The 56352-nt window shown below is 61.4% G+C and carries 57 protein-coding genes, 1 tRNA gene and 1 pseudogene (2 of these 59 running past the window's edge); 29 read left to right on the top strand and 30 right to left on the bottom strand.

Annotated features, from left to right (window positions below; translation table 11 throughout):
- From BLW80_RS19135 to BLW80_RS19120, 5 genes are all read right to left on the bottom strand, one after another.
- On the bottom strand, positions 1-615 hold the beginning of the coding sequence (locus BLW80_RS19135) for a type II and III secretion system protein family protein (protein WP_093759954.1). It extends 840 nt beyond the left edge of the window; the window shows 615 of its 1455 coding nt (coding positions 1-615); its start codon is at positions 613-615; its stop codon lies off the left edge, out of view.
- Positions 616-632: 17 nt separating this feature from the next.
- Positions 633-1418 (bottom strand): Flp pilus assembly protein CpaB, encoded by a 786-nt coding sequence (cpaB, locus tag BLW80_RS19130; RefSeq protein WP_093759226.1) that lies wholly within the window; start codon positions 1416-1418, stop codon positions 633-635.
- Between the two features lie 120 nt (positions 1419-1538).
- Complete coding sequence (locus tag BLW80_RS19125; RefSeq protein ID WP_093759225.1) at positions 1539-2063, bottom strand: A24 family peptidase; 525 nt, start codon at positions 2061-2063, stop codon at positions 1539-1541.
- Between the two features lie 75 nt (positions 2064-2138).
- Complete coding sequence (locus tag BLW80_RS30935) at positions 2139-2273, bottom strand: hypothetical protein (protein WP_283805505.1); 135 nt, start codon at positions 2271-2273, stop codon at positions 2139-2141.
- A gap of 90 nt (positions 2274-2363) precedes the next feature.
- Complete coding sequence (locus tag BLW80_RS19120) at positions 2364-2528, bottom strand: Flp family type IVb pilin (RefSeq protein ID WP_093759224.1); 165 nt, start codon at positions 2526-2528, stop codon at positions 2364-2366.
- A 285-nt stretch (positions 2529-2813) separates the two neighbouring features.
- Here BLW80_RS19120 and BLW80_RS19115 point away from each other — a divergent pair, with 285 nt between their 5' ends.
- From BLW80_RS19115 to BLW80_RS19100, 4 genes are all read left to right on the top strand, one after another.
- On the top strand, positions 2814-3641 hold the full coding sequence (locus BLW80_RS19115) for a sterol desaturase family protein (protein WP_093759952.1): 828 nt from the start codon (positions 2814-2816) through the stop codon (positions 3639-3641).
- Between the two features lie 1026 nt (positions 3642-4667).
- A complete protein-coding gene (locus BLW80_RS19110; protein ID WP_089263570.1) occupies positions 4668-5165 on the top strand; it encodes a pilus assembly protein N-terminal domain-containing protein in 498 nt (165 codons plus the stop codon).
- A gap of 178 nt (positions 5166-5343) precedes the next feature.
- The gene (locus tag BLW80_RS19105) at positions 5344-5892 is read left to right on the top strand and encodes a TadE/TadG family type IV pilus assembly protein (protein ID WP_093759223.1); all 549 of its coding nucleotides are present in this window, start codon (positions 5344-5346) and stop codon (positions 5890-5892) included.
- A 17-nt stretch (positions 5893-5909) separates the two neighbouring features.
- Positions 5910-6539 (top strand): TadE/TadG family type IV pilus assembly protein, encoded by a 630-nt coding sequence (locus BLW80_RS19100; RefSeq protein ID WP_170849735.1) that lies wholly within the window; start codon positions 5910-5912, stop codon positions 6537-6539.
- A gap of 149 nt (positions 6540-6688) precedes the next feature.
- Here the strand turns inward: BLW80_RS19100 and BLW80_RS19095 are convergent, their stop codons facing one another.
- The 3 genes from BLW80_RS19095 to BLW80_RS19085 form a co-directional block, all read right to left on the bottom strand.
- On the bottom strand, positions 6689-6901 hold the full coding sequence (locus BLW80_RS19095) for a cold-shock protein (RefSeq protein ID WP_011474122.1): 213 nt from the start codon (positions 6899-6901) through the stop codon (positions 6689-6691).
- A gap of 307 nt (positions 6902-7208) precedes the next feature.
- A complete protein-coding gene (infA, locus tag BLW80_RS19090) occupies positions 7209-7487 on the bottom strand; it encodes a translation initiation factor IF-1 (RefSeq protein WP_068733922.1) in 279 nt (92 codons plus the stop codon).
- A gap of 24 nt (positions 7488-7511) precedes the next feature.
- The gene (locus BLW80_RS19085; RefSeq protein ID WP_089261529.1) at positions 7512-9029 is read right to left on the bottom strand and encodes a DEAD/DEAH box helicase; all 1518 of its coding nucleotides are present in this window, start codon (positions 9027-9029) and stop codon (positions 7512-7514) included.
- Between the two features lie 490 nt (positions 9030-9519).
- Between BLW80_RS19085 and urtA the strand changes: the two genes are divergently transcribed.
- The 8 genes from urtA to BLW80_RS19045 all read left to right on the top strand — a co-directional run bounded on the left by urtA (position 9520) and on the right by BLW80_RS19045 (position 17121).
- The gene (urtA, locus tag BLW80_RS19080) at positions 9520-10842 is read left to right on the top strand and encodes an urea ABC transporter substrate-binding protein (RefSeq protein WP_068733926.1); all 1323 of its coding nucleotides are present in this window, start codon (positions 9520-9522) and stop codon (positions 10840-10842) included.
- Between the two features lie 202 nt (positions 10843-11044).
- Positions 11045-12655 (top strand): urea ABC transporter permease subunit UrtB, encoded by a 1611-nt coding sequence (gene urtB / locus BLW80_RS19075; RefSeq protein WP_244528341.1) that lies wholly within the window; start codon positions 11045-11047, stop codon positions 12653-12655.
- Between the two features lie 172 nt (positions 12656-12827).
- A complete protein-coding gene (gene urtC / locus BLW80_RS19070; RefSeq protein WP_093759220.1) occupies positions 12828-14000 on the top strand; it encodes an urea ABC transporter permease subunit UrtC in 1173 nt (390 codons plus the stop codon).
- Positions 14000-14848, top strand: coding sequence for an urea ABC transporter ATP-binding protein UrtD (urtD, locus tag BLW80_RS19065; RefSeq protein ID WP_170849734.1), 849 nt, complete (start codon positions 14000-14002; stop codon positions 14846-14848). Before urtC ends, urtD begins: the two co-directional genes overlap by 1 nt.
- 62 nt (positions 14849-14910) lie before the next feature.
- Positions 14911-15606 (top strand): urea ABC transporter ATP-binding subunit UrtE, encoded by a 696-nt coding sequence (gene urtE, locus BLW80_RS19060; RefSeq protein ID WP_068733931.1) that lies wholly within the window; start codon positions 14911-14913, stop codon positions 15604-15606.
- 25 nt (positions 15607-15631) lie between these two features.
- Entirely contained in the window at positions 15632-16486 is an 855-nt protein-coding gene (locus BLW80_RS19055; protein ID WP_093759219.1) for an urease accessory protein UreD, read from the top strand.
- An 18-nt stretch (positions 16487-16504) separates the two neighbouring features.
- On the top strand, positions 16505-16807 hold the full coding sequence (locus BLW80_RS19050) for an urease subunit gamma (RefSeq protein ID WP_068733936.1): 303 nt from the start codon (positions 16505-16507) through the stop codon (positions 16805-16807).
- A gap of 8 nt (positions 16808-16815) precedes the next feature.
- Positions 16816-17121, top strand: coding sequence for an urease subunit beta (locus BLW80_RS19045; RefSeq protein ID WP_093759218.1), 306 nt, complete (start codon positions 16816-16818; stop codon positions 17119-17121).
- A 4-nt stretch (positions 17122-17125) separates the two neighbouring features.
- Here the strand turns inward: BLW80_RS19045 and BLW80_RS19040 are convergent, their stop codons facing one another.
- The gene (locus BLW80_RS19040; RefSeq protein ID WP_093759217.1) at positions 17126-17455 is read right to left on the bottom strand and encodes a hypothetical protein; all 330 of its coding nucleotides are present in this window, start codon (positions 17453-17455) and stop codon (positions 17126-17128) included.
- Positions 17456-17669: 214 nt separating this feature from the next.
- Here BLW80_RS19040 and BLW80_RS19035 point away from each other — a divergent pair, with 214 nt between their 5' ends.
- The 6 genes from BLW80_RS19035 (at position 17670) to ureG (ending at position 22613) form a co-directional block, all read left to right on the top strand.
- On the top strand, positions 17670-18125 hold the full coding sequence (locus BLW80_RS19035) for an endonuclease domain-containing protein (RefSeq protein ID WP_093759948.1): 456 nt from the start codon (positions 17670-17672) through the stop codon (positions 18123-18125).
- A complete protein-coding gene (gene ureC, locus BLW80_RS19030; RefSeq protein ID WP_068733942.1) occupies positions 18116-19828 on the top strand; it encodes an urease subunit alpha in 1713 nt (570 codons plus the stop codon). Before BLW80_RS19035 ends, ureC begins: the two co-directional genes overlap by 10 nt.
- 262 nt (positions 19829-20090) lie before the next feature.
- Complete coding sequence (locus tag BLW80_RS19025) at positions 20091-20390, top strand: putative quinol monooxygenase (RefSeq protein ID WP_068733944.1); 300 nt, start codon at positions 20091-20093, stop codon at positions 20388-20390.
- A 17-nt stretch (positions 20391-20407) separates the two neighbouring features.
- Positions 20408-21073: an urease accessory protein UreE gene (locus BLW80_RS19020; RefSeq protein WP_170849733.1), complete on the top strand. Its 666-nt coding sequence runs from the start codon at positions 20408-20410 to the stop codon at positions 21071-21073.
- Positions 21060-21800 carry an urease accessory protein UreF gene (locus BLW80_RS19015; RefSeq protein WP_170849768.1) on the top strand — a complete coding sequence of 247 codons (741 nt, stop codon included), beginning with the start codon at positions 21060-21062 and terminating at the stop codon, positions 21798-21800. The genes BLW80_RS19020 and BLW80_RS19015 overlap by 14 nt, the downstream gene beginning before the upstream one ends.
- Before the next feature lie 192 nt (positions 21801-21992).
- A complete protein-coding gene (gene ureG / locus BLW80_RS19010) occupies positions 21993-22613 on the top strand; it encodes an urease accessory protein UreG (RefSeq protein WP_093759215.1) in 621 nt (206 codons plus the stop codon).
- Here the strand turns inward: ureG and BLW80_RS19005 are convergent, their stop codons facing one another.
- Positions 22614-24002, bottom strand: a complete 1389-nt coding sequence (locus tag BLW80_RS19005; RefSeq protein ID WP_093759214.1) for a TIR domain-containing protein — start codon at positions 24000-24002, stop codon at positions 22614-22616.
- Positions 24003-24198: 196 nt separating this feature from the next.
- On the opposite strand from BLW80_RS19005, the pseudogene BLW80_RS19000 reads away from it, so the two are divergent.
- Positions 24199-24459, top strand: a pseudogene (locus BLW80_RS19000) (GTP-binding protein); the annotation flags it as partial.
- A 272-nt stretch (positions 24460-24731) separates the two neighbouring features.
- The gene (locus tag BLW80_RS18995) at positions 24732-26381 is read left to right on the top strand and encodes a CHASE domain-containing protein (RefSeq protein WP_089261509.1); all 1650 of its coding nucleotides are present in this window, start codon (positions 24732-24734) and stop codon (positions 26379-26381) included.
- Between the two features lie 231 nt (positions 26382-26612).
- Here the strand turns inward: BLW80_RS18995 and rpoH are convergent, their stop codons facing one another.
- Both rpoH and BLW80_RS18985 read right to left on the bottom strand, forming a co-directional pair.
- On the bottom strand, positions 26613-27512 hold the full coding sequence (gene rpoH, locus BLW80_RS18990; RefSeq protein WP_089261507.1) for an RNA polymerase sigma factor RpoH: 900 nt from the start codon (positions 27510-27512) through the stop codon (positions 26613-26615).
- Between the two features lie 213 nt (positions 27513-27725).
- Entirely contained in the window at positions 27726-28736 is a 1011-nt protein-coding gene (locus BLW80_RS18985) for an RluA family pseudouridine synthase (RefSeq protein ID WP_093759213.1), read from the bottom strand.
- A 67-nt stretch (positions 28737-28803) separates the two neighbouring features.
- Between BLW80_RS18985 and BLW80_RS18980 the strand changes: the two genes are divergently transcribed.
- The gene (locus BLW80_RS18980; RefSeq protein WP_093759212.1) at positions 28804-29145 is read left to right on the top strand and encodes a hypothetical protein; all 342 of its coding nucleotides are present in this window, start codon (positions 28804-28806) and stop codon (positions 29143-29145) included.
- 131 nt (positions 29146-29276) lie between these two features.
- Positions 29277-29351: transfer RNA gene (locus BLW80_RS18975), tRNA-Glu, on the top strand.
- 141 nt (positions 29352-29492) lie between these two features.
- Here BLW80_RS18975 and BLW80_RS18970 read toward each other — a convergent pair.
- From BLW80_RS18970 to BLW80_RS18955, 4 genes are all read right to left on the bottom strand, one after another.
- Positions 29493-31064: a CYTH and CHAD domain-containing protein gene (locus BLW80_RS18970; protein WP_170849732.1), complete on the bottom strand. Its 1572-nt coding sequence runs from the start codon at positions 31062-31064 to the stop codon at positions 29493-29495.
- A 533-nt stretch (positions 31065-31597) separates the two neighbouring features.
- The gene (locus BLW80_RS18965; protein WP_093759210.1) at positions 31598-32668 is read right to left on the bottom strand and encodes an LLM class flavin-dependent oxidoreductase; all 1071 of its coding nucleotides are present in this window, start codon (positions 32666-32668) and stop codon (positions 31598-31600) included.
- 58 nt (positions 32669-32726) lie between these two features.
- On the bottom strand, positions 32727-32966 hold the full coding sequence (locus tag BLW80_RS29940) for a hypothetical protein (protein WP_139285857.1): 240 nt from the start codon (positions 32964-32966) through the stop codon (positions 32727-32729).
- A gap of 107 nt (positions 32967-33073) precedes the next feature.
- The gene (locus tag BLW80_RS18955; protein WP_093759209.1) at positions 33074-33289 is read right to left on the bottom strand and encodes a hypothetical protein; all 216 of its coding nucleotides are present in this window, start codon (positions 33287-33289) and stop codon (positions 33074-33076) included.
- 559 nt (positions 33290-33848) lie between these two features.
- Between BLW80_RS18955 and epsC the strand changes: the two genes are divergently transcribed.
- Positions 33849-34793, top strand: a complete 945-nt coding sequence (epsC, locus tag BLW80_RS18950; protein ID WP_093759208.1) for a serine O-acetyltransferase EpsC — start codon at positions 33849-33851, stop codon at positions 34791-34793.
- 113 nt (positions 34794-34906) lie between these two features.
- Here the strand turns inward: epsC and BLW80_RS18945 are convergent, their stop codons facing one another.
- From BLW80_RS18945 to BLW80_RS18925, 5 genes are all read right to left on the bottom strand, one after another.
- Positions 34907-35716, bottom strand: a complete 810-nt coding sequence (locus BLW80_RS18945) for a MetQ/NlpA family ABC transporter substrate-binding protein (protein ID WP_093759207.1) — start codon at positions 35714-35716, stop codon at positions 34907-34909.
- A 68-nt stretch (positions 35717-35784) separates the two neighbouring features.
- Entirely contained in the window at positions 35785-37005 is a 1221-nt protein-coding gene (locus BLW80_RS18940; protein WP_093759206.1) for an acyl-CoA dehydrogenase family protein, read from the bottom strand.
- 50 nt (positions 37006-37055) lie between these two features.
- The gene (locus tag BLW80_RS18935; RefSeq protein WP_093759205.1) at positions 37056-38066 is read right to left on the bottom strand and encodes an NrtA/SsuA/CpmA family ABC transporter substrate-binding protein; all 1011 of its coding nucleotides are present in this window, start codon (positions 38064-38066) and stop codon (positions 37056-37058) included.
- A gap of 24 nt (positions 38067-38090) precedes the next feature.
- Positions 38091-38804, bottom strand: coding sequence for an ABC transporter ATP-binding protein (locus BLW80_RS18930; RefSeq protein ID WP_093759204.1), 714 nt, complete (start codon positions 38802-38804; stop codon positions 38091-38093).
- Positions 38801-39589 (bottom strand): ABC transporter permease subunit, encoded by a 789-nt coding sequence (locus BLW80_RS18925; protein WP_244528402.1) that lies wholly within the window; start codon positions 39587-39589, stop codon positions 38801-38803. Before BLW80_RS18925 ends, BLW80_RS18930 begins: the two co-directional genes overlap by 4 nt.
- Positions 39590-40039: 450 nt before the next feature.
- On the opposite strand from BLW80_RS18925, the gene BLW80_RS18920 reads away from it, so the two are divergent.
- A complete protein-coding gene (locus BLW80_RS18920; protein ID WP_093759203.1) occupies positions 40040-41113 on the top strand; it encodes an LLM class flavin-dependent oxidoreductase in 1074 nt (357 codons plus the stop codon).
- A gap of 141 nt (positions 41114-41254) precedes the next feature.
- On the opposite strand, the gene BLW80_RS18915 is transcribed toward BLW80_RS18920, so the two are convergent.
- Entirely contained in the window at positions 41255-41458 is a 204-nt protein-coding gene (locus BLW80_RS18915; RefSeq protein ID WP_089268080.1) for a hypothetical protein, read from the bottom strand.
- 368 nt (positions 41459-41826) lie between these two features.
- Between BLW80_RS18915 and BLW80_RS18910 the strand changes: the two genes are divergently transcribed.
- The gene (locus BLW80_RS18910; protein WP_093759202.1) at positions 41827-42669 is read left to right on the top strand and encodes a CmcJ/NvfI family oxidoreductase; all 843 of its coding nucleotides are present in this window, start codon (positions 41827-41829) and stop codon (positions 42667-42669) included.
- Between the two features lie 64 nt (positions 42670-42733).
- Here the strand turns inward: BLW80_RS18910 and BLW80_RS18905 are convergent, their stop codons facing one another.
- Positions 42734-44071, bottom strand: coding sequence for an LLM class flavin-dependent oxidoreductase (locus BLW80_RS18905; RefSeq protein WP_093759942.1), 1338 nt, complete (start codon positions 44069-44071; stop codon positions 42734-42736).
- A gap of 296 nt (positions 44072-44367) precedes the next feature.
- Here BLW80_RS18905 and BLW80_RS18900 point away from each other — a divergent pair, with 296 nt between their 5' ends.
- From BLW80_RS18900 to BLW80_RS18885, 4 genes are read left to right on the top strand one after another with little or no spacing between them, the layout of a single operon-like run.
- A complete protein-coding gene (locus tag BLW80_RS18900) occupies positions 44368-45987 on the top strand; it encodes an ABC transporter substrate-binding protein (RefSeq protein WP_093759201.1) in 1620 nt (539 codons plus the stop codon).
- 8 nt (positions 45988-45995) lie between these two features.
- Positions 45996-46913: an ABC transporter permease gene (locus BLW80_RS18895; RefSeq protein WP_093759200.1), complete on the top strand. Its 918-nt coding sequence runs from the start codon at positions 45996-45998 to the stop codon at positions 46911-46913.
- Positions 46910-47824, top strand: coding sequence for an ABC transporter permease (locus BLW80_RS18890; protein ID WP_093759199.1), 915 nt, complete (start codon positions 46910-46912; stop codon positions 47822-47824). Before BLW80_RS18895 ends, BLW80_RS18890 begins: the two co-directional genes overlap by 4 nt.
- Positions 47821-49593, top strand: coding sequence for a dipeptide ABC transporter ATP-binding protein (locus tag BLW80_RS18885; protein WP_093759198.1), 1773 nt, complete (start codon positions 47821-47823; stop codon positions 49591-49593). Before BLW80_RS18890 ends, BLW80_RS18885 begins: the two co-directional genes overlap by 4 nt.
- Before the next feature lie 28 nt (positions 49594-49621).
- Here the strand turns inward: BLW80_RS18885 and BLW80_RS18880 are convergent, their stop codons facing one another.
- From BLW80_RS18880 to BLW80_RS18850, 7 genes are all read right to left on the bottom strand, one after another.
- Entirely contained in the window at positions 49622-50224 is a 603-nt protein-coding gene (locus BLW80_RS18880; RefSeq protein WP_093759197.1) for an RBBP9/YdeN family alpha/beta hydrolase, read from the bottom strand.
- 57 nt (positions 50225-50281) lie between these two features.
- Positions 50282-51673, bottom strand: a complete 1392-nt coding sequence (locus BLW80_RS18875) for an LLM class flavin-dependent oxidoreductase (protein ID WP_093759196.1) — start codon at positions 51671-51673, stop codon at positions 50282-50284.
- A 59-nt stretch (positions 51674-51732) separates the two neighbouring features.
- A complete protein-coding gene (gene ssuD, locus BLW80_RS18870) occupies positions 51733-52893 on the bottom strand; it encodes an FMNH2-dependent alkanesulfonate monooxygenase (protein WP_093759195.1) in 1161 nt (386 codons plus the stop codon).
- The gene (locus BLW80_RS18865) at positions 52890-53822 is read right to left on the bottom strand and encodes a sulfonate ABC transporter substrate-binding protein (protein WP_244528400.1); all 933 of its coding nucleotides are present in this window, start codon (positions 53820-53822) and stop codon (positions 52890-52892) included. Before BLW80_RS18865 ends, ssuD begins: the two co-directional genes overlap by 4 nt.
- Before the next feature lie 213 nt (positions 53823-54035).
- A complete protein-coding gene (locus BLW80_RS18860) occupies positions 54036-54860 on the bottom strand; it encodes an ABC transporter permease (RefSeq protein ID WP_093759193.1) in 825 nt (274 codons plus the stop codon).
- Positions 54853-55668 (bottom strand): ABC transporter ATP-binding protein, encoded by an 816-nt coding sequence (locus BLW80_RS18855; RefSeq protein WP_093759192.1) that lies wholly within the window; start codon positions 55666-55668, stop codon positions 54853-54855. The genes BLW80_RS18860 and BLW80_RS18855 overlap by 8 nt, the downstream gene beginning before the upstream one ends.
- 1 nt (position 55669) lies before the next feature.
- Positions 55670-56352, bottom strand: the 3' portion of a protein-coding gene (locus BLW80_RS18850) for an ABC transporter substrate-binding protein (RefSeq protein ID WP_244528339.1). The gene runs 325 nt beyond the window's last position; 683 of the gene's 1008 nt are visible here — the last part of the coding sequence; its start codon lies off the right edge, out of view — the gene reads right to left on this strand; its stop codon occupies positions 55670-55672.

The raw sequence follows: 56352 nt of genomic DNA, 5'->3' as shown, positions 1-56352 counted from the left end.
AATGTTGCGCTGGACTTCCGCAACGGTGACCTTGAGCATGACCTGATCACGCCCGCGCACCGAGATGCTGTTCACGACCTTGTCCATGCCGCCGACGAGGCGCGCCGCGAGGTCCGCGGCCTGCTGCGCTTCGACCTGGCTCGATGCCGTACCCGACAGCATCACGCTATCGCCGAGACCTTCGATGCGAATATCGGCATTGGGCATGGTCTGCTTGAGCGCGGCCCGAATACCGTTCAGGTCGCGCGTGACGGCGATATCATAGGCGGCGATCTGCTGGCCGCTGACGTCGAAGAATACGATGTTGGTCTGGCCTACGGTCGCACCGATGATGTAGGCGCGCTGCGCCGAACGTATGACGGCGTTGGCGATCTTGGGATCGGCGACCAGCACATCCTTGATGTCGCGCGGCAGGTCGATGACGATCGACTTGCCGATGCCGAGCGGCAGGAATTTCGCGTTCAAGGCGCCGGCGCTGCCGGCTTGCATGGACGCGGAGTCGGCCGCGAAAACGGGCGTCAATATGGGATTGATCGTGAGCGCCGTGATGGCGGTGAGCGACAGCGCGCGGGCTGCAAGAGCCCGCATCGATCCGCCTGTTGTGATGCGCTTCATCGCCTGCGTCCTCTTGATCACTTCGTCATGGTCGCGGTCGACGGGATGCCGTAACGCACGATGCTAATGCTGTCGCGCTTGCCGCCATTGGGATCTTCGACCGGCGCAGGCGCGTTAGCGTCGACCAGGGCCCGCAATGCCAGCGAGATCGTGCCGCTCTGCCGCGCGCGGGCGAGCAACTCGGCCTGTTCGGGCTTCAATTCGAGCGTTGCGGTCTTGCCGACGACCGAATTCTGACCGTCCTTTTCCTTGGGCGCCTGATCGATGGCGAGAACGCGGATATTGTTCAGGATGATCTCGGAGCTTATGGCCTCCGTGCCGCCGCGATCACCGCCGCGTTCGCGCTTCGACAGGATCACGTCGACGCGGTCGTTTGGCAGGATGAAGCCGCCGGCGCCCGTTTCCGGCGAAATTTCGGTGGAGACGGCACGCATGCCGGTCGGCAGAACGGCGGCCATGAAGCCAGCGCCATTGGCGCGCACAAGTTTCGGTTCGCGGATCGGTTCGCCGGCAATAAAGGCCGAACGCGCGATGGAGCCGGCGATTTGCGTCGCGGCGTCCGGGCGGCTGTTACGGCTGATGACATTGGTGCTCGCCGCAGATGCGGGCCAGGACTGCCACTGGACATCGTCGGGACCGAGCGCCTGACCGAGCGCGATATCGGCCTTGGCAACGAGAACGTCAGTTGTCGGGGCTTCGGCGACCTGAGGGGGCGGCGGTGTGTCCGATGTGCTCGCAAGATATAGCGCCACACTGCCAGCGCCGAGTGCAATGGCGAGGACCACAATGCGTGCGGTATTCATACGCTTCACTTTCCACATTACGCCGCGACGCTGCCGCCGCTGTAACGGGAGTTGACCAGTTATTCGTCAAAGCATGGTTAATGAGCGGTATCTAAATCGCGTTAATAGAAAGTTCCGATTTTAGTGAAGCGCGAAACGCGCCAGGTCGATCGTCTTCACCCATCCGGTGTCGGGGTAAACGAGCAGCGCGCCGAGGGCGAGGGCAATACCGTAGGGGATGCCGGTTTCCTTGTGATGCAGACGCATCAGCCAGGCCTGGCTGCCGAGCGCATAGGGCAGCGGCCACTGCCGGAACTGGAGCAGCAGCAACGTGAGCGCGCCGCCGAACAGCGAGGCGTAAACGAGGTAGTTCAGGAGATGATCGAAGCCGAACCACAGTCCTGCCGCCGCGGCGAGCTTGGCATCGCCGCCGCCGACCCAGCCGAACGCGAAACAGGCGAAAGCGACCACCAGCACCAATGCCCCCGCGCCGAGATGCGACATCGCATCGTGAAGACCCATTCCGCCGAAGATCGCCAATACGGCGAAGCCCGCCACCAGCAGCAGCGAGATGCGGTTCGAAATGGTCATCGTGAAAAGGTCGCTGATCGCCGCATAGGCCATCAGGCCCGGGAGCAACAGAAGGCGTACTAAATCGAGGATCATGGCGTCAAAGGCCCGTTGTGGCGACAACGGAAAATCTAGCCAGCAGAAATGAACAATCGGACAACAAGAAATGATTTACCAAACGCTGGCGATGCGGATCGCGACCGCAATCAGGGCGAGGATCAGCGCCGTGCAGATCAGGCCTGCCGGATCGCGCAGCGTGAGCTGAACCCCCTGCAGGACAGAGCGTGGAATGTCGGGATGTCTCATACGCACAATACTCGCGACGACCGGTGAGCAACATTCCAAAACAAAAAAGGCTCCGGAAACCGGAGCCTTCGATGCACGCGTAACAGTCGCTTACTTGAGCGAGGTGTTGATATCGGCGAACTTGCCGTTCAGCTTGGTGCCGAGGCCGTTAACGACTGCGATAATGGCCAGCGAGATGCCGGCAGCAATCAGGCCGTATTCGATAGCGGTGGCGCCGGACTCATCCTTCATGAAACGCGAAACGAGGTTCTTCATAATACAAAACTCCATATGTGCACGTGGCTGTCGATCGTGATGCCTGGTCTCCCCGGCGTTCTCAGCACCGTGACCATGAGGGAACACTAGGAGTGGGGAATTGCAGTGCGGTTAATTCGATTGATGAAAGTCGGTCGCATTTGTCTCTTCTTTTGCACGGTAAATACCTACTTAAGACGATTTTAGAATGACTTGGGTTTGATGACACCACGCGTGTCCTTTTCGCTTCATTGCTCCTTAAGCATACCGCGGTAACTCTTGGCCTTCGAATACCGCGAGGCCGCGATGACGACACTCCCCTTCGATATCCTGAATATGTTCGGTGAGACCATCATGAAGGTGGTCCCGATCACACTGGCTCTGGCCGTAGTCTTTACGGTGCTGACGCATTTCTGGGCCTGCAATCCCGGCAAGCACTGGTGGCGCAAGACGGAGATCGTGACCGACGTGGTCTACTGGTTCTTCGTGCCGCTGATCACCCGCGTCGTGCGGATCGGACTCCTCGTGCTCGGCGCTGCCGTCATCTTCAATATTCACGATGCCGATGAATTGATCGCCTTCTACGATAACGGACACGGGCCGCTGGCGCAGATGCCGCTCTGGGTACAGGCGCTCTTCTTCCTCGTGGTGTCCGACTTCATGCTGTACTGGCTGCACCGGATGTATCACGGTGGCGGCTTCTGGAAATACCACGCGATCCATCACTCGTCGGAAGAGGTGGACTGGATCTCCGCGGCGCGGTTTCATCCGGTCAATCTGTTTCTCGGCACCGTCGCGGTCGACGTGCTGCTATTGATGGCGGGTATCTCGCCGAACATCATGCTGTGGGTCGGACCGTTCACGACCTTCCACTCGGCTTTCGTGCATGCCAATCTGAACTGGACCCTCGGGCCGTTCAAATATGTGCTGGCGACGCCGGTGTTTCACCGCTGGCACCACACCTCGCAGGAGCGCGGCGGCAACACCAATTTCGCCGGCACGTTTCCGATCTGGGACATTATGTTCGGGACCTTCCGCATGCCGAAGGGTGAACTGCCGGACAATTACGGTGTCGACGGCGAGCCTTTGCCGACCGAATTCACCGGGCAACTGGCCTATCCGTTCAAGCAGTAGCACGCTCTTCCTGCTCCTCCCCCAAGCGGCGTAGCCGCGCTGAGGGAGGGATTCCTCTGGCGCCTACGCGCCATCGCAGATTCAACTGTCAAACAGCCACGACCCTTCAGACATGCGTCATCGCCCCCATTGTTTGCGGCGCGGGGGCGCCGTCGTGTCTTGCATTCCCGCCCCCTGTGAGAGGGCGTGCGGAACGCCGGGTGCCCGTTGCACCCTTGGGCCTGATGCGAATGCGGTCTTCCGCAGGTTAGTGTGCATCAGGACTTTCGGAGGCGCCGAGCGCTTGCCTGGCGTTCCGCATGCGGTGTTTTTTCGGTTGCTTGCACATCTGCCATGGCGAACGGTCCCATCACCAAAATTAATGTCCCAGGGCGGAGGGACAGGGTAGCCGCAAAGCACTTGGCCGAACGCGTTTCGATTTGGTCGTCCGTCACACTGTCCCGGAGTCTTTCCATCCCAAGGCCAAACGTCTCCTTGCCAGTGGCAGTGCTGGCGCAGATCCGTCCTGCCCGAAGACAGACGTTCCCCCATGAACCACGTGACGCCGCATCTCCGGCGTCCACCGCATCCCACCCCGCGAACGTGACGATCGCGATCGCCCCTCTCGGTGGGGCAGGACGGAGGAGAATATAAACCTGACGGGGATGTTGTCAACGGGGAATAGGAAAATATGTTCGGAGCGCCCCAAACTGTCATTCCGGGGCGGGACCGGCGCCGCAGGCGACGGGACCGAGCCCGGAATCCCGACATGGGAGTCTCCGATCGTGCCAAACACATCGGGATTCCCCGCCACTCCAATTGAAGTGGCTGAGGTTCGTACTTCAGCGGCTTTGCCGGCGACGCGCGCCCCAGAATGACGAGCCAGGACGACCGCCTGGGACCGGCAGTGAGCGTCCCCCGCGTCCATCATGCACCCTGCCACCGCCGTTTCCAGTTCCTTCATCAATTAACGGCACATTTGCCATGTCGGGCGCCGGCACCGCTGCGTATCTGCTTTTGTCGGCTTGTATCGTCCCGGAGTACAGGATGTCGTTTCAGTCGAAGCGCGCGCGGATGCGCGCGGTGTTTGTGGCCCGTGCTCTGGCGGCAGGGACCATGCTGTTGCCGGTGGGCGGTCTTGCGGCCCCTGCGAATGATCTGATCGCAGTCAGCGTCGATCAGGCCAGGCTCGTCAAATTTCCCGAGAAGATCGCGACCATCGTGGTCGGCAACCCCTTGATCGCCGATGTGACGCTGCAGGCCGGCGGTATGGTTGTCGTCACCGGCAAGAGCTATGGCGCCACCAATGTGATTGCCATTGATCGCCAGGGCTCCGTGCTGATGGACCGCGTTATTCAGGTGGAAGGGCCGACCGACAAGGTCGTGACGGTCTATCGCGGTATGAGCCGGGAGACCTATAGCTGCGCAGCGAATTGCGAGCGGCGTTTGACGCTGGGTGACGGGGAAACCTTCTTCAAGTCGACGATGGATCAGGCCGGCGCCATCGGCAGTCAGGCCGCGACGATCGGGGCGAGGAACAACTAAGCCACCACTTTTCGTCGGTCAGACCAATCCCGCCGGACACCGTCGCAAGCGTCCTGCCACATGGTTAATTGCGGGTTAACCCATCGAGCCGTCTTGTCTCGATCCGGCGAAACACTTCAACAATCTGTTTCCGATACATCTCGGCGGTAGCTATTTCCTATCACCGAGGCACTTGCAGATGCTGTTACCGCTGATTTCGATGGCGATGCTCGCCAGGCGGCTCCGCCGCTTCGGCCGCAACAGCAGCGGCTCGGCCGCGGTCGAATTCGCATTCATCGCGCCCGTCTTCTTCGCGCTGATTTTTGCCATCATGGAGACCGGGATGGTGTTCTTCGCCGGCCAGGTCCTTGACACCGCCGTCGAGGACGGTGCGAGGTCGGTCTATACGTGTTCCGCTGCAGCTAAAGTCGTCGATTTCAAAACGCCGATTTGCGCGCGCACATGGGCACTGATGGATTGCGCCAAGATCGATATCGATGTGCGCTCCTACGATCCCGGCACAGCGATCACGATTTCGGATCCGATCGACTCCAGCGGCAACTATTCATCGATAAATCTCGTCTACCAGCCGCCGGCCTGTCCGACCACCAAGACAGTGGTCGTGCGGGGCTTCTATCAGTGGCCGCTTTATGTGACTGGCCTCGGCTACAATATCGCCAATATCGGTCGCGGAACGACGAGCAGCAAGCGCCTGCTGGCCGCGACAGCGGCGACCGGGCCGCAGTGATGGCAGGGATCGGGACAATGCGCGTGCGTATGGCGGCACTGGCAGCCTGGCGACGGGCCTTGCTGTTGCGAGACGACACGAGAGGCGTCTCCGCGGTCGAGTTCGCGATGATCCTCCCGCTGATGTTTCTGATGTTCTTCGGCATGCTGGATCTTACCAACGGTTTTGCCGTCAAGCGCAAGGTCAGCCAGATCTCACAGGGCATCGCCGACCTGGCGTCACGCTACACGACGCTGGCGGAAACCGATGTCTCGAATTTCTTCATCATCGCCGATACGATGCTGACGCCCTATGACAAGGCGCCGCTCCAAGCGTCGATCAGTCAGGTCTATATCGACCCGACGAGCAAGACCGCCAAGGTGGTGTGGACGCGCGGCGATTTTCCCATCGCGACAGATGCGAAGGGCAATCCTGTGCTCAGGAAAGTGAACGACATCGTATCGGTTCCCACCGACCTGATCGTCAAGGACGCCAACGGGAACTATCTGCCGAACCAGTATCTGATCCTCGGCGAGGCCAACTATAAATACGTGCCGACGATCGGCTGGGTCACGTCGAAGGGCGGGGTCCCATTGATGAATGCGATGTACACGCGACCGCGGCAAACGTCGTGCGTCGTGATGGTGACAAGCTGCACGCCGCCGTAACTGACCAATCGCTGCGTATTTGTAGTTGCAGCGAACGATCGTCGGTCCACTTTCCCGGATCATGCTTCAGCAAAAAGGCCGCGCTCGAGAGCGCGGCCTTTTCGTATTCAGTCGGTCAATTCGCAAGCATCAAGCTTGCGAATGATCGTTTAGCCTGCGGCGCGGAGATTGTCGGCCGACGACTTGCCGGAACGACGGTCAGCAACGATTTCGTAGCTGATCTTCTGGCCTTCACGCAGGGTGCCGAGACCGGCACGCTCAACGGCGGAGATGTGAACGAACACGTCGTTGCCACCATCGTCCGGCTGAATGAAGCCGAAGCCCTTGGTCGCGTTAAACCACTTCACTGTTCCCATGCTCATGGGGGTAGTCCCTTCTCAAAGATATAGTGTAGCCCACGAAACAAATGTGGGCTGGTGACATCGAATTTTTGGAAGGGTCGTCAGTCTAGACCGGCTGCACCGGGGGATAGATAATGTCGTCCGGCCGAAAATCGATTAACTCATATTAGGGGAAGCGTCCCTTCAAAACAATCCTGACGCGCACGATTTTTTGATTGCGCACGAACGGTCAGGAACGCTTACCCATCCGCGCATCGCGAGTGATCCGATGCGCGGATGGGTTGTCGTTGCGATCTAAACTGTCGACAGTTTTAAACGCTGGATGCGCTTAGCGGCGGCGGAACTGACCGCGCGGCGGTGCGCCACGCGGAGGACCGCCGGGACGCTCGTCCTTGTGGCGGAAAATCAGACGACCTTTTTCGAGATCGTAAGGCGACATCTCGATGGTCACGCGATCGCCGGCCAGCGTCTTGATGCGGTTCTTCTTCATCTTGCCGGCGGTGTAGGCGACGATTTCGTGTCCTGCGTCCAATTGCACGCGATAGCGTGCATCGGGGAGGATTTCGGTCACCAGTCCTTCGAACTGGATCAGCTCTTCTTTGGCCATTGTTAGCTCCAGATCGATCGGCTGTTAGCGTGGCCGCTGGGTGCGGTTCGGGGTTGTATTCGGTCGGCTTTCGCGGTGCAGGAAGGCAACGCCCTGCATCCCTTCTTTGGTAGCAGTTCCAGCCTGGTTGGCCGGACGTGAGATCGGCTCATGCCGTGCATTCTCGTGTCTCGCATTCTCGTTCCGACCATGATCGCGGTTCGGTTGCGATGCGCCCCCGTTGCCGCCATGCGGACGACGACGATTGCGCGCGTTCTTGCCGGGTGCTCCGTCATTGCTGCGTGGTGCGTGCGGGGCGGAGCGACCGTTGCGCTGACCGCCACGGTTCTGGGAAGGCGACGGCCCCACGTCGTTGCGGCCTGGGGTGCGGCGGTCTTCCTTCGGAAGCGAAATGCGGATCAGCTTTTCAATATCGCGCAGATACGCCATTTCCTCGCCCGCGCAAAGCGAGATTGCGATGCCTTCGCGTCCGGCACGGGCCGTACGGCCGATTCGGTGGACATAGGTTTCCGGGATATTCGGCAGGTCGAAGTTTACCACATGGGTGATGCCGTCGACGTCGATGCCGCGGGCGGCGATGTCGGTGGCCACCAGGGTGCGGATTTCGCCGGTGCGGAACTGGGCCAGCGTGCGCTCGCGGTGGTTCTGCGACTTGTTGCCGTGGATCGCGGCGGCGGCGATGCCGGCGCGCTCGAGGCCCTTCACGACCTTGTCGGCGCCGTGCTTGGTGCGGGTGAACACAAGGGCGCGGTCAACCGTCTCGGTCTTGAGGATCTGGGCGAGGATCGTCGGCTTGGCGGAGTGATCGACCAGCATGATCCGCTGGCTGATGCGCTCCACGGTGGAGGCGACCGGGGTCACCGCAACGCGGGCCGGATCCTTGAGCATTGCTTCGGCAAGATCGGCGATGTCCTTCGGCATGGTGGCCGAGAAGAACAGCGTCTGGCGCTTGATCGGGAGCTTGGCGACGACTTTGCGGATGTCGTTGATGAAGCCCATATCGAGCATGCGGTCGGCTTCGTCGAGCACCAGGAACTCAACCATGTTGAGCTTCAGGCCGTTGCTCTGCACGAGGTCGAGCAGGCGGCCCGGGGTGGCGACGAGGACATCCACGCCCTGCATCAGCGAACGGACCTGACGGCCCATCGGCACGCCGCCGATGGCCAGCGCCGATGCGAGGTGCATATGGCGCCCATAGGCGTTGAAACTGTCGAGGATCTGGCCGGAGAGTTCGCGGGTCGGGCTCAGCACCAGCACGCGGCAGGTCTTGGGCTGCGGCTTGATGCGGTTCTCGAGCAGGCGGTGAAGGATGGGAAGCGCGAAGGAAGCGGTCTTGCCGGTGCCGGTCTGGGCGATACCGATCACGTCCTTGCCGGTGATGGCAATCGGGATGGTCTGGGCCTGGATCGGGGTCGGGGTGGTGTAGTTTTCTTCTTTAAGCGCACGGGTGATGGGATCGGCGAGGCCGAATTCCTGAAAGGTGGTCAAAAGATTAATCTTTCCAAAGTGAAAGCAGGCGCCCGGCCATGATTCAAAGACCATGGGGCCAGGGAGCGCGCGAGTGTGTCTGGGACACCCGCGTGTTTGGGGCGTCAGTTCTGGTTAGCTGAAGGGGCAAGCCAGAAACCGTCGAACTGCCCTGAGGAGATCAGAGTAAAGACGGGATCAGAACACGCGGCTCGCAAGGACCTGATGATTCTCTAGGTCGCTCGATTGATATGGAACAGCAAGGCGGCGGATTCAAGGTCAATCGGCGCGAGGGTTAAAACCAGCGACAAAATACCGCTGCATGAAATTTAGACATGAGGCAATTTTTGGCGATTATTTAAGCTGTTTGCCGTGTGCATGATCAATTTTTCTGCACAAGAAATAAACAGGAAAACCTCCGCACTTTCCGAAAATCAGAAACACGCGAACAATCCCAATCACTTAACGTGTGTTCGAGGGCTGGCACACTTCTTGCGATCTCCTTAACGCGCCGGCCGTGGGGCCGTTCCGCATTGATTTCGTCTGCGTCAGGGAGAGACCGCACATGATTACCAATTTGACTCACGCAATAGCCAAGCCGATCTCGCGTCGCAGCCTGATGGCCGCGGCAACGGGTCTGGCTCTGGGCCTGTCGGCATTTTCGCCGGCCAAAGCCGCAGACGACACCATCAAGGTCGGCGTCCTGCATTCGCTGTCGGGCACCATGGCGATTTCCGAGACCACGCTGAAGGACACCGTGCTGTTCATGATCGATCAGCAGAACAAGAAGGGCGGCGTGAACGGCAAGAAGCTCGAAGCCGTGGTGGTCGATCCGGCATCGAACTGGCCGCTGTTCGCCGAAAAGGCGCGCGAGCTGATCACCAAGGACAAGGTTGCCGTCGTGTTCGGCTGCTGGACCTCGGTGTCGCGCAAGTCGGTTCTCCCGGTGTTCAAGGAACTGAACAACATCCTGTTCTATCCCGTGCAGTACGAGGGCGAGGAGTCCGAGCGTAACGTGTTCTACACGGGTGCTGCTCCGAACCAGCAGGCGATTCCGGCCGTCGACTACCTGATGAAGGACGAGAAGGTGAAGCGCTGGGTGCTGGCCGGCACCGACTACGTCTATCCGCGCACCACGAACAAGATTCTCGAAGCCTACTTGAAGTCGAAGGGCGTCAAGCAGGAAGACATCATGATCAACTACACGCCGTTTGGTCATAGTGACTGGCAGACGATCGTGGCCGACATCAAGAAGTTCGGTTCGGCCGGCAAGAAGACCGCCGTGGTCTCGACCATCAACGGCGATGCCAACGTTCCGTTCTACAAGGAACTCGGCAACCAGGGCATCAAGGCGACCGACATTCCGGTGGTTGCGTTCTCGGTGGGTGAAGAAGAACTCGCCGGCATCGACACCAAGCCGCTGCTCGGCCATCTCGCGGCCTGGAACTACTTCCAGTCGATCAAGAATCCTGAGAACGAGAAGTTCATCAAGGAATGGCAGGCCTTCACCAAGAATCCGAAGCGCGTGACCAACGACCCGATGGAAGCCACCGTAATCGGCTTCAACATGTGGGTGAAGGCGGTCGAGAAGGCCAAGTCGATCGAAGCCGACAAGGTCATCGACGCACTGCCCGGCATCGAAGCCAAGAACCTGACCGGCGGTACCTCGAAGATGCTGCCGAACCACCACATCACCAAGCCGGTGTTCATTGGCGAAATCAAAGCCAATGGCCAGTTTGACGTGGTCTGGAAGACCCCCGCGCTGGTGGCTGGCGATGCATGGTCGAAGGAGCTCGACGGCTCCAAGGACCTGATCGGCGACTGGGTCGGCAAGAAGTGCGGCAACTTCAACACCAAGACCAACAAGTGCGGCGGTCAGGGTTCGTAAGTTAGCTCCACACACTCTCCGTCATTGCGAGCGCAGCGAAGCAATCCAGTTCTTTCTTGTTTGCGGCTTCTGGATTGCTTCGTCGCTTCGCTCCTCGCAATGACGGTTGATGGTTTCGTGTCTATCGACTCTCGAGACTCCCAAAACTGGAGAAGGCGGTGAATCCGTCGCCTTCTCTTTTTTCTTCGGCCGGGGTTTTCCAGTGACTGATCTCCTTTATCGTTTCCGCGCGATCGCCGTTGCATTTCTGCTGATCGTCGCGACCGCCATTCCGGCCTTCGCGGGTCCTTTCGAGGATGCCGTCGCCAAATTCGCCAATGACGATTTCTCCGACAGCGACGAAGCCGTGGGCATCATTGCCACCTCGGGCCATCCGCAGGCTTTCGCTGTGATCACCGCGCTGCAGGAAGGCCGGCTCTCCGCCGATCCCGACAGCAAGAAGGTTTATCTCACCGGCACCGACGGCAAGGTCACCGACGCCGCGACCGGCGAGGCCATTGCCGAAGTGCCGGCCAGTGCCGCAGCGGTGCGCCTCAACAATCGTCTTCGCCGCAACATCGAATCCGCGCTTGGCGGCCTCACGCTGATGTCGCCGGATCCCGCCAAGCGCATCGCCTCGGCGCAATCGGTGTTCAAGAGTCACGAGACCGCGATGCTGCCGGTGATCGAGACCGCGCTGGAAAAGGAAACCAACAAATCCGCCAAGCAGGCCTTCACCGAGGCCCGTGCTGCGATCCTGCTCTATAAGGAAGACGCCACCGAGGCCGAGAAGATCGAATCCATCGCGATCATCAAGGGGCGCGGCGATCAGGACGCGCTGGCGCTGCTCACCAGCCTGCCGGCCGACCAGACCGTTGGTGTCGCGCGCAGCGCGGCCAGCGCCGTCACGGCGATCAACAGCCGGCAGACGCTGTGGTCGATCGGTCAGAACGCCTGGTACGGGCTGTCGCTCGGCTCGGTTCTCCTGCTCGCCGCCATTGGTCTGGCCATCACTTTCGGCGTGATGGGCGTCATCAACATGGCGCATGGCGAGATGGTGATGATCGGCGCCTATGTCACCTTCGTGGTGCAGGACGTGATCCGCACCAGCTATCCCGGCCTGTTCGACTACTCGCTGCTGATGGCGGTGCCGCTGGCCTTCATCGTCGCTGGTCTCCTCGGCATCGTCATCGAGCGCACCATCATCCGCTTCCTCTATGGCCGTCCGCTGGAAACGCTGCTGGCGACCTGGGGCCTGTCGCTGGTGCTGCAACAGGCGGTGCGCACGATGTTCGGCCCGACCAATCGTGAGGTTGGTAATCCCTCCTGGATGTCTGGCGCATTCGAGCTGGGTCAGCTCACCATCACCTACAACCGGCTCTGGATCCTGTGCTTCACGCTCGCCGTGTTCGCGATCCTGCTGGCGATGTTGCGCTACACCTCGATCGGACTCGAGATGCGCGCCGTCACCCAGAACCGCCGCATGGCGGCGTCCATGGGCATCGCGACCTCGCGTGTCGATGCTCTGACCTTCGGTCTCGGCTCCGGCATCGCGGGCATTGCCGGCGTGGCGCTGTCGCAGATCGACAACGTGTCGCCCAATCTCGGCCAGAGCTACATCATCGACAGTTTCATGGTCGTGGTGTTCGGCGGCGTCGGTAATCTGTGGGGCACGCTGGTCGGTGCATTCTCGCTCGGCATCGCCAATAAGTTCCTCGAGCCGGTCGCAGGCGCCGTGCTTGGCAAGATCGCCATCCTGGTGCTGATCATCCTGTTCATCCAGAAACGGCCGCGCGGTCTGTTCGCGCTCAAGGGCAGGGCGATCGAAGCATGATGGACTTAACTACACTTCGCTTCGAAACGCAGTCGCTCTGCTCCCTCCCCCCTTGCGGGGGAGGGGCGGGGAGGGGGGGCCACAGGCGACGTCGCTTGTGGTACCCCCGCCCCCAACCCCTCCCCGCAAGGGGGAGGGGAGCCGGCCGTGCCGTGTTGTGGAGTCCGCGCGCATGACCCCGCATTTCCTCACCCGCACGCTCGACCGCAGCGCGACGATTTTCCTGCTGATCGTCGCCGCCGTCGGCATTCTTATTCCGCTGTCGAACCTGTTGCTGCCGGCGGACTCGCCGCTGCAGGTGCCGACCTATCTGATGGCGCTGTTCGGCAAATATGTCTGCTACGCCATTCTCGCACTCTCCATCGATCTGATCTGGGGCTATTGCGGCATTCTCTCGCTCGGCCACGGCGCCTTCTTCGCGCTCGGCGGCTACGCCATGGGCATGTATCTGATGCGCCAGATCGGCTCGCGCGGCGTCTATGGCAACCCGATCCTGCCGGACTTCATGGTGTTCCTGAACTACAAGGCGCTGCCGTGGTACTGGTACGGCTTCGACATGTTCTGGTTCGCCGCCGCCATGGTGCTGATCGCGCCCGGCATCCTGGCTTTCGTGTTCGGCTGGCTCACCTTCCGCTCGCGCGTGTCTGGCGTATATCTGTCGATCATCACGCAGGCGATGACCTATGCGCTGCTGCTGGCGTTCTTCCGCAACGATTTCGGCTTCGGCGGCAATAACGGCCTGACCGATTTCAAGGACATCCTCGGATTCAACGTGCAGGCCGACGGCACGCGTGCGGCACTGTTCGCGTTGAGCTGTCTGGCGCTGATCATCGGCTTCCTCGTCTGCCGTGCCATCGTCACCTCCAAGCTCGGCAAGGTGCTGATCGCCATACGCGACGCGGAATCCCGCACAAGATTTTTGGGCTACCGTGTCGAATCCTACAAGCTGTTCGTGTTCACGCTGTCGGCTTGCATGGCCGGCGTTGCGGGTGCGCTCTACGTGCCGCAGGTGGGTATCATCAATCCCGGTGAATTCGCCCCGGCGAACTCGATTGAAGCAGTCATCTGGGTCGCGGTCGGCGGTCGTGGCACGCTGGTCGGTGCGGCGCTCGGCGCGGTCGTGGTCAACTACGCCAAGACGGTGTTCACGTCCGGCGCCCTTGCTCCCTACTGGCTGTTCATGCTCGGTGCGCTGTTCATTCTCGTGACGCTGTTGCTGCCCAAGGGCATCATCGGCACCTTCAATGCGTGGTCGGAAAGCCGCAAAGCCAGCAATAGCGCGAATGCCGAGAGCGCCGCAGCGGAAGATGGCGTCACCAAACCTCATCTGGCGGAGAAGGCGTGATGACTATGATCGAAACGCCAGCCCCGGCAACTCAGGTGTCTCACGCGCCCGCTATCATTGATCCAGTGGTCGCAGCGCGCGAAGCCGAGGCCCGGCAGAAGCGCATCACCTCCGCACAGCTCTATCTCGACGGCGTCCATGTGTCGTTCGACGGCTTCCATGCCATCAATAACCTGTCGATGGTGCTCGCGCCCGGCGAGATGCGCGCCATTATCGGCCCCAACGGCGCCGGCAAGACCACGATGATGGACATCATCACTGGCAAGACCAAGCCGGACGAGGGCGACGTCTATTTCGACGGCATTCACGACCTGACGCTGCTGGATGAAACCAAGATCGCCGAGCTCGGCATCGGTCGTAAATTCCAGAAGCCGACGGTGTTCGAGAGCCAGACGATTTACGACAATCTCCTGCTGGCGCTGAATGTCGACCACAGCGTGCGCGGCACGCTGTTCTGGCGCGGCAGCCGGGGCGAGGCAGAGCGCATCGACAAGGTGCTTGAGACCATTCGCCTCACGGACTCGCGCGATCGGCTCGCCGGCAATCTCTCCCACGGTCAGAAGCAGTGGCTCGAAATCGGCATGCTGCTGGCGCAGGATCCGAAGCTGCTGCTGGTGGATGAGCCGGTGGCCGGCATGACCGACGTCGAAACGCACCAGACCGCCGAATTGCTGAAAGCGATCAACCGCGACAACAAGACCGTCATGGTGGTCGAGCACGACATGACCTTCGTGCGCGAACTCGGCGTCAAGGTGACATGTCTGCATGAAGGCACGGTGCTGGCCGAAGGCACCATCGATCAGGTGTCGACCAATGACCGCGTGGTCGAAGTGTATTTGGGGCGCTGACGCATGATCCCGAAAAGTGGAAACCGGTTTTCGGACCAGATCATGCGCAAGGATTAGGTCATATGCTGAAGGTCGATAATATCAGCCTCTATTACGGTGCAGCCCAGGCGCTGCGCGGCGTCACGGTCTCGGCGGAGCCCGGCAAGGTCACCTGCGTGCTCGGTCGCAACGGTGTCGGTAAGACGTCGCTGCTGCGCGCCATGGTCGGCCAGCAGGCGATTTCAAGCGGTTCGATTACGTTTGACGGGCAGGACATCTCGACGCTGAAGCCGTTCGAGCGGGCGCGGCGCGGCATCTCTTTCGTACCACAGGGCCGTGAGATCTTCCCGCTGCTCACAGTGGAAGAAAACCTCAAGACCGGCTACGCGCCGCTGAAGCGCGCCGACCGCAATATTCCCGATGACGTGTTCTCGCTGTTTCCGGTGCTGAATTCGATGCTGGGGCGGCGCGGCGGCGATCTCTCCGGCGGCCAGCAGCAGCAGCTCGCCATCGGCCGTGCGCTGGTGATGCGGCCGAAACTCCTGCTGCTGGATGAGCCGACCGAAGGCATCCAGCCCTCGATCATCAAGGATATCGGCCGCGCGATTTCCTATCTGCGCTCCCTCGGCAATATCGCCATCGTCCTGGTGGAGCAGTATCTCGACTTTGCCTGCGAACTCGGCGACAACTTCGCCGTGATGGATCGCGGCGCGGTGAAATACACCTGCGACCGCAGTACGCTCGATCCCGCCGAGATCAGCCGCCAGATGGCGCTGTAGGGCCGGGTTCAAAGCCGGGGAGCGCATGCAGGCTGACAACACCACGCTGTCGTCATCGGCGATCTCATCGTCCTCGGCGATTTTTGCGGCCAACCGTGCCCGCGGCGCGGTCAAATTTGACGTGCATTTCGCTGAAGGCAAGACGCGGCGGCGGCAGTTGCATGAATCTGGTTCGTTGCGCGTGCGCTTTCCATCCCCCGAAGACGACGGCCTCTCCGCGATGTTCGTCAACACCGCCGGCGGTGCGGCAGGCGGCGACCGTTTCGATATTGACATCACGGCCGGCGAGGGCACGCGCCTGACCATGTCCACTGCGGCCGCCGAGAAGATCTATCGCTCCCATGGTCCCGCGGCCGAGATCAACATTGCGCTGAAGGCCGAGGCCGGCGCGCATCTGTCCTGGCTGCCGCAGGAAACCATCCTGTTCGATCAGGCCCGCACTATCAGGCGCATCGATATCGATCTGGCCGATCGCGCGACGCTTTTGCTTTGCGAGATCGTGGTGTTCGGTCGTGCGGCCATGGGTGAGGTGATGCAGACGGGGTCTTTCGTCGACCGCTGGCGCCTGCGTCGCGGTGGCAGGCTGGTGTTCGCGGAAAACGTGCGGCTGGATGGCGATATCGCCGCGAAACTGGCCAGACCGGCAATCGGCAATGGCGCGGTGGCCATCGGCACGGCGCTGATCGTGCCCGGCGATGAAGCACTCATTGAGCGGCTACGCGAAGCCACGGATGGCGCTGGCGGTGAAGTTGGTATCTCCTGCTGGAACGGCTTTGCAATGGCCCGCTTCTGTGCACAAGATGCGGCCAAGCTGCGCGCCGACATGATGGCGGTGCTCGGGCGATCGGGCGCGATGCTGCCGCGCATGTGGCTCAACTAAACCTATCAGAGTGTTCGCATGAATCTCTCCCCCCGCGAAAAAGACAAGCTCCTGATCTCGATGGCCGCCATCGTGGCGCGCCGCCGGCTGGAACGCGGCGTCAAGCTCAACCATCCCGAAGCCATCGCCATCATCTCCGATTTCATCGTCGAGGGCGCGCGCGACGGCCGCACCGTTGCCGAGCTGATGAAATCCGGCGCCGAGGTCATCACCCGCGCGCAATGCATGGATGGGATCGCCGAGATGATCCACGACATTCAGGTGGAAGCGACATTCCCTGACGGGACGAAGCTCGTCACCGTTCACGAACCCATTCGTTGAGGCCCCACATGATCCCCGGCGAACTCTTCATCCAGGACGGCGAGATCGAGCTCAATGCCGGCCGCAAGACCGTGACATTGACTGTGGCGAATTCCGGCGACCGGCCGATCCAGGTCGGTTCGCACTATCATTTCTTCGAGACCAATCCGGCGCTGAAATTCGATCGCAAGAAAGCCCGCGGCATGCGTCTCGACATCGCCGCCGGCACGGCCGTGCGCTTTGAGCCCGGCCAGACCCGCGATGTGCAGTTGGTCGAACTCTCCGGCAAACGCACGGTTTACGGCTTCCGCGGCGATGTGATGGGGAAGCTCTGAGCGCCTAGCCGCCGGCGCTGTCCATCATGAACGAGCGGAAGTATCGATCGATGGCCAGCGATATCAGGACGACCGAGACGAACAGAAGACAGCTGTACAATGACCAACGTCCGACATCGTCACGGAACGATCGGATGCCAAGGATCACGAACCAGATGCCCAGAGCGATGCTGAACCAGTTGAACCAGGTGACGAGGATCGCTTCAGCGGCGTCCAGTTCGGCAATGAAGCCATCCGGAAATCCGAGCCACATCACGCGGGTCATGTATAGCCAGAACGTCAGCGCGAACAGCAGGCATGCCGCAGCAAATGGATAGACGTTCTTCCATCTCACGATATCGGTCTCCGCTTCAGATCCCGACGCCGCGCGCCTTGTTGGGGTGCGCGAAGCTATGGAAGTCGCGGGTCACGCCGTCAATGAACAAAGGCGCAGGCAAGCGTACCGTCTATGGATTCCGCAGCGACGTAATGGTGAAGTTGTGATTGTTGGGAATGTGACGGCCGTAGTGCTCCCTCCCCCCTTGCGGGGGAGGGGCGGGGAGGGGGGTATGCCACATAACGAGGTCGGCGAGTTTCAGCGCGGTCGCGCCAAGGAACTGCGGCGCGTAATGACTCGCGCCGAGACCTTGCTGTGGCGACAGCTAAAGGCACATCGTCTGGCAAATTTGGGTTTTCGTCGACAAGCCCCGATGGGTGTTTACATTGCTGATTTCGTTTCCCATGCGAGCAAGCTCATTGTCGAAGTCGATGGTGAAAGCCATGATTTTGTAGAGCGCATCGCGCACGACGCGCGCCGCGACGCTTGGTTTGCCGCGCGTGGCTATCGCGTCCTTCGTTTCAGCAATGACGATGTCATGAAGAATCTCGAAGGTGTTGTCCTCGCGATCGGCGAGGCCGCGACCTGTGGCACACCCCCCTCCCTGACCCTCCCCCGCCCAGCGAAGCTTCACTTCGCGCGGGGGGGAGGGAGCACTCCGGCCAATGGAGCGAAAACATGCCCGTGAAAATCAAACGCTCCGTCTATGCCGACATGTTCGGCCCCACCACCGGCGATCGCGTGCGGCTCGCCGACACCGATCTGATCATCGAGGTGGAGAAGGACTTCACCATCTACGGCGAAGAAGTGAAGTTCGGCGGCGGCAAGGTGATCCGCGACGGCATGGGGCAGTCGCAGGCGACACGCGCGCAGGGCGCGGTCGATACCGTCATTACCAACGTGCTGATCGTCGATCACTGGGGCATCGTGAAGGCCGATGTGGCGCTCAAGGGCGGCATGGTCCACGCCATCGGCAAGGCCGGTAATCCCGATATCCAGCCGGGCGTGACCATCAATGTCGGTCCCGGCACCGATGTCATCGCGGGCGAGGGCAAGATCCTCACCGCCGGCGGCTTCGACAGCCATATCCATTTCATCTGCCCGCAGCAGATCGAACACGCGCTGATGTCCGGTGTCACGTCGATGTTAGGGGGCGGCACCGGCCCGTCGCACGGCACCTTCGCGACGACCTGTACGCCTGGTCCATGGCACATTGCGCGGATGATCCAGTCCTTCGATGCGTTCCCGGTCAATCTCGGCATTTCCGGCAAGGGCAATGCCTCGAAGCCCGCGCCGCTGGTGGAAATGATCAATGCCGGCGCCTGTGCGCTGAAGCTGCACGAGGACTGGGGCACCACGCCCGCCGCGATCGACAACTGCCTCAGCGTCGCCGACGACTACGACGTGCAGGTGATGCTGCACTCCGACACGCTGAACGAGTCCGGCTTCGTCGAGGACACGATCAAGGCCTTCAAGGGCCGCACCATCCACGCCTTCCATACCGAAGGTGCCGGCGGTGGCCATGCGCCCGATATCATCAAGGTCGCGGGCCTCAAGAACGTGCTGCCGTCATCGACCAATCCGACACGGCCATTCACGCGCAACACCATCGATGAGCATCTGGACATGCTGATGGTCTGCCACCATCTCGATCCGTCGATTGCGGAAGATCTGGCATTTGCCGAAAGCCGCATCCGCAAGGAGACGATCGCTGCCGAGGACATCCTGCACGATCTCGGCGCGCTCTCGATGATGTCGTCGGACAGTCAGGCCATGGGCCGGCTCGGCGAGGTGATCATCCGGACGTGGCAAACTGCCGACAAGATGAAGAAGCAGCGCGGGTCGCTGAAGGAAGACAAGGGCAACAACGACAATTTCCGCGTCAAGCGCTACATCGCGAAATACACGATCAATCCGGCGATCGCCCATGGTGTCTCGAAGCTGATCGGCTCGGTGGAGAAGGGCAAGATGGCGGATCTGGTGCTGTGGTCGCCGGCGTTCTTTGGCGTCAAGCCGGATCTGGTGATCAAGGGCGGCTCGATCGTCGCGGCGCCAATGGGCGATCCGAACGCGTCCATTCCCACGCCGCAGCCGGTGCACTACCAGCCGATGTTCGGCGCCTTCGGCCGCGCGCTGACCCAGTCGTCGGTGGTGTTCACATCCGGTGCGGCGGTGGCCGGCGGTCTCGCCAAGAAGCTCGGCATTCAGAAGTCGCTCTATGCGGTGGAAAATGTCCGCGATGGCATCTCGAAGAAGAGCATGATTCATAATGGCGCGACGCCGAAGATCGAGGTGGATTCGGAGACCTATGAGGTGAGGGCGGATGGCGAACTTTTGACCTGCGAGCCGGCCGAAGTCCTGCCGATGGCGCAGAGGTACTTTATGTATTGAGGTGCGCTATCGCTCGTCATTCCGGGGCGCCGAACCGGCGCCGCAGGCGACGGTCGGCGAACCCGGAATCTCGCGCTGGGGCACGACGGCGCTTCACCATGTCGGGATTCCGGGCTCGCGTCGCTGGCTGCGCCTTCGACGCGCCCCGGAATGACGAGTAGAGGCGGTGAGATGAAAGGTGCCCCCCTTCCTCCCCCTCGCATTCCCCCCTAATGTCCGTCCCGGCATTCTTAGCCACAACAACAAACCGGGAGGACTCCCCTTGATCTACGTCGTTGCCACTTTGTCCGTGAAACCCGAAGCCCGCGCCGAACTGATCGAAGCTGCCAAGGCTTGTATCGCCGAGACCCGCAAGGAAGCGGGTAATATCGCCTATGATCTGCACGAGAGCGTCACTGATCCGACCCGCATGGTGTTCGTCGAGCAGTGGGAGAATGCCGAGGCACTGGTGCCGCACCGAACGCAGGAACATATGAAGACTTTCGGCCGCGTCGCGGTGAAATGCTTCAGCGCGCCTCCGAAGATCGAAATCATCACCCCGGCTGACGTCGTGGTGCGTTAAACCAAACGAGAGATTCCATGATCCGCGCGACTGAGGTCAAAGGCCAATACAACTGGAAAGAGGCGGCGGTAGACACCGTCGTTCTCGACTTCGACGATCGTCATCGTCGCCGCATGGCGATGACGGGGACGCGCGGACTGGAATTCCTGCTCGATCTCGAAAACGCCGTCGCCCTGCGGGGCGGCGACGCTTTGGTACTGGAAGACGGCCGCCTGATCGAGGTGGTCGCAGCGCCGGAGCCACTGATCGAGATCCGTGGTACCGATCCCGGCCATCTGGTGCGGCTCGCATGGCATCTCGGCAATCGCCATCTGCCGACGCAGATCATGGCCAAGGGCCTGCGCATCCGCAGCGATCATGTCATCGAGGAGATGGTGAAGGGTCTTGGCGCCAAGGTCATCGAGATCGAAGCACCGTTCGATCCCGAAGGCGGCGCCTATGCCGCTGCGCATGAGCCGGCAGGTCATGGACATCATGATCATGCTCATCACGATCATGGACACAGTCACGACGATCATGGGCACGACCACCATGGCCACAGGCATGACGCGCACGGTCATGCCGGTCATGGCCATGACCAGCATGTCCATGACGAGCATTGCGGTCACGATCACGATCATCATCATGATCACGACAGCAAGCACGACCACCACGGTCATTCTCATGCTCATGACCGCAAATAAAGCGGCGGACGACAGCCCGCCGAACGACTCTCCCGCCTTGTCTGCCGACGAAGGCGCTGCGCTGTACCGGCTGATGACTTGGCTGTCGCCGGCTTTTCCGGTCGGCGCGTTTTCCTATTCCAGCGGTATCGAATGGGCGGTGGAAGCAGGCGACATCACCGATGCTGCCAGCCTGCAGGACTGGTTGTCGGCGATGCTGTCCGATGGCGCAGGGTTTTGCGATGGCGTGTTTCTCGCTCATGTGCACCGCGCGGCATCTGACGGCGACGACAAGGCATTGCGCGAGGTTGCCGAACTCGCCAGCGCCTTCGTGCCATCAAGGGAACGTCAGCTGGAGACCACCACGCAAGGCAAGGCCTTCATCGAGATCGCGCGCAATGCCTGGTCGCATGAGGGTATGGAGCGGCTGATCGCGATATGCGACAGCCCGATCGTCTATCCCGTTGCCGTCGGACTTGTGAGCGCCGCCCATGGCGTGCCGCTGTCGGCAACCATGCATGGTTTTTTCCACGCGGTGGTCTCGAACTGGATTTCCGCTGGCGCGCGGCTGGTGCCGCTCGGTCAGACCGACAGCCAGCGCGTACTTGCAGCGCTGGAGCCCGTCGTCGTGACCACAGGCCATCGCGCTATGGCCGCATCCCTCGACGATCTCGGTGGCGCGACATTTCGCTCTGATATCGCCAGCATGCGTCACGAGACGCAGTATACGCGGCTGTTCAGGTCATGACGGCTCTAACCCAAATCATACACCAGACCCCTCATGGTCGCCTGAACGCAATCGCGTTCAGGCTGGAGGAGCGAGCCGTTTGGCGCGTGTCTCGAACCATGAGTTGCTTGGCGCATCCTTCGAGACGCGGCGAAGCCGCCGCTCCTCAGGATGAGGGCCGTCGCTTCATCCTCAACCGAAAGCACCCCTGACATGTCCAGTTTTCACGGTCCGCTCCGCGTCGGTATTGGCGGTCCCGTCGGCTCCGGCAAGACCGCGCTGATGGATCTGCTGTGCAAGACCATGCGCGAGCGCTACGACATCGCGGCGATCACCAATGACATCTACACGAAGTGGGATGCCGAATATCTGGTGCGCTCGGGTTCGCTGACAGCGGATCGCATTGCTGGCGTCGAAACCGGCGGCTGTCCGCATACGGCGATCCGCGAGGACGCCTCGATGAACCTCGCCGCCGTTGCTGACATGCGCGTCAAGTTTCCCGATCTCGACATGGTGCTGATCGAATCCGGCGGTGACAACCTCGCGGCGACCTTCTCGCCGGAACTGGCCGATATCACTATTTACGTTATCGACGTTGCGGCTGGCGACAAGATCCCCTCCAAGGGGGGGCCGGGCATCACGCGCTCGGACCTGCTGGTGATCAACAAGATCGATCTGGCGCCCTATGTCGGGGCTTCGCTCGAGAAGATGGACGTCGACGCCAAACGGATGCGCGGGTCACGGCCGTTCGTGATGACCAACATGAAGACCCAGGACGGCCTCGACCGGATTATCTCATTCATTGAGACGAAAGGCGGCCTGAAAGCCAGATAGCTAGCTGCGTGAAGCCTTATGAAGCTTGGCCAACTGGACGTTCAGATCCTTATATTTCCGCTGTAATGCGACAGAGGATATCGCGGCGTGCAGACGTTCCCAGACTCGATCTGCTCCACGTGGTTTAAAGGGTACAAGATATTCTTCCGTTAAAGCGGTGAGCCGCGCAGCAGTCGGACCAGCCTGCATTGCTTCGTCGAAATTTGAGAGCCCGATCTCAAGTTCAATTTGATTTGCAAGATACGATACGCCGTTTGTTTTAAGCCGCGATCGTATTTGTATTCGTTTTTTGTTTGAGGATTTTTGAAGCTGTAAGGCCTCTCGCTTCTTGCCCTTCAAAAAATATGCTCTTGCGAGATTGCGCTCGATATAAGCCTCCCAGAGGTGGCGGATAAAGCCGGTATTGGCCTGGAATGCGGACTTGAACTGAGAGCATTCAACGAGCGCTGCCTGAAATGCAGTTATAGCGTCGTCCAGGTGATTTTGGTTCTTGCCCAGAAGAAACAATCGAAGATTCGTCAGGCCGATAAAATCCTCGAGAAGCACGTCGAAAATATTGAATATTCTATCCTTCGACCCGCGGATGGACGTCAGGGAGTCCACGATATTGTTCAACTGTCGGTATTCGCTCGTCTTCTTGATGTTTCGATCAATTTTGAGTTTTGTGAGGTTGTCGGTCAGGTCGTAATAATTCAGTATTTCGCCGACAAGAATTGTAAGATTTGAAAGAGGGCCGCTGACTTTCTGATCGTAAAAGCTCATGAAGTCGCGAATGAATTTCAGGTCGTTCCGATAAAAAGCCGGTTGCAGCAGGTGGAGCACATAGTAACCCGCCTCTCGTGGATTGAAGGCTTGGTTTCCTTCTGACATTTCCCAAAGCGCGCTGCGGTAGACGTCGTAGTTCTTGATTATTTCAAGGCCGTCAAAATCGATTTCGATGATGTTCTTTTGAAATATCGCGGCGATCTGATTGGCCAGAGCCGTCACCGCGGCTGGTGAAGCGTTGGCTGGATTACGCAGGGTCACCTTCTGGGTGTAGGCGTTAAGAAGGTCGCCGGGTAATTCTTCGCGTTCAATATTTATCAGGAATACATGGATGGCATCGGCTCTGAGACGGTGCTGCAAATAGCCCCATTCGAACATCAGGTTTGGTCGAAATTCATTAGTTGGCTGCCCCTTTGAATCGAAAATTTTCTGCGCCAGAATGATCGCCGCCGATGCCCCGTTCATTTGCGTCAGAACATTTGCATTTATGAAGAACGACGATGGGGATTTCCCGCGTTGTACGCCCCCGACTACGGGTGAGTATCCAAAATCCTGCAGGCGTTTTGCTACGGCTTGGGCCAAACCTTCGTTTTTGCCCCATGCGATAAAGACATTCTCGGACATTTAGCGAGTCATTCTCCCACAATCACAGATTGATAAGTGAGCATGGGGTGCGAAAAACGGCAAGCCATATCGAAAGTTCGCTGATCCAAGACGGACCGGCGTCGGAAGACCCTGGGCAACTCGCAGGTTGATTGCCTCGATGACTGATAGGAGAGAGGCGTTTTATCTGCCCTTTGCTTGCATGCTCACCTACGTCATCTACGTCATCGACGTTACGGCCGGCGACAAGGGCCCCTTCAAGGGGGCCGGGCATCAGGCGCTCGGACCCGCTCGTGATCAACAAGATCGACCTTGCGCCCGATGTCGGAGCCTCGCTGAAAAAGATAGAGTGGATGCCAGGCGGATGCGCGGGTCACGGCCGTTCGTGATGACCAATATGAAGACCCAGGACGGCCTCGACCGGATTATCTCATTCATTGAGACGAAGGGTGGGCTCAAGGCGAAAGCGGTGGCTTAACGCCGGAGTTGAGGACCTGAGTTTGAGGCTTGGACCTGAGACTTGGATCTGATGCCTGGACTTGAGCCCCGCATATCTCGTTGGCTATAACGGCGAGCCGTCTGGCACCCCGACGCGCATTGCGCGTTCGGTCATTTCGTTAAGCCTGTTTCTCTAGATTTGTCCCGGTCCGGAGTTATTTCCAGAAGGCTGGAACCAATTCCTTCCAGCGTGATTGGCATACTCCTGAGCCGCTGACCCGGCAGCAACGTCCTAATTTCCCGAGTATCCGTGTGGTCCGGCTTGGTTTCATCATCGCATTACTGGCACTGGTCGGAGCTCTGCTCTCCGGCCTTGCGGCCTATCGCGTGCATGACCAGGAGCTGGCGATCGAGAATATCGCGCTGGGCCGGGCCGTGGATATCCATGCCAGCCTGGTGCAGGAGCGTTTGACCGAGCGCGAATTGCTGGCGCGCGTCGCAGCCGGGCTGTTTCGTGCGCCGACGGTCATGAAGGCCAACATGCTGCAGCCGCTGCGGGCCTCGATCTACGCCTTCAAGACCGATTTCGCGATTGCCGCCTGGATCGCTCGCCTGCAGCCGAACGAATTCGCGGCCGCCAGCGCGGAGCTGGCCAGTGCCGGCTACCGCAATCCTACGATCCGCAGCTACAACGACGATCGCCTCGATGCCAGGGCGCTGGGGCAGCCGCTCGACGTGCTGATGGATGTGGAGCCGCGCAATTCCGTCACCGAAGGCTTCGCCGGTCGCGCTCTGAATTTCTCTCCCGTCACAGGTCCAACGCTGGTGCGCGCCGTGAACGAGGGCAAGCCGGTCGCCTCCAGCCCCACGCCGCTGCAGCAGCCCGATGGACCGCTGGGATTGGTACTGGTGACGCCAGTTGTGCCCGAAGGTGATCCCGCGCCGGCCGGCTTCGTGTCGTTCTCCTATGAACTTGGGCCGTTGATGCTGGCCAATGACGAGATGTCATTGTTCTCGGTGGCACTGAAAGATCCGCGCGTCGCTGATGGCGAAATCGTCGCCGATGACGATGGCAGGGTAACGGCGCGCCCGCTGGTGGCGAATGGTCCTGCGCTGGCAGTCCTGCGCACGGTTTCGTTCGGCGGGCGTGACTGGTCGCTGGGCTATTATCCGAAGGTCAATACCGAGCTGCGCGCGCAGCGCACCGCCATCATTGTCGGCGGGTTCGGCCTCGCGCTGACGGCCATTGTTTGCGGGCTGTTTGGCTATGTCTCCTACGCCAATCTGCGGCTGCGGCGCGAGGTGGAGATCCGCATCGGCTTCGAACGTCGCCTGACCGCCGTCATCGACGAGCTCAATCATCGCGTGAAAAACATTTTGGCGGTGATCCAGTCCATCGTGACACGCACGCTGCGCCACGGCTCCGATGTGGACAACGCGCGCGATCTCCTGATCGGCCGTATTCACGCGATGTCGAATGTTGTGTCGCTGCTGAGCGAGAGCCAGTGGCAGGGCGTGCAGCTCAAGGGCCTGTTCGAGGCGCGAGCGATCCCGCATGCCGACCGTATCGCACTGGAAGGTCCGGATATCATTGTCAGCGCGCGCGCCGCGCAGAGCCTGTCGCTGCTGTTCTTTGAACTGGCCTCGCATTCCGACGAGGGCCTGTCGCTGGTGGGTAAACATCCGCATATCGTTGCGCATTGGGAGATCACGGGCAGTGAGCCGGATGGGCTGTTCAATTTCCGCTGGGAAGAGTTCAACACCAGCGAAGCAACGCGGCGGCCGGACAGCGATTTCGGTCTGGTGCTACTCGATCGCGTGGCGCCGGAAGCGCTGGGTGGTACGGCGAAGCGCTACTTCACCGACGTGTCCTACGTCTATGAACTGACGGCACCCGTCGAAACGGTGATCGACATGACCGAGCGCGACCGGACAGAAGCGCTGGCGAAGCCGATCAGATAATTGACCCCCTCTGCCAATCGAAGCGATGTCCCTCACCTGGTTTGCGGGGACGCGTGCGCCACGGGGCGTCGGAACAATGTTCTTTATCGGAGCATGATCTCTCGACAAACGATCTCGTTTGTCGGCGAAAGCCGGTATCCACTTTTCGGGATCATGCTCTAGCTTCCATTCACCCAACAAAAAAGCCGGCGTTTCCGCCGGCTTTCGTATTCGTTGTATCCGCTGCGCCTGTTAGTGCGCAGCTTCCAGAGCGGCAGCTTCCGCCTTGGCGATGGTGCCCTTGACCGCGGTCTGCACCTTTTCAAAGGCGCGGACTTCGATCTGACGGACACGCTCGCGCGAGACGCCGAACTCCGAGGCGAGATCTTCCAGCGTCATCGGTTCATCGGCGAGGCGACGGGCCTCGAAGATGCGCCGTTCGCGCGGGTTGAGGACACCGATGGCGCCGTTCAGCGCCTGACGGCGATGATCGAACTCCTCGTGTTCCGCCATGATGGTTTCCTGATTGGGCGAGTTATCGACCAGCCAGTCCTGCCATTCGCCGGCTTCGCCGTCGTCACGGATCGGTGCGTTGAGCGACGCGTCGCCACCGAGGCGGCGGTTCATGTCGATCACGTCCTGTTCCGTCACGCCGAGACGCGTGGCGATCAGCTTGACCTGGTCGGGGCGAAGATCGCCTTCGTCCAGGGCGGAAATCTTGCTCTTCGCCTTACGCAGGTTGAAGAACAGCTTCTTCTGGTTCGCGGTGGTGCCCATCTTCACGAGCGACCACGAACGCAGGATGTACTCTTGAATCGAGGCCTTGATCCACCACATGGCGTAGGTGGCCAGGCGGAAGCCTTTCTCCGGCTCGAAGCGTTTCACAGCCTGCATCAGACCGACGTTGCCTTCCGAGACAACTTCGGAGATCGGCAGACCGTAGCCGCGATAGCCCATGGCGATCTTGGCGACGAGTCGCAGATGGCTGGTCACAAGGTGATGTGCCGCGTCGCGATCGTCGTGCTCGCGCCAACGCTTGGCAAACATATATTCCTGCTGAGGTTCCAACATCGGAAACTTGCGGATCTCGGCGAGGTAATGCGAGAGGCCGGATTCTCCATTAAGAACCGGAAGGGTAGCTGTACGGGCCATTATGATGCCCTCCAGTGGTTCAGACCCCCGATAGCGGCGGGCCAGGCAGCGAGCGCTTTGTTAAAGCCGCCCTGGCTGCGATGTTCCGCGTCTCATTTGACGCAGGTGCAACATACACCCTACTACAAGCGTATTGAAAGTGAATTCCCTGTCACGTTCCCGTGGGGCCAATATAAGCGTTTGGAAAGGCTTACTTTTTTATATGCATCTGCGTCATTCTGGCACGGCCATATGGGCTCTCAGAACCGCCAAATCGTGAGGAAGCTCGCTGGTCCACTCCAGAATCTCGCCCGTGCGAGGGTGCTCCAGAGCCAGCAAATAGGCGTGAAGCGCCTGCCGGTCGAGCGCTTCCAGCGCGGCGCGGCTCTTCACGCCCAGCGACGACGCCTTGGTCTTGAAATGCGAGCCATAGACCGAATCCCCCATCAGCGGATGCTGAATATGCGCCAGATGCACGCGGATCTGGTGCGTCCGGCCAGTCTCGAGCTGGCAGGCCAGCAGGGTGGCGATCGGCTTGCCGTGGCGGTCGGGGAATTCCTGCAGCACTTCCCAGTGGGTGACGGCATCGCGGCCGCCTTCGCGGACGGCCATTTTCTCGCGGGCATGGGGATGCCGGTCGATCGGCGCTTCCACCGTGCCGCGCGGCCGGTTTGGGATACCCCAGGCAAAGGCCATATAGCCGCGCCGCATCTCGTTGGTGCGGCCGTGATCGGCGAATTGCGCCGTCAGCGACGCGTGGGCGGCGTCGTTCTTGGCGACCACCATCAATCCGGTGGTGTCCTTGTCCAGCCGGTGCACGATGCCCGGCCGCTTGACGCCGCCGATCCCCGACAAAGACGCGCCGCAATGGGCGATCAGAGCATTCACCAGCGTGCCGGTCTCGTGGCCGGCGGCGGGATGCACGACGAGGCCCTTGGGCTTGTTGATGACGATGATGTCCTCGTCCTCGAACACGATATCGAGGGCGATATCCTCGCCTTCGGGCTCCGGCGCGATGGCAGGCGGCACGTCGATTGTGATCGTATCGCCGGCAGCGACATGATAAGCGGGGTCGCGCACGGGGGTGGGGGCTTGCGAAGACCGGGTGATCGTCACCTGGCCGGCGAGGATCAACGCCTTCAGCCGCGACCGCGACAAAGCCGGGCTGCGCACGGCGAGCACGCGATCGAGCCGGGTCGAGCCTTCGTCGCCCTGCACCGTGACATCCAGCCGTTGATCGTTCATTCCGTAAAGCCTTACCTGACAGAAGCGTGTTGCTTCGAGAGCCGTGAATTAAGAGACGAGTGCTTGCATGACCCAGCCCGCCGCCGATAGCGCGCCCGAACCGACCCTTGAACAGGCCGCCATGATCGCGCGCGTCCGCCGCATGATGCTGATCGCGGGCCTGACCACCGCCCTGGGCGTCGGCGCGCTGCTCGTCGTGATCGGCTACCGCCTTTTCCGCACGGATGGAAGCACTGTCACGTCCACGACGACTGCGACCCTGCCGAAAGGCGCCAAAATCCTCTCCACGGGGGTAGCCGGCGACCGGATCGTGCTGACGCTGGACGTCGGCGGCAGCACCGAAATCCGCACTTTCGACGCCAAGAGCCTGAAACCCGCGGGAACGCTGAAATTCGCCAGCGAGCCCTGAGGTTCGTTTGCGAACCCCAAGGGCTCGCCAAAACCCCAAGGGTTCGCCTGCGAACCATAACCATATAAGTGCGCGAGGGGGCGGCAGCATCTTGCAGCCACCGCCATTCCCGGCTATCCCCTCCCGCGCACGCTCCGTTCGTCTAACGGTTAGGACATGGCCCTCTCAAGGCTAAAATAAGGGTTCGATTCCCTTACGGAGCGCCATTTTTCAGCTAATTCAGAGATAAATCGCGAATCCGGACAGCGGCGGCGTTGACTGCTGCGGGTCTGGTTTCGGTCGAAAATCACCGTTTGTCACACAATTTTAGGTGCGCGCTGTCACGTCCGTAGATAAGCGCGACGACTTTACCGGCCCCAGAATGCCGGCGTCGCCTTGAAGCGCCGCCATTTCTTGCGCAGCGTTTTCGTGGCCGCCATTTCATCGCGGGCCTGCCAGCCGGTGATCGTGCCGATGGCGAGGTGAAGCGCGGCCTGATCGTCCTGCCTGACGGAACCGAGCAATCCGCGGATACTTGCGATGTCGCAGACGCGTCCCAGATTCTTCTGGAGCCTGGCGAGCCGAGCCACGTAGCGCTTGGCGGGCGCATGGCCGGCGTAAAGTGGCAAGAAGAACTCGGCCGCATAGCGCAGCCTCTTGAGCTGGATCCTGAGACTGTGCCGTGCAGCGGTGTCGAGCTGCCGGAAGTGCGTGCCACGCTTGCGCACCTTCCGCTGCTGTCGCGCCAGAATTTTGTCGGCGAGCGCCGGCATCGGCTGCGACAGGACAGCCAGCGCATCGCTGTCGATATCGTTGCGCCAGCTGCGGCGCTCGACCCAGTGCCCGAGCGAAAGCAGAAAACGGCTGTAGCGCGGATCGTCGAGAACCGCCTGCAGGCTGCCATAGCTCGACTTGCGCTGCCGCTCGATTGCCTCGCGCAAGCCGCCGAAGTCGACCTCCGGCGTGGTCGTCGCCACGCGAGAAATGGTCGTGGTGGCGAAAACGTCCCAATCGCGGGTTTGGCCGAGCTGTCGCATCAGCCACCTCGCTTCGCTATTGATCGCCTCGAACGAGGGCGATGGGATCTCGCGCCGGAACAGCGCACAGATCGTGCGCAAACGGCGCAGAGCGATGCGCATCTGGTGCACGCCTTCGGGGTCGGATCCTTCCTTTGCCACCGCATGATTGCGCAGGAGATGATGCCAGCAGGCGCCCCCCAGCAGCGCAATGACATCGTCAACCGCGTGCTCGGCAGTGATGTTGACGGGCTCGGCTTTCACCGCCGGTTGCACGACGTCGAACGCCAGCGCATAGCCGCGTTCCGCCTTGCTCCGTGTGCCGACCTGCAGCGGCGCGGCATCGAGCAACTGCGTTCCAAGATCAAACAGCGCGCCAGCGTTGCCGCTCTTCAATTCGAGCTCGATCTCGGACAGGACTTCTTGACGCGTACCGACCTCGATAGTCCCCACGTCGAAGGCGACTTCAACTGACGCATCAGGCAGATCGAGCTGCCGTGCATGCCGGCGAACTCTTGTCGCAAACGCCGGCACGAGCGCATCGAGCGTAAGCGTCGTCACCGGATCTCCGATCTCGGCGACAGGAAGCCGCGCCAGATCGGGCGTCATGCCGTCAATCGACGTTTCCCACTGCCGTCGCGCCAACGGCCGCCCGATGTCGGGCAGAAGCTTCAATGTCTGAATGAAATGCTTGCCGCTGCGTCGCACGCGCAGCGACATGCCGCGTTGAAACAGCGCCCCCTCCGGTGTGTCGTAATAAATTGTCTCCAGCCGGCGGACCACGCCGCGATTGCGGGCATGCTGTACAATGACGGGGATCTCGCGCAGTTTTTCGAGGATAGCTTGCGGCGCCAGCAGCTTAAGTTCGATTTCCGCCTGTTCACCCGGTCGTACAGCAATTGCTGCGCCAGCAGAATCGGGCACGATTGGCTGCTGGGCGTTCAATGGTAACTCCATCGGAAGCACGCATCATATTTTATGACACTAGCAAGACATGCCCAAGATGGCGATGGAATGACGCGGTAAATTACGACGGCAATTTCCGGATCGATTGGGAGCAGCGGGACTCAGGGCTGTTCGAATGGTGCGAACGCCCACATTCGTGAAAAGCAAAATGCTGCCTCAGCTGGCGGCCTTAGTTTGCTTTTCGCTTGGCGGTTTGATCGGGGTCTGCGGTACGGGACCGGTCACGACTGGAGATGATCTACCATTGGATGGCTTATCATCGGAGGCGTGACTTCTGATTGTCTCGAGCACCAGAAAAAACTTCTCGGCAAGCATGACAGTAACCTCGCTGGCGAAAGTATCTCCATCATTAGTTGAGTCGAGTTGCTGAAAATTCAATCACTTACGGCAGGCCGCCGCAATTAAATTTACGCGCCAGAGAGTATCGCGAAAGGGCAGTGATATTGACTTGGTTTGTCTCGCCGGGAGGACAGCGTTCTGGCGGAAGCCGATCAATCTCGAAGCAAAGGCAGGAGTATTTTGCCTTGCCGCTCGATCTCCGCCAGATAGGGCGTATCGGACAGGATGAAATACTTGATTCCGAGATCACGGTATTTCTGCAGCGAACTGGCCACTTCGGATGCCGAACCGACCAGCCAGGTGGTGCCGGCGCCGGCTGCGCCGAATTTTCCTGGTGCCGTATAGAGATTGTCGTCGAGGACGTCGCCGCGGGCCTGCAGGTCGAGCAGTCGCCGTTGGCCGATTGCGATGGCAGGGCCGTGGTCGTTCCAGCCCGCGCCTGCTTTCCGCGCCATGTCGGCAACCTTGGCTTCCGCCGCAGCCCAGGCCTCGGCCGAGCTCTCCCGGACAAGCGTTGTGATCCTGAGACCAAACTCCAGGGGCGGGAGATCCCGATCGAGGCGCTGACTTAAGCTCTTGAGCCGTTCGATGCGCTGTTTGACGTCGCCAAGCGGTTCGCCCCAGAAGAGCTGGACATCGGCTTCGGTTGCGGCGACATGCTCGGCCGCGTCCGACGCCCCGCCGAAATACAGCTTCGGATGGCGGCGACTGCCGCGCTGGACGATGCGCGGCGCTGCGGTTGAGTCAGAGACGCGAAAATGTGCGCCGGAATAGGTGACGTTTTCTTCGGTCCACAGCCGCCGGACGATGCGCATGAATTCCTTGGTCCGCGCATATCGCTGCGACGAGTCGGCTTCGTCATCGCCGTAAGCCGCCAGATTGTCCTTGCCGGAGACGATATTGATGCGAACCCGGCCACCGCTCAATTGATCCAGTGTGGCTGCGGCAGATGCAAAATGCGCCGGCTGCCAATAGCCGGGACGGATGGCTATCAGCGGCTCGAAACGCGTCGTTCGGGCCGCCAGCACTGACGCGACGGTGAATGTGTCCGGCCTTCCCCAGCCGGTTCCGATCAGCGCGCCTTTCCACCCGTGACGTTCCAGCGCTTGCGCCTGGTCGACAAGCGTCTCGACGCTGTTGTGGTTTGGATCGACGACATCGCCGCGGTGACCTGCCTTCACGTCATTCGGGATGTACCAAAGAAAATCCGAACGATCGCTCATGATGTCCTCTGACGATGGGACCGCATGTTTGCGTGCGGCTCACCGTCCCGTGCCGTTGTCAAAATGGGCGCACCGATGTCGCGCCGAACACGATGGCTGCGATCAGCGCAAATGCGCCGTAAACGGCAGCCGTGTGCAGGCGCACCGCTGTGCGGTTCGACGACGCGCGCGCACCGCTATGCAACCGGGCTTCCGCCGATAGTTCACGCATCATCGTTCTCCAACGCAACATTTGCAGATAACAAGGCGATAAATCCGGTCTACGCAAGCGCGTGCCAGAAATAATGATGATCAGCACGCCGGGGCGTTCCGGCGTGGAGTAATATTCTCCATGCCGTCTGCGCCGGGCAATTTTGTTCGTTCGACGCTGATTGTCGTTCTGGTCGGGCGAGGACAGTCTCGAACTCAGCGAGCCGTGGCGATACGGGATTGGCTAGCCTTGTGACTTCGCTGGTCTATGAGTGCCTTCGCTGCGCGTTCCGCTGCACGGGCCGATCCGAAATGGTCGCCTTCGAGCGTGTCGAAGGCAGGTTCTGATGAAAAGAAACGAAATCCGCGCTCTTCGGCGACGACGATTCCGGCAGTGCGATTGAAGACTTCGATGACATAGGCATTCGACATGCGCGTTCTGTTCGCCGCCGAGGCAGCGATCCTATCAATGAGTGATGGGATGTTCGGTGTGAGTCGTTACGCCGGAATCAACAACACGCGCCGGTGGCCGCGGACACGCAGCGGCAGGTCACGCGCTTGCGCGACTGGCTCACTACTGTTGTCTCATATGCGGTCATTGCAGGCATTCCGAAGTGCATAATCTGTGTGAGGAATATCCGACGTCGGCGTTCGTTCGTCAATGAAATGACCATCCAAATTTATCGGCACCGCAATGACGACGATGCTGTGCGCAGGCATGTGCGGCGAATGAACGGCTGTTTGGCGACGGCAGCAGCCATCCGATCACGGTAAAATCGTTCCGCCGTGCAGCTTGCACAGCCTTGGAAGCTGCGCGCATGCCGGTTCGCGTGCTCGACCGCGATCGTACCGGAAGCGAAGGCATGTGACGTGAGGTCGGCGCCTGTGAAGGAAGCATGGACGTATCGAAAATGCTGCACTTTTGGAATTCCTAGTCCCAGGCTCATGAGTCACAGTTGCAGCTGCGTGAGATCGCAACAGGGGAGCCGCGATGTCGAGGGTTGCCGAGGACGTCAAACAAGACACAGATCGGGACGGTCCGGCGCCACTTTGGGACCTGGGTACGATCGTTGCCGGGCTGCGCGAGTCCCGCGACGTTGCCCATAATATCTGGCAGCGTGGACCGAGCAGACGGGCGCCGTCACGCGAAGTCCTCGCGGAGGTGCTCAAGAGCCTCACCGAGGCATTGTTTCCCCGGCATTACGGGCGCTCCGATTTCGGCACCGAAAGCATCGATGCGTTTGTCGAAGGCAAACTGGGCGCCGCGCTGGATGGCTTGCTCGAGCAAGTCTATCGGGGGCAGACTTTCGTTTCCGACGGTGCGCCGACCGAGCGACATTTCGAGGACGCCGTTGCGTTGACGCGCGACTTCGCCGCCCGGCTGCCGGAGATCCGAGGCAGGCTGGTCAGCGATCTCAGGGCCGCCTTCGTGGGAGATCCTGCTGCGACGAGCTTCCCCGAAATCCTGATTGGCTATCCCGGCATGGTGGCGATCATCCATCACCGCGTCGCGCACCTGCTTTACAATCTCGGAGCGACGATGGTGGCGCGGTTGATTGCCGAGCTGGCACATAGCGCAACGGGAATCGACATTCACCCGGGCGCGCGTCTTGGCGCCAGCATCTTCATCGACCATGGCACCGGCGTGGTGATCGGCGAAACTGCCATCGTTGGCGATCGCGTCCGAATCTATCAGGCGGTAACGCTTGGAGCCCGGCACTTCCCGACCGATCACGAGGGCAAGGCGATCAAGGGCAATGCGCGCCATCCGATCATCGAGGACGATGTCATCATCTATGCGGGCGCGACCATTCTGGGACGCATCGTGGTCGGAAGCGGCTCCACCATCGGCGGCAATGTCTGGTTGACCGAAGACGTACCGCCCAACAGTTTCGTGACGCAGGCATCGGTGCGCAGCAAGATCAGCCCGCGATGATGGTTGGATAGCCGTTGCGCTGGCACGCTGCCGCTGTCGCGACAGGCGCGGCCCGTGGTTGGGCCATGCCACATCGCGTCAGGGAGGACACGCGAGCTGCCCCCCGTTGAGATTTACCAGGCGGCGAGGATCGAGCCGTTGAACTTGGTGCGGATGAAATCCTTTACCGGCTGCGAACGATAGATCGAGATGAATTTCTTGATCTGCGGATCGTCCTTGCGATCGTCACGTGCGGCGAAGACGAGGGTATAATATGGCTTGGCTTCGACGACGCTGGTCTCGGCCGCAAGCGCCTTGTTGAGGTCCAGGCCAGCGAGATAGGCGTAGTTGGATGACACAAAGGCGGCTGCCACGTCATCGAGAGATCGCGGTAACTGGGCCGCGTCGATCTCGACGATCTGCAGCTTCTTCGGATTTTCAGTCACATCGAGAATGCTCGCCGAGAGGCCCGCATCGGTCTTCAACTTGAGCAGTCCAGCGGTCTGAAACAGCAACAATGCGCGCGCTGCATTGGTCGGATCGTTGGGGATCGCGATCTTGGCCCCGTCGGGAATGTCGGAGGCCTTGGTGTATTTCTTGGAGAAGACGCCGGCCGGCACCAGTATCGATTCATCGAGGGCGGAGAGCTTGTAACCGCGCGCCTTCGATTGATTGGCGAGATAGAAGCGGTGCTGGAAGTTGTTGAGGTCGATGTCGCCTGCCTGCAGCGCTGCATTGGGCTGGTTCCAGTCGCTGAACTCGATGATCTCCGCCTTTAGTCCCTCTTTCTCGGAAAGCCGTGCGGCCTCGCGAAGAATGTCACCATAGGGCCCTGCCGAAACGCCGACCTTGAGCGGCTTGTCGGCGGCATTGGCCTGCAGGGCGGGTAACGACAGTGCGAGCGCTGAAAGGGAGAGAATGAGAAATCGAGATGCAGCTTTCATGATGCGTCCAGGTTGGGAATGAAGTGAATGTACCGCGCTCGCTACGATGTCGCAGCGTTCCGGATGGCCTAGAAGAAGCCCTTGGCCGGCAGCGGCGTGCCGTTGACCTCATAGGCGCCGATAGCCTGCGCCTTGTAGGTCACCGGGTTGTGCGACGACAGCGTCCGCGCATTGCGCCAGTGGCGGTCAAGATTGTCGGACTTCTTGGTCGCGGATGCGCCGCCGGCATCGAACAGCAGGCTGCCACTACGGATAGCTAGTTCGTCGACGACTATTTTGGCTTTGGACGATGCGAGGGCGGCATCCAGCGCCGGCTTGGTATCTTCCCGATCAGGGACCTTGCTCGATACGTCAAGCGCGTCGGCCGCGGCCAGCACGGTCGCTTCTGCCGCGAACGCATTGCTTGCGATCTGGCCAATAGTCTGCTGCAGGATCGGGTCCTCGCGCGGGCGAAGCGTGGGCGCATAATAGAAACTGCGCGCGCGCCGCCTGACCAGGTCACTGGCGTCACGCAGGATGGCTGCTGCGATGCCGGCATTGATGGCTGTCAGATAGAGTTGCGCGAACGTGTTCTGATAGGCGGCCCCGTAGCCGATATTGGGTTGGTCGAAGATCAGTTCGGCCGCTTCGACCCGGACGTTGCGGAAATGCGTGGTGCCGCTTCCGGTCAGGCGCTGGCCCGAACCATCCCAGTCATCGACCAGCTCGATACCTTCGCGCTTGACCGGAATGATCGTGGTCGCGAGTGCTTCATTGCCGTCCGCGACGCGCACCAGCACATAGTCCGCGTAGAGCGTGCCGGTGCTATAATATTTGGTGCCGTTCAGGCGGTAGCCATCGCCATCCGGCGTGACAGTGGTGGCGGGAGCGATGTCTCCCACCTGCGAGCTGCCCAGCTCCGTGGTGGCAAGGCCAATGATGGCGCCGGCCGCGACGTCGTCGCGCCACTTGCGATTCTGCGCGCTTGGCGGCGAGGCCAGCAGGCGCTCGACCACGCTATAGTGATTGCGCAGGATATGCGCGACATTGGCGTCGGCTTCCGCCAGCCTGATGACTGCAGTGAGCAGTTCTCGTACGGTACTGCCGCCGCCACCATCGGCCTTGGGAATGCGGAGCGCGCCGATCCGCGATCGGCGGATCAGCTCGATGATGTCGTAAGGCAGAACACGGTCGTGCTCGCGCCCTGCCTCGCCCTGCGCGATGTGATCAAACAACTGTTGCAGATCGGACGAGCCGATCCGGATCGGCTGCGACACGTCGAACGAGTGCTGCGGTGTGGGCTTGTTCATGGGATGCTTTCTCGGCGATTCCGGTGGGGGGATCGAGCGGCGATAAAAACTTAAAGACTGGCCAGATGATCCGAGACGGTGACGGACTCGGGCAGGACCTTTCGCTCGGTCAGCCAGTTCGCTGCGGTTTGCAGTTCTCCGACGAATTTCTTATCCGACACGGGGATGAGCGTGTAGTTGCGTTTGCGCTCGATGAACTGGTCTCGAATCCGGTCGTCATATTTCGCGACCTTCTGGATGAGATGCTCGGCGTCGGTGGTGTTCTTGTTGACCCACTGCGCTTCCTTCTCATAGGCCGCATTGAGCGCCCGCACGATGGCCGGATTGTCCTTCGCGAACTTGCGTGACGTCACGTAAGAGGAAAAGTCGATCTGGAACGGCAGGTCGCGTCCCTCAAGGAAAACGTCGTGAGCCTTGTAGTCCAGCCGCGCGATGTCGACGCCCGGCGACCACATCGACCAGGCATCCACCTTGCCGGATGCGAGTGCCGGCGCTGCGTCCGGTGGGTTGAGATAGACGAATTTCACCTTGGAGCGGTCGACCTTGTGCTTCTCGAGCGCGGCGATGAGCAGGAACTCGCCAAGCCCGGAGCGGTTGACCGCGACCGACTTGCCGACCAGATCCTCGACCTTGTTGATGCCGGAATCATCCTTGGCGATGATCGCCGTCGTGCGCGGCTCGTAGAGCACGAATTGGGTGAAAACGAGCGGCGAGCCGGCGATGATGGCCGCCAGCGCGGGCGTGGTGCTACCGCCAAAGCCAAAATCAGCACTGTCACCGGTCACCGCCTGTAAGGTCGGCGCGTGGTTCGGGAATGGGCCGAGCCATTCCACCTTGATGTCATGCTGGGCGAGTGCCTTCTCAAACTCGCCGCGTTCCTTCGCGATCAGCGTGAGGCCGTGATAGCCCCAGGTGAGACGGACCTTGTCGGTCTTTCGGCCGGTGCTTTGCGCGATGGCATCGTCATGGCCGGCGAGATGAATGCCGGCATAGGCGCTGACCCCCGCCATCGCGAGACTGAGAAAATCCCGGCGTGACGATGTGAAGAACGGTTTTGACATGAGAAAACTTCCTGTGAGGTGGAATCAGGCGACCTGGAGATTGGTGGCGACGCCGAGTTCGCGAAGCAGTTGATCGCGGGATGCAGCCGGCCCGCCGTGAGTATCGGCGCGGTGCTCGGACGCGATCACCCCGTTGCGCATCACCAGAATTCGGTCGGCGAGGGCAATTGCTTCATCGACATCGTGAGTGACGAGGAGCACGCCGGGCTGGTGGCGGGCGACAAGCTCCTTGACCAGCACATGCATGCGAATTCGCGTCAGCGCGTCCAGCGCTGCGAAGGGCTCGTCGAGCAACAGCAGCCGGGGCTCCTGCACCAGCGCGCGGGCGAGGGCGACGCGCTGCGCCTGTCCGCCAGACAGATTACGCGGCCAGTCGTCCAGCCGGTCGCCGAGTCCGACCTCGACCAGAGCAGCGGCGGCGCGCTTGCGCGGATCCGCGCCGGGAAGGCCGAGCGAGACATTCTGCCAGAGCGTATCCCAGGGCAGCAGGCGATGTTCCTGAAACACCACGGCAGGTCGCCCGGGCGCATCGATATGTCCGCCCTGGATCGGGTCGAGGCCGGCGAGGGCGCGCAGCAACGTCGTCTTGCCGCAGCCGCTCTCACCGAGAAGGGCGACGAATTCACCGCGCCCGATGCGGAGATCAAGCCTGTCGATCACCACCCGCGGTCCATAGGCGCGCGTCAGGCCGCTCACGGTTACGGCGGTTTCGCTAGATGTCACAGATGTCGGGCTCATGATCGCGCGCCCTTGCCATAGTTCGGATGCCAGGCGAGCAATTTGCGTTCGAGCAGCCGGGCGATGGAGTCGGCGGCAACGCCGATCAGCGCGTAGATCACGATGGTCAGCACGATCACATCGGTGCGCAGGAATTCGCGGGCGTCCATGGCGAGGAACCCGAGGCCTGATTGCGCGCCGACGGTCTCGGCCACCACAAGCGCCAGCCATGCCGTTGCCAGCGAATAGCGGACACCGGTGAGGATCGACGGCAGCGCGCCGGGCAGGATGATGCGCCGGATCAATTGCAGCGTGGACAATCCTTGCACGCGGCCGAGCTCGATCAGCTTCGGATCGATCTGCCGAATGCCGAGCGTGGTGTTGATATAGATCGGAAAGGCGACACCGAGCGAGACCAGAAAGATCTTCTGTCCCTCACCGACGCCGAACCAGACGATGACGAGCGGGACGAGGGCGAGGAACGGGATCGCACGGATCATCTGCACGCTGCGATCGATCAATGCTTCGGCGATGCGCGAGAAGCCTACCAGCGTGCCGAGGATGAAGCCGATGCTGCCGCCGATTGCAAAGCCGGCGGCCGCACGCAGCAGGCTGACGCCGAGATCGTTCAGCAGCGATCCGGATAGAGTCAGCTTCCACGCCGTGCGTAGCACCTTCGAAGGTGCAGGAAGCACTTGCGGCGACAGCCAACCGGCCTGCGCCAGCGCTTCCCATACAACGATGAGGACGACTGGCGCGATCCAGGACAGGACGATCAGATTTGGCTTTAGGCCGGGTTTCGCAATGGCGGAAGCGTGGCGCGCGGGTGCCGGCGTTGCGGGCGCGCGATACTCCTGGCGAATGACGTAGTCGACGTTGCTCACCCTGCCATCCATTGCTGCAGTTCTGAAATTCAGCGGCGATGATAGAGCAACGAAAAGCGCAGCGTCTTCAGTTTCTTCGGCGAAACCATTCTCCATGCGATATTAGATCAGTTTGATATCCGAGCGACGCGATTGAGAGGTGAACGATCTTTTGCAGTGCTTGTTTTTGGAAAATGAAGCTGCGTGTTGCCTTGAAATTAAATCGGCCCGAAGCGCAGTGGAATTTTCTTGTGGTGCTATGCGTCATGCGAAGAAGAAGTTTCTCGTTCGATCCGCGCTATTTTTCCGCCGATGTCACGAGTGCATGGCGGTGCTTGCATTGTCGTGTGCGGGTCGTCTTATAGCGAGAGCGACGTGAATATGAGGCAGACAATGAGCACGAATCCTCTTCGATTTGGCGTCTGGGCACCGGTGCATGGGCCACGGGCGTCGCATCATGATCCTGAAGAGCCGTATGATGCGTCGTGGGAGCGTAACAAGGAGCTGGTCCTGCAGGCCGAGGCACTAGGTTACGATTCGACTCTGATCGCGCAGCACACCATCAATCCGCATCAGGAAGATCTCGATCAACTCGAGACCTGGAGCTCTGCAGCGGCACTGGCTGCGCTGACCAGCCGGATCGAGATCATTGCGGCGATCAAGCCCTATCTGTTTCATCCGGTCGTACTCGCCAAGATGGCACTGCAGATCGAGAATATCAGCCACGGCCGCTTTGCGCTCAATCTCGTCAATGCCTGGAACAAGCCCGAGCTGGAGAAGGCCGGTATCGGCTTTGCCGAGCATGACGATCGCTATGCCTATGGCAAGGAATGGATCTCGATCGTTGCGCAGTTGACGGGCGGGGAACGCCTGACGCATAAGGGCGAAAATTTCGATGTCCGAGACTACGCGCTGCGGCCGAAGGACCGGTACCGCGCGCGGCCTGCGATCTATGTCGGCGGCGAGTCGGAGCCGGCGCGCGAACTGGTCGCGTCCCACGGCGATGTTTGGTTCATCAACGGCCAGCCGCTGGCCGATGTCGCAGCACTGATCGCCAATGTGGCGGCACGACCGCGGGCCGGCGCACCGCTGCGTTTCGGCCTGTCGGCCTTCGTGATCGCGCGTGAGACTGACGCAGAAGCCGAGCAGGCACATCAGCGTCTGCTGGCGCTCGCCACGCAGGACGCGCCGATGAAGGCCATTCAGCGTGCCAATACCGATCCCAAGGTCGTGATGATGCAGACGATGCAGAAGTCGCCGCGGGTGGGCACCAATGGCGGAACCGCTGCGGGTCTGGTGGGAAGCTACGATACGGTCGCCGCGCGCATTCGCGAATTCCATGCCGCCGGCATCGAGTTGTTCATGCTGCAATTCCAGCCATTGGAGAGCGAGATGCAGCGCTTTGCCGAGCAAATCTTTCCACGGGTAAAGGGGAAGGCAGCTTTGCTGAAGGCCTCGCGCGGTTGAGTTGACACCGCGAGGCGGTCCCGCCGGAAGGCGAGAGCCCCGTTTAGCGAAACCACCACACGAACAGGCTGAGGAACGTCGCGTGTCCCAGTACCAAAGCGATCATCTTTCCGAGATACATGCCTTGGTCCCTTCTTCCGTCTACATGGCTGACGCGTTGTCTCTGACTGTATCGAGGCGGAGCGCCTGCAGGGCGCGATCGAGTTGCTGGGCTGGCGTCACTGTGGCTGCGGCATTCCGGGACATGTCAGGATTGGGCTGATGGGCGGCGTGATAGGTCTCGACGGCCGTCGCAAGCGCGAGAGCACCTGCGATGGCGACGGCGAGACGTGGCGGATGTGGCATCAATTCGACTCCTGAAGACACTCATTAACGCTCCACACGGCGCGCTTGGGAATTCCAAAGTTGGGCCGAACGGCTTCCAATCCTTCTTTCGGAGCGTCGGTCACGAGGCGTAATTGCTTGCGGATGCAAGCGATGTCCCGCTTGCGCGGGAACACCGATGCCGAACGTCGTTCACGATGGCCGTGATCACAACATTAAACATCTTCAATCGATATCAATGCTGAAATCACATCATCTGTTTTCACGCTGCCGGGAAATGACGTTCTTATTTGAAAAGTCCCATTGGCGCGGCGGGTCGCCGGGATCAGATTGAAGCAAATGGGCCGCATGAAATGCGTGATGAGCCCATGTCAATCGGGAGAACCATCATGGGATTGCTCAACGAGAAGATCACGGCCGGTGCATTCGTCACCGCGGACCTGAACTACCTGGCGCCGATCAATGGCCGCCCTCGTACCTATACATTCGATCCTCCGGCCGGCGAGCCGCGCTCCACTGCGGAGCCGGAGCCGCATGCGGTTGCGATCCATGATGCGCGACCGAGCATCGATCAGTGGTCGCTCGATGAACACGGCTTTGCGGTGGCGCACCAGCACAGCGCGGTCTCCGACTTCTACGATGATGAGAACGTCAAAGGCGTCTACTATCCCGAAGCCGAGAAGCTGCTGAAAGACATCACCGGCGCGAGTCGCGTCTTCATCTTCGATCATACCGTGCGCAAGCGCGTCGATGGCGTCAATGACCGCGGCGACGGCCCGCGCCAGCCCGTCGCCCGGGTGCATGTCGATCACACCGATAGATCGGGCCCGCAACGTGTTCGCGATCTGCTCCCGGAGGATGCGGAAGAATTGCTCAAGGGGCGCGTGCAGATCATCAATCTGTGGCGTCCGATCCGCGGCCCGTTGAAGGATTCGCCGCTGGCGGTCGCCGATGCGCGGACCGTTCGCTTTGACGAGCTGGTCGGATCGGATCTGGTCTATCAGCACCGGATCGGTGAAACCTACGCGGTGAAATTCAATCCGCAGCATCGCTGGTACTACGTGCCGGATATGACGCCCGACGAGATATTGCTGCTGAAGTGCTATGATTCGACCAAAGACGGCGTCGCACGTTTCGCTCCGCACACGGCCTTCGCCGATCCGACCGCGCCTGCGGATGCGCCGCCGCGCGAGAGCATCGAGCTGCGCGCGCTGGTGTTCCACGCGCCATAGGGCAGGTGAGCGCGACCGTGACTGCTCCCGCCGATCGCGGCGGGAGCAGTCACCTATGGTGCTATCACGCCGTGACGGCCGCTGCGGGGCGCTTCGCGTAGCGGCTGGGCGGACGTTCGAGTCCGAAGTGGTCGCGCAGCGTGGTGCCCTCGTAGTCGCGGCGGAAGATGCCGCGCTTTTGCAATAGGGGGACGACTTCGTCGACGAACACGGCCAGGCCCGCCGGGAGTACATCAGGCATCAGGTTGAAGCCATCGGCGGCACCGGCCCTGAACCAGGCCTCGATATCGTCGGCGATCGCCTCGGGCGTTCCGACGATGATGCGATGGCCGACGCCGCCGCCCAGCGCCTTGAGCAGTTGTCGCACCGTCAGATTATCCTTGCGGGCCATGGCAACGGTGCCCTTGAACATCGTCTGATTGGCATTGGCGGGCAGTGGGATGTCCGGCAATGGCTTGTCGAGTTCGAGGATCTCGGGCGGGACATGCAGTGTTCCTGCGAGCCGCGACAGGCTGTACTGGATCGGCACCAGGTCCCACAACTCATCCTGCCGTCGCTGCGCCTCGGCCTCGGTGCTGCCGATGATGGTCGCGAGGCCCGGCAGGATCACGATGGAATCCGACGGGCGGCCATAGGCGACGGCTCGCGCCCGCAGATCACGCGCATAGGCGACGCCGTCCTCGATCGATTGCGACAGCGTGAACACCGCATCGGCCTGCGCCGCGGCGAGGTCGCGGCCGTCGCTTGAACCGCCGGCCTGCACGGTGATCGGCCGGCCCTGCGGTGAGCGCGGCACGGTCAGCGCACCGGCCACGGTATAATGCGTGCCACGATGATCGATGGCGTGGACCTTCGATATATCGACGAAACGCGCCGTCGCCTTGTCGCCGACAAAGGCGTCGTCTTCCCAGCTATCCCACAGCGCGTGCACGACCTCGGCGAATTCCTTTGCGCGCTCGTAGCGCAAGCCGTGTTCGAGGACGTTCGACAGGCCGAAATTGCGACTCGCAGACGCGTCCGCCGTGGTCACCGCATTCCAGCCGACGCGGCCGCCGCTTGCATGGTCGAGCGTCGCGAAGCGCCGTGCGATGTTATATGGCTCGTTATACGTCGTGGATGCGGTGGCGATCAGGCCGATATGCGTGGTCGCGGCAGCCACGCTAGCCAGAACGATGGTCGGCTCCATGGATTGAAACGGCCGCAGGTCGATGCGGTCGGTGATGGCCGGCGTGTCGGCGAGAAAGATCGCGTCGAATTTTCCGCGCTCGGCGATCTTCGCGACATTTACATAATGCTGCACGTCGTAGAATGCGCCGGGATCGCTGTCAGGTAGCCGCCATGCCGATGCATAGACCCCGGAATGGAGCAGGTTCACGTTGAGATGCAGTTTGCGTTCACTCATGGAGCATTCCTGATGGGCGAGACGGAGAGCGATCCAGTTGTCTTTGGGCTTGCGCGTATGACATTCGCCCACTGATCGCATCGCATCGCGAATGATCTTTCAAACTTGGTGTCGCGACGATGAGATCGCGCGAAGTGCATTGTCTTTGCGCGGATTGCAGATTTAGATCGCGCTACAAATTGCTACCGCGTTGCAGCGCTCAGATGAAGTGGCAACTCCATGCCATTGATCACTTCAGAAAATGCGAGACGTTGCTGCTGCGGTTGGTAGTGAAAAACACCAACGGACGGTCCCCAATGAGGAAGATTAGTATTTCGGCGCGCGCGTCGATCGCCATCGTATCGGTCATGCTTGGCGGGCAGCTTGCGCGGGCGCAGGAAGGCAGGCCGGTCTCCGGCGGCGCCATTACATGGGGCGTTGCGACCGAGCCGAGCTGCTTCGATCCGCATCGCGCCTCGCAGCAGGCCGCGTTTTTCGTGGCGCGCAACTATATCGACTCGCTGGTTGGCAAGAAGACCGATGGCAGCTTCGCGCCGTGGCTGGCCACGGAGTGGTCGATCTCGCCGGACGGCAAGGAATATACGTACAAGCTGCGCGAGGACGTCGTCTTCCACGACGGCGAGAAGTTCGACGCGGCGGCGGTAAAGGCGAATTACGATTTCGTCAAGAAGCCGGAAAACGCCACCAATGCAGTCGCGCTGCTGCAATATTTCGATCGCGCCGAAGTGGTATCGCCCTATGTCGTCAAATTGATCCTGACGCAGCCGGATTCGACGTTCCTGGAGTCCACATCCAACGTCAAACTGGGCATCATCTCGCCAAAGGCCCTCGCCAAGGGCGACCTGTGCGGCGGCGGGCCGCTGCTCGCGGGCAGCGGGCCGTTCGTGTTCGAGCGCTACAGCCGCGGCCAGTCGGCGGTGTTCGTCCGCAACAAGGATTACAAGTGGGGACCGGGTTATGCCGCGCATACCGGCCCGGCCTATCTCGATCGCGTGACGCTGCGGTTCTTGCCGGAGGCTGCAGTGCGGGCCGGTGCGCTGACGTCGGGACAGGTCGATCTGATCGAAGGCGTGCAGCCGACCGACGTGGCGCTGTTTGCGGATCAGGCCGAGTTCAAGTTGCTGACCGGCCCGTCCGGCGCCAGCACGTCATTCACGTTTAACATCAACTACACCATTCCGCCGGCGGATGACGTGCGGGTCCGGCGCGCGCTGCGAGACGGCTTCGATCTCGAGCCGCTGGTCAAGCAGGTCTATCTCGGCACCGTGCCGCGTGCATGGTCCATCATCGGGCCGGCCAACCCAGCCTATAACAAGGCGCTGGTTGGTACATGGGGCAACAATATTGCGGGCGCCAACAAGCTGCTCGACGAAGCCGGCTGGACCGGCCGCGATTCTGAAGGCTTCCGCACCAAGAACGGCGTGCGCCTGAAGATCGACGTCGGCTATCCGCAGCCTTACGTCCGCGACAACCGCGAAGTGCTGATCCAGGGCATCCAGGCCGCGTTGCGCAAGAATATCGGCTTCGATCTCAACCTGCGCATCATCACCGCTGGCGAATATGCCAAGAACAACGCCAACGGCAACTGGACGATCTATCCGAACACCGACAATCCATCGGATCCGGCGCGGGAGTTGTGGGACATGCTCGGCTCCAAAGGGTTTCTGTATTCCAACATCGCCAATCCGGATCCGCAGATTACGGGTCTGATCGATGAAGCGCTGCGCTCGACCGATGTGACGAAGAAGCGTGCCCTCACCGATGAAATCCAGAAGCTCGGCGTCGATCAGGCCTTCATCGTGCCGATGTTCGCTCCGAGCTGGTTTCTGGCGGCGAAGAACAATGTCAACGGGCTGAGCTTCGAGGCGGGTCTGGACTCGCCGTCGAGCGCCTATGACTTCTGGCTGGCGAAGTAGACGAGATCATGTGGTCTCGTGTCATTTCCAGATTGCTCACCAGTCTCGTGGTGGCCTGGTCAAGTGTGACGGTGTCATTCTTGGCGCTGCACGCCTTGCCGGGGCGCATCCAGGATATCCTGGCGGGCGATCTGGAATATCCAGGGCTGCGCGAGGCGATTGCGGCGGAGTGGGGGCTCGATCGCAGTCTGCCCGCGCAGTACCTGGATTTTCTTCTGCGCATCCTGCAGGGCGATTTCGGCACGTCCTATGTGCTGCGTCAGCCCGTCACCGAGGTGGTGGGATCACAACTGATGCCGACCGTGCAGCTTGCGCTGCTCGGCGGGCTTCTGGCCATCGTGATCGCAGTCGGGCTCGCGATGCTGACAGCCGGCCGCGGGCGCATCTCGCGCCAGATCGCATCCTTTCTGGAATTGGTATTCGCATCCACGCCGGTGTTCTGGCTTGGCATCCTGCTGCTGATGGCGTTCTCGTTCACGCTGCGCTGGTTTCCGGTGTCCGGGACCAGTGGCTGGCAGTCGATTGTGCTGCCGTCGCTGACACTGGCACTGCCGACGGCGGGCCTCCTCGCGCAGGTGCTGCGTGAGGCGATGGAAAAGACGCTCGATCAGCCCTTCGTCACTACGGTGCGTTCGCGTGGCGTCGGCGAGCTCGTGATCCGTGCGCGCCATGTGCTCCGGCATGCCCTGCTGCCGGCGGTGACGCTGGGTGGCTGGCTGATCGGCGGACTGCTCGGCGGCGCTGTGATCACGGAGAAGGTCTTCGGGCGTCCGGGTCTCGGCACCGTGACGCTCGGCGCCGTGCTGACCCATGATGTGCCGGTGGTGCTGGCCGTGGTGCTGCTGGCCGCTTTCATCCATGTCGCAGCCTCGACCGTGCTCGACATCCTGTATCTGCTGATCGATCCGCGACTGAGGGCGCAATGAACATTCAAACGCGTTCGCTCGCGGACTTGTCCGTCGCGCTCGACCCGCAGGTCAATCCGCCCGGTGCGGTGGAACCAGTGACGACGGCGGCCGTGATCGCGCCGCGATTGTTGTCGCCGGGCCTTGCGATCTCTCTGGCGTTTCTGTTCGTGCTGCTGCTGGCCGCGACATTCCCACGCGCCTTCACCCAGTTCGATCCGCTGATCGGGGATTATGCGCTGGGGCTGAAGCCGCCGAGCTGGGAGCATCTGTTCGGCACCGACCGGCTCGGCCGCGACGTGTTCGCGCGGACCATCCACGGCACGCGCTATTCGCTCCTGATCGGGCTCGGCGGCATGGCGATCAGTCTGGCCTTCGGCATCGTGCTTGGCATTCTCGCCGGACAGCGCAACCGCTTCCTCGATGAGGCGACGTCGCGCGTGTTCGACGTGCTGTCGTCATTCCCCGGCGTGCTGCTGGCGATGTTGGTGGTCACGTTTCTGGGGCAGGGTATGCTCAACATCGCCATCGCGGTCGGCATTGCCGGCATTCCGAAATTCGGTCGCGTCATCCGTGCCCAAACGCAATTGGTGCGCGATGCCGATTATGTGACGCATGCGGTCGTCTATGGCCTCGGCCGCTGGCAGATCTTCATCCGCCATGTGCTGCCGAATGTCTTGGTCGCCGTGCCGGTGATCGCGACGGTCTATATCGGCAATACCATCCTCGCGGTGTCGGGCCTCAGCTTTCTGGGGCTCGGCCCGCAGCCTCCGACGCCGGAATGGGGCGTGATGCTGGCGGAGAGTCGCGACGTGCTGCGCGTGGCGTGGTGGCCGGGCGTATTTCCCGGCCTCGCCATCACGCTCACGGTGATCGCCTTCACGCTGGTCGGCAATGCCATCCAGAAACGATTTGAAGGACGGCTGGCATGACCGACAAACCATATCTGGTCGTTCCACAGCCCGATGATCTGCTAATCGATATCGAGGGCCTCTCGATCGGTTTTGCCGGCGCCTATGGCGGCGTGCCTATCGTCCGGAACTTCGACCTGACGATCCGCCGCGGCGAATGCGTGGCTTTGGTCGGCGAGTCCGGATCGGGCAAGAGCATTACGGCACGCAGCCTGCTCAACCTGTCCGGCGATGGGGCCGAGGTCGACGCTGATCGATTCCAGATCAAGGGCCGCAATGCGTTGCAGTTTCGCGAAACCGACTGGCGCAAGCTGCGCGGCACGGTCACCGGCCTTGTCATGCAGGATGCGCTGGTGTCGCTGGATCCGCTACGCACCATCGGCCAGGAAGTCGGCGAGGTGCTCTCCGCGCATCGGACGTTACGTGGGCGACACACAGTTGCCGCACGTGTCACCGATGTGCTGCGCAAGGTCGGCATTCCGGATCCCGAACATCGAGCTGCACAATATGCGCATCAACTCTCCGGCGGTTTGCGCCAGCGCGCACTGATTGCGTCGGCCATTGCAGCTGATCCAGATCTCATCATCGCAGACGAACCGACCACATCGCTGGACGTCACCGTCCAGGCGCAGGTGCTGGCCGTATTGGCCGAGCGCGTGCGGGAAGGCGCCGGGCTGCTGCTGATCAGCCACGATCTCGCTGTCGTGGCTGGAATCGCGGATCGAGTGATCGTGATGCGCGACGGCCGCATCGTGGACAGCGGAGCCACGGCCGATGTCTTGCGCCGTCCGCGCCATCCCTATACGCGACAGCTTCTCGCTGCGATCCCATCCGCTGATTCAAAGGGACATCTGCTCGCGTCTGCCCGATTTGACGTTGCAAGCGTCGAAGGGAACGGCGCCGTCGGGTCTGTCATCGTCCGGGAGCCGCTGCCGGTCCGAAAGCCGTCGGATGAAGCTTTGGTGCTCCAGGTTGAGGGCATTTCTAAACATTATGTCCAGCGGCGATCGGCTGCGGTCGGCGCGATATCGCCGCCGGCGCTCGACCGAGTAACTTTCTCGGTCAAGGCCGGTGAGGTCGTAGGCATTGTCGGCGAGTCCGGTTCGGGCAAGTCGACATGCGCCAAGATCGTGCTCGGCCTGCTCGCGCCGGATGAGGGCGCGGTGCGCCTGCTCGGGCAGCGCTGGTCCGGGGTGGCGGAGGCCGAGCGGCGCGCGCTGCGGGCAAGGCTGCAATATATCCCGCAGGATGCCCTCAGCAGTTTCGATCCGCGCTACCGGGTCGCTGATGTGATTGCCGAAAACCTGACCGGCGATGCGCGCGCAAAGCGCGACCGCATCGTCGCGCTGCTCGAGCAGGTCGGGCTGAACGCGGGTCATCTCGGTCGCACTCCCCGCTCGCTGTCGGGCGGCCAGCGGCAGCGAGTCTCGATTGCACGTGCACTGGCGGCTGAGCCGGACATCATTGTCTGCGACGAGCCGGTGTCGGCGCTGGATGTTTCGATCCAGGCCCAGGTTCTGGACCTGCTGAGCGAACTGCAGGCGCGCCTCGGTACAGCGCTGCTGTTCATTTCGCACGATCTGGGCGTCGTCCAGCATATCGCGGATCGCGTGCTGGTGTTTCACCGCGGGCGGATCGTCGAATCCGGACCGGTCGATCAGGTATTTTCCAACCCGGCCGATGACTACACCAGGGCCTTGTTGTCATCGATCCCCGCGATCGAGAGTGCCTTCGTGCGTTCGTCTGCAAATGCGGCGACGGCTGGCCTTTCGACGGCACGATCGGTTTGAACGGAACGATAAGACGGCTTGAAACACTCTACGACGCCGACACCCGTTTGCCGGTCGTGCGGCTTCCGAATGGCCGTGGCGGGTGCCGTGCCGTCTCGGCTTTCGCTGCCAGCGCATCGACCATGCCATGCGCGGCCGGCCACGCGCCATAGCCCGACGCGATATTGATGTGGCCGGCTTCGCCCATATTGACGAAGTCCGAGCCCCAGCTCTCGGCCAGCATGCGCGCTCGTTGCAGCGACATGAAGGGATCGTTGCTGCTGGCGACGACGATGCTCGGAAACGGCAGGGATGTCGTCGGCATCGGTGCAAAGTTGCGCAATTGCGGGAATGCGTCGGTGTTCGTTTCCACATCGGCCGGTGCGACCAGAAGTGCGCCGCCGATTTTGATGTCCGGCACCCGCAGCGCTGTATGAGCAATGAGGATACAGCCGAGACTGTGGGCGACTGCGATCGCGCCGGGATTGGCATCCGCGCTCGACAGAAGTCGCTCCACCCAGCGATCGAGCACAGGTGCGTCCCAGTCGTCCTGCTCGACACGGCGCGCTAACGGCGTATGGCTCTGCAACAGGGTCTGCCAGTGGCCGGCCGGTGAGCCGTGAAGGCCCGGAATGATCAGAGCGCCTCGCATGCGTCGATCCCTCTGCTGCTTTGGTGCCAGCCCGAGCGGTAGGCCGACTTCGAGTCGTTACTCCGCGGCGATAGCGGATGGCAGAGCGTGGCGGAACGACGAGGCTGGATGCGGCGCCTGCAGCCGTGCGCGACCGGCACCGAACAGTTTTTCGCGAAGAGTACCGGGCGCATAGGCACTCTTGTAGATGCCGCGCCGGGTCAGTTCCGGCACCAGCAGATCGACGATGTTCTCGAAGCTGCCCGGCGAGATCGCGAAGGCGAGGTTCAAGCCATCGACGTCGGTCTGTGCGACCCAGTCCTCGATGGCGTCCGCCACCTGTTCGGGCGTTCCGACCACGATTGGCCCGATGCCACCGATGCCGACATGCTCGGCGACTTCGCGTACCGTCCAGGTGCGATCGGGATCGGCGCGGGTGATGTTGTCCATCGCGGTGCGGCCGGCCTCGTTGTGGACGTGCTCCACCTTCTGGTCGAGGTCATAGGTCGAGAAATCGACGCCGGTCCAGCCGGACATCAGCGTCAGGGCGCCTTCGTGGTTGATATAGCGACGATACTCCGCATGTTTCGCGGCGGCTTCCTCCTCGGTGCGGCCGAGGATCACCGTCATCATGCTGAACATCAGGATTTCCGACGGATCGCGCCCGGTCTCTGCCGTAAGCGCGCGGATCGCAGCGACGCGCGGCGCGATCACCTTTGCGGACGGACCGGACATGAACACGCATTCGGCGTGTTGCGCGGCGAACAGTTTTCCGCGCAGCGACGTTCCGGCCTGATACAGCACCGGCGTTCGTTGCGGTGACGGCTCGGAGAGATGGATGGCGTCGAGCGTGTAGTTCTCGCCATAATGCTGGACGCGGTGAACGCGCGATGGGTCGGTGAAGATGCCGCGCGCCTTGTCGCGCTGCACGGCGTCGTCTTCCCAGCTGCCTTCCCACAGTTTGTAGACGACCTCCATATATTCTTCGGCGACGTTGTAGCGGTCGTCATGGGCGTTCTGGCTGGCCTTGCCCATACCCTTGGCGGCGCTGTCGAGATAGCCGGTAACGATGTTCCAGCCGATACGGCCGTCGGTGAGGTGGTCGAGGGTCGACATCCGGCGCGCGAATGGATAGGGCGGCTCGTAGGACAGCGTACAGGTCACGCCGAAACCGAGATTCTCGGTGACGGCAGCCATCGCCGACACCAGCAGCAGCGGGTCGTTCACCGGCACCTGTGCGGCATTGCGCAATGCCGCGTCCGGATTGCCGCCGAACACGTCGTAGACGCCGAGCACATCTGCAAGGAAGAGGCCGTCGAACCGTCCGCGTTCCAGCGTTCGCGCGAGATCGAGCCAGTAGGGCAGGCGATTATAGTCGCTGGAGCGATCGTCGGGATGCGTCCACAGGCCGGGCGACTGGTGCGCCACGCAGTTCATGGCAAATGCGTTGAGGCGAATCTGCTTGGTCACGTGGTGTCCTCCAGATGCCGCGGCGTCATTGCGCCGCTGGGATCAAGGCTGGCGGCGCATCAAACTTTTGCGGTCGCCCGGCGGTGATCTGCGAGTGGCTCTCCAAACGGGCCGGTATTGGCGCGGAACTGCCGGACATTGCTGGTTTGTTGCAACGACAGCAGCGGAAACACCAGTTCGGCAAACCGATAGGCCTCTTCGAGATGCGGATAGCCGGACAGGATGAACGTATCGATGCCGAGGTCCTGATATTCGCGGATGCGTGCGGCGACGGTGGCGGGATCGCCGACCAGCGCCGTGCCGGCGCCGCCGCGCACCAGGCCAACGCCGGCCCACAGATTCGGGCTGACCTCGAGCCGGTCGCGCCGGCCGCCGTGCAATTGCGACATGCGCTGCTGGCCGACGGAATCCATTCGCCCGAGAATTTGCTGCGCGGATGCGATCGTGTCGTCGGTGAGATGCTCGATTAGTTCGTCGGCGGCCTTCCATGCGGCCTCGTTGGTATGGCGTACGATGACATGCAGCCGAATGCCGAACGTGATCTTGCGGCCTCGCTGCTCGGCAATCCCGCGCACGCGTGCAATCTTCTCCGCGACCTGGGCCGGGGGCTCGCCCCAGGTCAGGTATTTGTCGACGGTATCGACGGCGACATCGATGCCGGCATCCGACGAACCGCCAAAATAGAACGGCGGATGAGGTGTCTGGATCGGTGGATAGAGGATACGACCGTCTTCGACCGTGATGTGTTTGCCCGCGACAGTGACGGCTTCGCCGGCGAGCTCCCGCGCGTAAACATTCAGAAACTCACGCGTGACTTCATAGCGTTCGTCGTGATCGAGGAAGACGCCATCGCTCTTGTTCTCGACGGCATCGCCGCCCGTCACGATGTTGATGAGCAACCGTCCGTTGGTCAGGCGATCCAGCGTGGCAGTCATACGCGCCGCCCCCGTGGGCGACTGCAGTCCGGGGCGCACGGCGACGAGATAGCGCAATCGTTCCGTCCACGGCGCGATGGCCGATGCGATGACCCAGGAGTCTTCGCAATTGCGCCCGGTCGGGAGTAGGGCCCCGTAATAGCCGAGCTTGTCCGCGGCACGCGCAATCTGCCGCAGATAGTCGAAATCGACCTCGCGCGCACCGGCCGTGGTTCCGAGATAGTGGCCATCGCCGCTGGTCGGCAGGAACCAGAGAATCTTGAGAGCGTCGTCGACGGCCGTCATGGTGCGGGTGTCCCGGCGGCGTCGGCTACGGCAATGGCTTTCGGGATCAGTCCGAGCGCCAGAAACGTATCGGCCAGTTGCTGCTGCTCGGTGATGACCTTGCGATCAATCGGCTTGATCCCGTAGGCCTGCCGCTTGAGCGCGACCTCCAGGACAGGAACCGGCAGGCCGACCGAGGGGCTCAGCTGTTCGGCCACGGCCTTGATGTCTGTCTTGGCCCAGTCGTCGACTTCCCGCAGGCCTTCGAGAATCGCATCGACCACCTTGGGATCGGATTCCAGGAATTTCTGCGATGACAGATAGAACTGGTAGTTCGACACGGTATCGGTGCCGTCGGCAAGAACCGTCGCCTCAATTGCGGCTTCAGCGGCCGCCTGGAACGGATCCCAGATCACCCAGGCATCCACGGCTCCGCGCTCGAACGCCGCTCGCGCGTCAGCCGGCGCCAGGAACACCGGGGTGATGTCGGAATATTTGACATTGGCTTTCTCCAGCGCCTTGACGAGGAGATAGTGAACGTTGGAGCCCTTGTTGAGCGCGACCTTCTTGCCATTCAGCTCGGCGACCGATTTGATCGGACTGCCTTTCGGCACCAGGATCGCTTCGCCCTTGGGCGCTGGCGGCTCGTAGGCGACATAGCGGATCGGTGCGCCAGCGGCCTGCGCGAAGATCGGCGGCGCCTCGCCGGTGTTACCGAAATCGAGCGCACCGACATTGATGGCTTCCAGCAGCGCGGGGCCTGCCGAAAACTCCGTCCACTTGATGTTCCAGCCAAGTGCCTTCAGGCGTGGCTCAAGGCTGCCTTTGCTCTTCAGCAGAACCAGCTTGCCGTATTTCTGGAAGCCAATCCGGACGGTCTTCTCCTGCGCGTGTGCCGATCCGGAACCGATCAGCGCGGGAGCGGAGACGACAGCCACGCCGAGACCCATGGCGATGGCGGCTTTCAAGATCATTCGTCTGGCATGCATTGTCGTTGTCCTGCATTGGGGCGTGAAAGGCACCATCACTGATGACGCATTAGAGTCCCAAGCAGGCGATCTGGGGAATTCCAAAAACCGGGACGATCATGGGTTGATCGCTCTGCACAATGCCGCCATCCGGAGAACGTTGTGCTTCCGGTATTGCCGCCGCAGATTGCTCGCTCAGGCCTGCTCCTGGCCCCAGCGCTGAACGGTAATCCGCGTCAACGTCCGGAAGATCACGCCTTCAACAATGAGGCCGATCAGGATGACCGTGAGCAGTCCCGCGAACACGCTGGCCGTCTCCAACTGTGCACGGCTGGTGTAGATGAACCAGCCGAGACCGCCGGAGCGCGCGCTGACGCCGAATACCAGTTCGGCCGCGATCAAGGTTCGCCATGCGAAGGCCCAGCCGATCCGTAGGCCCGACAGGATTTGCGGAAACGCTGCAGGCACCAGGATCTCCACCACGAACCGGCCGCCGGACAGGCCGAGATTGCGGCCAGCCATCCGCAGCGTCGGCGGCACGGCGAGAAAGCCGCCATAGCAGGCCAGCGCCACCGGCCACAGCACCGAATGGACGATAACGAAGATCAGGCTCGGCGTGCCGATGCCGAACCACAGCAGCGCAACCGGCAGCAGCGCGATGGCGGGAAGCGGATTGAACATGGATGTCAGCAGCCCGAGCGCTTCGTTGCCCCAACGTGACAGCGCGGCGAGGGTGGTGAGGATCGCGGCGACGGCGACGCCCAGCGCATAGCCGGTGATCAGGACGCGCAGCGACGTCAGGGTGCGGTCCGGCAGTTCACCGGAGACGATAGCCGCCCACAGCGCCGACAAAGTCGCGCCCATGGTCGGCAGCAGCAGCGCGTTGTCGAGCCAGCGCGCATAAAGCTCCCAGATCAGCGCAAAGCCCGCGAGGATCACGGCACGGCGCCACGGCGTACCATCGAACACGCGCCGCAAAGCGGGCGCGCGCACCAGTTTCGGCGCAGCGATATCAAACATATTCGGTTTCCGGATCGGCGAACACGCTCTGCTGGATCTGTCGTTCCAGCTCGGCGAAGCGCGCGGTGCCGCGGATGCGGGTGTCGGGTGGCACGTCGAATGCCGCGGCCAGCCGGCCGGGATGCGGCGTCAGTGCGAGGATGCGGGTGCCGACGCGGATCGCCTCGTCGATGCCATGGGTGACGAATAGCGCCGTGCTCCCGGTCTCCTCGCACAGCTTGAGCAGTTCGTCCTGCATCTGTCGACGCGTCAGCGCATCCAGTGCAGCGAACGGTTCGTCCATCAGCAGCAGCGTCGGCTCGAGCGCGAAGGCACGGGCGATGGCGACGCGCTGCTTCATGCCGCCGGACAGCGTATGCGGATAGGCATCGACGAAATTCTTCAGCCCGACGCGGCTGAGCCAATGACGCGCGACATCCTCCGCCTGCCGGCGCGGCAGCGACTTGCCGCGCTCCAGCGCGTAACGGACATTGCCCAGCACCGTGCGCCACGGCAGCAACTGGTCGAACTCCTGAAACACCGTCATACGATCGGGGCCAGGCGCATCGATGCGCCGCCCGTGTAGCCGGATCTCGCCGGTGCTGGGCTTCAGGAAACCGCCCACCGTACGCAGCAGCGTGGACTTGCCGCAGCCCGACGGGCCGAGCAGCACCAATCGCTCGCCGGCCGAGAGTGTGAAGCTGACATCCTCGACGGCCGTGAGGATGCCGTCGCGGGTGGGATAGCTGATGCTGACATGGTCGAGCGCCAGCAGCGGCGCCGTTACGGCGTCACCGACGAAGTCAGCCGATCGCGGTGTGACGTTCACGTCAGCTTCCCGGCTTTTCCCCGAGGCCGGACCAGAACAGATCCCGCCATGACGCCGGCGCTTGCTTGATGAGGCCGACCTTGGCTTCGAAGTCGGCGAATTTCTGCGCGCCCTCGGGAATTGTGGTGAAGTTGATGTTCTTGTCGCGAATGATGCTCTCGACGAAATCCGGCGCAAGCTTCGAGTTTTCCGCCTTGATGTAGAGAGCGGTGGCTTCTTTCGGATTGGCCTTGATCCAGTCATTGGCGCGGTCGAGCCCGCGCACGAAGGCCTGGATCGTCTTCGGATTGTCGTTGACGAATTTTGTGGTGGCATAGACCACGTTGAAAGTATGCGGGCCGCCGAGCACGTCGTAGCTGTTCAGCACCTGGTGCACCTTGCCGCTGGCGAGTTGCTGTTGCGAGAACGGCGGCGAGGTGAAGTGTGCCGTGATCTCGGAGCGACCCGACAGGATCTGCGCCGTTGCGTCCGGATGCGGCATGCTGACGGTGAGCTCGTCGAGCTTGTCGTATTTGCCGAACGCCTTGTCGGCCGCCATCTGCAGCACGATCGGCTGGAAACCGACCTTGACTGACGGCAGCGCGATGCGGTCCTTCTCGGTGAAGTCGGCCAGTGTCTTGACGTTCGGATTGTTGGTGGTGAGGATATTGGCCATCGATCCCAAGGCGGCGACACCGATGATCT

Origin of the sequence: Tardiphaga sp. OK245, from assembly GCF_900108575.1 — a bacterium.
Classification (GTDB): Bacteria; Pseudomonadota; Alphaproteobacteria; order Rhizobiales; family Xanthobacteraceae; genus Tardiphaga; species Tardiphaga robiniae.
Note: the sequence above shows the minus strand (reverse complement) of the source record. Positions and strands in the feature narration are given on the sequence as shown.

Bases quoted from the DNA above. Each gene is read 5' to 3' on its own strand.
- BLW80_RS18920 (WP_093759203.1), top strand. From the start codon at position 40,040: ATGAGCACGAATCCTCTTCGATTTGGCGTCTGGGCACCGGTGCATGGG.
- BLW80_RS30935 (WP_283805505.1), bottom strand. From the start codon at position 2,273: ATGAGACATCCCGACATTCCACGCTCTGTCCTGCAGGGGGTTCAGCTC.
- BLW80_RS18895 (WP_093759200.1), top strand. From the start codon at position 45,996: ATGTGGTCTCGTGTCATTTCCAGATTGCTCACCAGTCTCGTGGTGGCC.
- BLW80_RS19005 (WP_093759214.1), bottom strand. From the start codon at position 24,002: ATGTCCGAGAATGTCTTTATCGCATGGGGCAAAAACGAAGGTTTGGCC.
- ssuD (WP_093759195.1), bottom strand. From the start codon at position 52,893: ATGACGGCCGTCGACGACGCTCTCAAGATTCTCTGGTTCCTGCCGACC.
- ureG (WP_093759215.1), top strand. From the start codon at position 21,993: ATGTCCAGTTTTCACGGTCCGCTCCGCGTCGGTATTGGCGGTCCCGTC.
- BLW80_RS19120 (WP_093759224.1), bottom strand. From the start codon at position 2,528: ATGAAGAACCTCGTTTCGCGTTTCATGAAGGATGAGTCCGGCGCCACC.
- epsC (WP_093759208.1), top strand. From the start codon at position 33,849: ATGTCGAGGGTTGCCGAGGACGTCAAACAAGACACAGATCGGGACGGT.
- BLW80_RS18905 (WP_093759942.1), bottom strand. From the start codon at position 44,071: ATGAGTGAACGCAAACTGCATCTCAACGTGAACCTGCTCCATTCCGGG.
- BLW80_RS18865 (WP_244528400.1), bottom strand. From the start codon at position 53,822: ATGGGTCTCGGCGTGGCTGTCGTCTCCGCTCCCGCGCTGATCGGTTCC.
- rpoH (WP_089261507.1), bottom strand. From the start codon at position 27,512: ATGGCCCGTACAGCTACCCTTCCGGTTCTTAATGGAGAATCCGGCCTC.
- BLW80_RS18940 (WP_093759206.1), bottom strand. From the start codon at position 37,005: ATGAACAAGCCCACACCGCAGCACTCGTTCGACGTGTCGCAGCCGATC.
- BLW80_RS19015 (WP_170849768.1), top strand. From the start codon at position 21,060: ATGACCGCAAATAAAGCGGCGGACGACAGCCCGCCGAACGACTCTCCC.
- BLW80_RS19115 (WP_093759952.1), top strand. From the start codon at position 2,814: ATGACGACACTCCCCTTCGATATCCTGAATATGTTCGGTGAGACCATC.
- ureC (WP_068733942.1), top strand. From the start codon at position 18,116: ATGCCCGTGAAAATCAAACGCTCCGTCTATGCCGACATGTTCGGCCCC.
- BLW80_RS19085 (WP_089261529.1), bottom strand. From the start codon at position 9,029: ATGGTCTTTGAATCATGGCCGGGCGCCTGCTTTCACTTTGGAAAGATT.
- BLW80_RS18915 (WP_089268080.1), bottom strand. From the start codon at position 41,458: ATGCCACATCCGCCACGTCTCGCCGTCGCCATCGCAGGTGCTCTCGCG.
- BLW80_RS18900 (WP_093759201.1), top strand. From the start codon at position 44,368: ATGAGGAAGATTAGTATTTCGGCGCGCGCGTCGATCGCCATCGTATCG.
- BLW80_RS18945 (WP_093759207.1), bottom strand. From the start codon at position 35,716: ATGAAAGCTGCATCTCGATTTCTCATTCTCTCCCTTTCAGCGCTCGCA.
- BLW80_RS19020 (WP_170849733.1), top strand. From the start codon at position 20,408: ATGATCCGCGCGACTGAGGTCAAAGGCCAATACAACTGGAAAGAGGCG.
- BLW80_RS18985 (WP_093759213.1), bottom strand. From the start codon at position 28,736: ATGAACGATCAACGGCTGGATGTCACGGTGCAGGGCGACGAAGGCTCG.
- BLW80_RS19125 (WP_093759225.1), bottom strand. From the start codon at position 2,063: ATGATCCTCGATTTAGTACGCCTTCTGTTGCTCCCGGGCCTGATGGCC.
- BLW80_RS18890 (WP_093759199.1), top strand. From the start codon at position 46,910: ATGAACATTCAAACGCGTTCGCTCGCGGACTTGTCCGTCGCGCTCGAC.
- BLW80_RS19055 (WP_093759219.1), top strand. From the start codon at position 15,632: ATGCAGGCTGACAACACCACGCTGTCGTCATCGGCGATCTCATCGTCC.
- cpaB (WP_093759226.1), bottom strand. From the start codon at position 1,418: ATGAATACCGCACGCATTGTGGTCCTCGCCATTGCACTCGGCGCTGGC.
- BLW80_RS18885 (WP_093759198.1), top strand. From the start codon at position 47,821: ATGACCGACAAACCATATCTGGTCGTTCCACAGCCCGATGATCTGCTA.
- BLW80_RS18880 (WP_093759197.1), bottom strand. From the start codon at position 50,224: ATGCGAGGCGCTCTGATCATTCCGGGCCTTCACGGCTCACCGGCCGGC.
- BLW80_RS18910 (WP_093759202.1), top strand. From the start codon at position 41,827: ATGGGATTGCTCAACGAGAAGATCACGGCCGGTGCATTCGTCACCGCG.
- BLW80_RS19100 (WP_170849735.1), top strand. From the start codon at position 5,910: ATGCGCGTGCGTATGGCGGCACTGGCAGCCTGGCGACGGGCCTTGCTG.
- infA (WP_068733922.1), bottom strand. From the start codon at position 7,487: ATGGCCAAAGAAGAGCTGATCCAGTTCGAAGGACTGGTGACCGAAATC.
- urtD (WP_170849734.1), top strand. From the start codon at position 14,000: ATGACTATGATCGAAACGCCAGCCCCGGCAACTCAGGTGTCTCACGCG.
- BLW80_RS18935 (WP_093759205.1), bottom strand. From the start codon at position 38,066: ATGTCAAAACCGTTCTTCACATCGTCACGCCGGGATTTTCTCAGTCTC.
- BLW80_RS19105 (WP_093759223.1), top strand. From the start codon at position 5,344: ATGCTGTTACCGCTGATTTCGATGGCGATGCTCGCCAGGCGGCTCCGC.
- BLW80_RS19110 (WP_089263570.1), top strand. From the start codon at position 4,668: ATGTCGTTTCAGTCGAAGCGCGCGCGGATGCGCGCGGTGTTTGTGGCC.
- BLW80_RS19035 (WP_093759948.1), top strand. From the start codon at position 17,670: ATGCCACATAACGAGGTCGGCGAGTTTCAGCGCGGTCGCGCCAAGGAA.
- BLW80_RS18930 (WP_093759204.1), bottom strand. From the start codon at position 38,804: ATGAGCCCGACATCTGTGACATCTAGCGAAACCGCCGTAACCGTGAGC.
- BLW80_RS18965 (WP_093759210.1), bottom strand. From the start codon at position 32,668: ATGAGCGATCGTTCGGATTTTCTTTGGTACATCCCGAATGACGTGAAG.
- BLW80_RS18860 (WP_093759193.1), bottom strand. From the start codon at position 54,860: ATGTTTGATATCGCTGCGCCGAAACTGGTGCGCGCGCCCGCTTTGCGG.
- urtA (WP_068733926.1), top strand. From the start codon at position 9,520: ATGATTACCAATTTGACTCACGCAATAGCCAAGCCGATCTCGCGTCGC.
- BLW80_RS19095 (WP_011474122.1), bottom strand. From the start codon at position 6,901: ATGAGCATGGGAACAGTGAAGTGGTTTAACGCGACCAAGGGCTTCGGC.
- urtC (WP_093759220.1), top strand. From the start codon at position 12,828: ATGACCCCGCATTTCCTCACCCGCACGCTCGACCGCAGCGCGACGATT.
- BLW80_RS19050 (WP_068733936.1), top strand. From the start codon at position 16,505: ATGAATCTCTCCCCCCGCGAAAAAGACAAGCTCCTGATCTCGATGGCC.
- BLW80_RS19045 (WP_093759218.1), top strand. From the start codon at position 16,816: ATGATCCCCGGCGAACTCTTCATCCAGGACGGCGAGATCGAGCTCAAT.
- urtE (WP_068733931.1), top strand. From the start codon at position 14,911: ATGCTGAAGGTCGATAATATCAGCCTCTATTACGGTGCAGCCCAGGCG.
- BLW80_RS18955 (WP_093759209.1), bottom strand. From the start codon at position 33,289: ATGTCGAATGCCTATGTCATCGAAGTCTTCAATCGCACTGCCGGAATC.
- BLW80_RS18980 (WP_093759212.1), top strand. From the start codon at position 28,804: ATGACCCAGCCCGCCGCCGATAGCGCGCCCGAACCGACCCTTGAACAG.